Raw genomic sequence first — 57,671 nt, 5'->3', positions numbered from 1 at the left:
TTTATTAAATATTGAAGTCACGGGCCCATACGGACATGCAGGTAGTTACGATACATTGATGCAAGTCATTGAGCATTATGATGACTACCACCAAATACTTGATGATTACATTGACAGCCAACTCTGGTGCCAACAGCCGCAATTTAAATCGGTTAAACGCTGCAAAGATCTGTTTCCCGATGCACGTTACAACACCGATTTAGCCGCTAAGATAATTGATGATGAAATTGAAGACGGCGCACCCGTACTACAGAAGCTCCATTTATCGGCGCAAGCCAAAGAAGACCTAGTGAACTTTATGAGAGCATTAACCGATCCCTGTGTAAAAGATGCTAGCTGCTTGGCTCCTTGGATCCCAAGTCGTGACGACATAGATCCAGATGGACTGCGATTACAGCCTGTTAATTATCAACAAGTGCCACTATACCTGCCGAAAAAGTGTAGCCAAACTACACCGCTTAGCTCTGGTTCCGAGCTACAACCAAACCAGGGTGAATGTATCTCTGGCAGTACCGCGTATCTTTATTTCGATATCAAAGAAGATAATACCAATGTATTTATGAGTACGCGTGACGGTTCCGGAAACCTAACACTATATTATCATCCTACTAGCTGGGCGATGCCAGATACTGCCTTAGCTCAGTCAGCAGGGGTAGGCACAGAGCAAAAGCTGGCACTCACCTTGAACAAAGGTCGCCATTATGTGAGTGCGATAGGCAAAAACAAGTTTGACAAGGTCTCCATTGCCGTGGGGATTTCGGATCCCCGAAAACCGAATAAACCAAGTGATATGGCCTTGCCAAATTCATGCATTACTCAACAAGAGCAGTCTTTTGCAGAGGTACACAGTGGTAAACCAATTTGTTTGGCCGCAAATGACAGCTACTTTTACATTAAAGTAACGCAGCCAAATGCCACATTAACGCTAAAAACTGGTCATGGTGTTGGTAATGTGGATATATTCGTTGGACATCATTGGCCGAGCCGGAGCGACTATCAATTTTCTGCTCAATCAACCGAGAATACAGAGTATTTAAAACTACACCTGTCGCGTCCTGGGTGGTATTACATCTTAGCATCGGGCGATGGTGACAACCAGGGTGTTACTTTGCAAGCAGATGTTAACTAACCTCTTATCCGCCGTTCAGGGGAACTAACTTCCAGCTTATGGGGCCAGATAGCATACTCTAATAGACTATCTGGTCTTTTATGTTGCGTATTTCAGATGAATATCATGAATCATTTTACAACTCTTAATGCTAACCGTGAGCATGATATTCCCAAACAACAACGCGACAACTGCATCAAATTCACCTTAACCCTTGTTTAACCCTCCTTCTTCTATGATAAGCCCTTTATCGCCACTCCTGCTGTACAAATAGGGTGTATGTATGCACGTTAACGTTAATAAATCTTTTGTTTTAATCTCAGCCTTCATCTTACTCGCCACCTCAATCTATACGGCTATTCCAACAGCGACTCCCTCTGCACCTGAATCATCAGAGGTGGCTGCACCGGCTCCTGTGCAAGTAAGTACGCAGCTAATATCACCATCTACATATCAACTCACCGTGCGTGGTTATGGCGAAGTAAGTTCTCCTCAACAGCTCGCTCTACGTGCTGAAGTATCCGGTCGGATCACCGCGATGAATCCACAATTTAAGACTGGTAACCTTGTTACCGCAAAAGAGCAATTATTAAAAGTCGATGACACTGCGCTCAAAGCCAAAATCACTTCGGCTCAAGTTGCGATCAAGGAAATTCAACTATCGCTGGCGGAAGAAGCGCTTGAACTCTCCGTAACTAGTCGTTATCCGTCCAACCCTGCGGGAAAAAGCACTCAAAACCCTTTGCGAGCACCGAAAAAATCATTACTAGAAACTCAGTTAACCCATGCTAAGGCAGAGCTAAACGCAGCGAACTATCAACTTGCAAGCACCAGTATAACCGCGCCGTTTAACGCATTAATCGTTGCAAAATCAGTTTCAGTGGGAAGCTACCTACAGCTTGGTAGCGAGGTGGCGACCCTGTATGGTACCAGCCAAGCAGAAATTGAAATTCTCTTATCCGAGCTACAATGGCAGCTGCTGCCCTCTCTGGCGCCACTTCCTTGGCATGCTAAGCTTACTAGCGTTACGGGGGATACCAGCTGGTCAGCGAAAGTTACCCGAGTGGCTCATCACATTGAACAAGAAACACAGAAACGTGCTGTTTATATCGCCATAGATACTCCGCTTGAACAGACACCGCAATTATCATTTGGCAGCTTTGTCAGCGCAGAAATTGCAGGTCAGACACTTTTCGATGTGTGGCAAATTCCCACCAGTGCTGTCACCTCAGACGGCCTCATTTGGTTTGTACAAGAAAATACACTTCGAGCTCATCAACCTCAGTTAATCACTCAACATGAAGGCATGAGTTATCTGCAACCATTCACAACAAACGCCACTTTGCAATTGGTCACTAAGCCACTGAGTCACTATCGTGAGGGAATGGTTGTAACCGTAATTAATTCAGGAACAGATAATGTTTAAACAGTATTCATTGATCAGTTGGTTTACTAAAAACCCTGTGGCAGCTAACTTATTGATGGCTATTGTAATAGTGATGGGAATAAACAGCGCAAGCTCGTTGCGTAAAGAAGCGTTCCCAAATCAAGCGCCTGATACGGTTGAAGTATCGGTGCATTACGCCAGCGGTAGTGCACAGCAGGCAGAGCAAGGGATTGCGCTAGTAATAGAAAGCGCCCTACAGTCTGTTACGGGAATTAAGCGGATCACCTCAACCTCTGACGCCCAGGGGACTCGCGTGATGATAGAGAAAACGGCGAAGCATAACCTTAATCAGCTACTGCAAGATGTAAAAGCGCAAGTCGATGCCATTCATAACCTTCCCACAGACGCCGAAAAGCCATTAGTGAAGGCAGCCTTGCGCGAAGAGCAAGTGATCCGCGTACAATTATTCGGCGATGTATCGCATCAAACTTTACAATTTTACGGTGATAAAGTCGCCAATGCACTCCTCGCGAAAGCTGCTATTGGGAAGGTGGTTAGGCCCGATCATCGCGAGCCTTTAATCGCTATCGAAATTGATGAAGCCGCATTAAAAGCGTATCAATTAACCTTTACAGAGGTCGCACGGCAAATAAATGAAGCTTCAGGCGTATCGGTAACCAAAAGTCTAAGAAACCCAGAGAAGGTGATTAGCCTGCGCGCCAACACACAAGCAATGACGGCTCAAGACTTCGCCCAGCTTGTTGTAAAAAGCAATCAAGTAAATAGCTATGTTACCCTCGCCGACATCGCCACGATCACCGACACCTATAACGATGAGCAATATTTTCTATCGCGCTTCGATGGCCACAACGCATACACTATCAAGCTGGTTATGGATGAGTATAGCGATATGGAACAAATTGTTGCACAAACTCAGCAAGTAGCAGCGCAATTTCAGTCTAGTTTGCCCGATACCATACAATTAACGACTTGGTACGACAAAAGCGAATTAATTCAAGAGCGCTTAGCTTTACTGTCAACCAATGCGATGAGTGGGATTGCATTGGTATTCATAGTACTTGCGATTTTTTTAAATCTTCGGGTCGCCTTTTGGGTTGCCGCGGGTCTGCCTTTTATTTTATGTGGCACACTCTACTTTATGACCGAACCCTACGCAGGCTTAACGCTCAATGAAATGACTACATTTGGTTTTATCATGGCGCTCGGGATTGTGGTGGATGATGCTGTTGTGGTTGGCGAGAGCGTCTATAGTACAAAAAAACAACTTGGAGATACTGTCAGCAACACCATCACGGGGGTAAGTATAGTTACAATACCCACCTTGTTTGGGGTACTAACAACGGTAGCAGCGTTTGCTGCGCTGGCCAATGTATCGGGAGGGTTAGGTGTCCTTTATGCCCAATTTGGTACCATAGTGACGATTTGCTTGTTACTTTCCGTGGTTGAATCTAAACTGATTTTGCCAGCGCATTTAGCACACCTAAATACCCGTCAAGTCAACCGCTCACCTATTATGGTAAAGTGGAGTAAGGTGCAAGGCGTTGCTGATAAACTGCTTACTCAGTTAAATTACAGGTACTACAAACCTAGTTTACTTGTTGTATTAAAACATAAATATGCTGCACTTATTGCGTTTATCTCCATGTTAATATTGGCAGTCAGCCTACTTTCTAACGGTTATGTTCGTGTTGGATTTTTTCCAAGTTTACCTGCAGATACCATATCAGCGTCTATCACCCTAAGAAATGACGCAAGCTTTGGTCAAACTGCCAGCAATTTAACTCATCTTGAGCGTTCGTTATTTACGGCTGAGCAATCATTACTACACTCAGCTGAGCAACTTAATACCAGCTACATTGACCATGTAGCAATCAGCGCTGATAGCGACCTGAGTGGTCAAATAGATGTTTCGGTTAAAGAAAACCCGTATTACACCTTGAAAGAGCTTGCGGCTGTATGGCACCAAACCACAGGCTTACCCGAAGCGACCAAGCAAATCAATATTCGCGCGGAGTTGGCCATGGTGTCTAATTTTAAAGTAGAGATCAAAACAGACAACGACACGGCCATGCAACAAAGTGCACAAGCTATCGTGTCATACCTACAAAATGTAGATGGGGTATCCGCAATTGATAACTCTCTTGCTCCGGGTGAAGCACAACTCAACTTTACTTTATCCGAACAAGGTAAAGCATTGGGTATGACACCCAGCACACTGTCAAGACAGTTGCTACAAACCTTCGGAGGCGAGGTAATACAGTCATATATGAGAGGAAGCGATGAAGTCAAAGTTAGAGCCAGAGCGCCGCTATCACAAAGAAGTGATATGTTCGATGTACTCAATTCTGACGTTTCCTTACCTAATGGTCAAGTTGTGCCATTAAGCGCAGTTGCAACAGTTCAGTATTCAGATCAGGTGCAGAGCATAACTCGCATTGGAAGTGTTCGAGCAGTGACGATTACCGCTGCGGTTGATAAGTCAAAGTTAACTCCTGTGGCATTGGTTGCTGATCTGAAAGAAACACTTATCCCCAAGCTCACATCAAGTTATCATGACTTAACCATTCATTTTGCAGGAGAGGCTGAGCACCAGGCTGAAACCACGGCTTCAATGAAAAGTGCTTATTTGCTCGCACTATTTGCTATTTATGCCTTACTGGCGATCCCGCTGAAGTCTTACTTTCAACCACTGATCATCATGGCAATTATTCCTTTTGGGTTTATTGGTGCCATCTTAGGGCATTGGTATCTCAACCTGACCGTCAGTATTTTATCACTCAATGGGATCCTCGCGCTAAGCGGTGTGGTTATTAATGATAGCTTGTTACTCGTCAGCCAGTTTAACCGCCATCAAAAAGAAGGTAAGCCAACTACAGAGGCTATTATTGATGCCGCGACTGGGCGGCTTAGAGCAATTTTACTAACATCGTTAACAACATTCGCAGGACTCTACCCTATTTTGGGAGAGTCATCACAGCAAGCTCAATTTTTGATCCCCGCAGCCACATCACTCGGGTATGGTATTTTATTTGCCACGCTTATCACCTTGTTTATGACGCCCGTTTTGTTGATGATTTCTCAACAAATAAGTGCAGTCTATACTAAAACAGGTAAATACCTCAGGGGAGAAAAGGTAGATGATCCGCACTATTCTCGTTGAAGATGACCATGCGCTAGCTGGTAATATCATTGATTACTTAGAGTTAGAAAACATCACATGCGACCATGCCAGTGACGGCGTCTTCGCACTAAACTTGCTAGAACATAATGAGTATGACGTGGTGATTTTAGATATCAATTTACCACGCTTAAGTGGGCTAAAAGTCTGTGAGACGCTAAGACAGGCTGGCGTCACCACATCTATTATTATGCTTACGGCGCAAGATCAACTCGAGGATAAGCTTGCAGGGTTTGCCGCTGGCAGTGATGATTATCTTGTCAAACCTTTTGCAATGGCAGAACTTGTTGCTCGCGTCCAAGCGCTATCAACCAGAAAAAGTGGCCAAGCTCGCCAATTGAAACTGTACAACCTGACGCTACATCTTGATACCAAAATAGTGACCATTGATGATGATTCACTTAGGCTCGCCCCTACCGCATTCTCCATACTTGAAGCTCTCATAAGAGCCTATCCTAATCCTATCGTTCGTACAGCTTTACTCGAGAAAATTTGGGGAGATGCACAACCCGACAGTAATTCGCTAAAAGTACATATTCACCATATTCGTAAAAAGTTAAAAGACAACTCACTCATCACCATTAAATCAGATGGCAAGCAGGGTTTTGTATTGCACTTCCGTGGGGAGAACAATAAATGCGAGAAATAGAGATCAGCCTCAGACGCTATATACTTATCGCCCTATTTTTACTCGCAACCTCAATCATTGCCTTGCTCTCCTATTTTTGGACCCAGCAATTTTTTAAAGGGTTAGACGGCATGATGCGTGGCACTATGCTTAACTTAGCAAGCAGTTACTCGGTTTCAGAAGGCGAACAGCTAAAAGTGCACAACTTTTTGATAGTCAAACACTGGCAAAGGCTCCCCCCTGAGGTACAACAGGCTTTTTCTCCCACAGAGATGGAAGATAACCAACTGTATAAAAAAGTATTTAGGGAAAACATTTGGGATAGACCAAATGCAGCCATATTTTTAATGAAGTTTCGACAAGGTGCTCAAACGGGTTTTATCTCTCATCAATTTTCAGAACAGTTTACCTCAATCCCAGCCCCTTGGTACAAAAGCCCAGAAGCTATCGCGATATCTGTGGCACTACTCGCAATAGCGATATTTGGGTCGATAGTCCTGATGCTAATGCATACCGTCACCAAGCCTGTGAATGCGCTGCATAAGTGGGCATCTACACTTGATGCAACTAACCTAGAGGAACCACCTCCGCAATTTAAATATAAAGAACTCAGTAATCTCGCTCATCTCATTCAACAAAGTTTGGTCGACGTTAATACCAGTTTAAAGCGTGAGCAAGACTTTGTTCGCTACGCCAGCCATGAATTACGCACGCCAATTGCAATTATTCGCAGTAGCGTGGAATTGATAGACAAAGTCTCTCCATCACTTCCCATAAAATGCGCTAAAGCCATTAAACGTATTGATGTCGCCAGCCACGAAATGGCAACCTTAAGCGAAACCTTATTGTGGCTCAGTAAAGCCAGCAAACCTAAGTTGGACTGCCAACCCATCTACCTCGATCAGCTTATTCAATCACAAGTCAAAGCATTAAGTTATTTAATTGCAGAGCGTGATATTCAAATGTCGTTTGATTTATCCCGCTATCAGGTTTGGCTTCCCAGTGCAGCTGCTAAAATCGTGATTGGTAACCTCATTAGAAATGCGATGCAGCATACGTTTTGTGGCACTATCGAAATACACCAACACCAGGATCTGATCACGATAAAAAACACCGAATCCATAGACAATCTAGCACCGCAGATTGACACTCTAGGATATGGTCTTGGCTTGAAGTTAGTGGAACAACTATGTCAGCAGCTTAATTGGCAGTGCCACATTGAGTTTGTTAAAGGAGGCTGCTGTGCCAGTGTCTATCTTTGCAAGCATTGATAGGTGATAACAAGTTATCACCTATCAATGTATTAATGAGTACTATGCAGAATACTTAGAGAGGTTGAGTTTAGACAGTGTTTTGATGGCTACACGCTCCAAAGCATTGCCCAGTTGCAGACCAAACTTCTCCGCAACGCCCCTTTTCACTCTATAACTCACTTTATAAAGCTGATGATTTTCGTTTAATGACATAAGTAAATCATCACTGGTAGAGATTTCATCAACGAGTTTAAGTGCGAGCGCCTGCGTACCAAACCAATGTTCACCCGTTGCTACTTTTTCGATCTCGAGATCAGCGCGATGTTCAGCGACAAAGTGTTTAAATAAACCATGCGTCTGCTCGATTTCTTCTTTAAACTTTTCGCGTCCCTTATCGGTGTTCTCACCAAACAAGGTTAATGTGCGCTTATATTCACCGGCAGTGACCATCTCAAAATCTACGTTATTCTTTTTCAACAAACGATTGAAGTTGGGGATCTGTGCTATTACGCCAATAGAGCCAATAATCGCGAACGGGGCTGCGATAATCTTATCTGCAACACAAGCCATCATATATCCGCCGCTAGCCGCCACTTTATCAACACATACCGTCAGTGGGATCCCTGCTTGTTTAATACGAGTTAGCTGCGATGCACCTAAACCATAACCATGAACCACACCACCGCCACTTTCAACAGAGACAATAACTTGATCTGTGGCTTTATCAGCGATTGTGAGAATAGCATTTATCTCCTCCCGTAAGCCTGATACCTCATGTGCGTCCATACTGCCGTTGAATTCGATATAAAATACATTTTTGACTGTTTCTTTAAGCTTATCTTGGTTTTTTTGTTCTTTCGACTGCGCTTTATTGCGTGCCTTCAGTGCTTTTTTGTCTAAGGTTTGTTCTAAAAACTGTTCTTTAGATTTTGCCAAGCTCTCACTCAAATCAGTGACTTCAATTTCACCTTTCTTTGGTTTCGGTTTATGGCTGGCACCTACAACCAACATAATAACCACTGCGATAGCAAATATAATAGTCACTGCTTTGGCCAAAAATAACCCATATTCAAACAAAAATGCCAAATTACTCTCCTCGTTTAGCTAAAAAAGTTATCCATTGCGTTCGCGGTCAAATGGACACAAAAAAGGCCGCTATCTGCGGCCTGTTATAGTCTCGAAAAACGCTTTAGTTTGCAACAACGTCTGGATTAGATACCTGAAGTGCTGAGCCTTTAGACTTTAAGAAACTGGCAACTTGAGTTTGCATTTCAACCGATGCGGCAGCATGGCCAGCCGCAGTTCCACCTGCTTTTTCAGCAAAACCAGTGGTCAAAATCGAGCTATGGTGCCCTTGAGAAAACTTAACCACGTAACTTCCAGGAGTGACTTGCGTTTCATTAACTGAGCTTAGTCCCATGAAACTTGCAAGTGGTAAACTACCAGATAAGAAGCTACGTTCTGTTGTCGGAGGGATAACCAAGTCCGCTGCATTACCATTTACACCACCTGTTACGACACTCATATAAACTGGAGTCTGTAACGCCTTAACTGATGACGCGTAGTTTAGTGGATCTGCACTATCTAGCACAGTCTGCGCAGCAAAGCCAAATTGCGTTACGGTTGCGTCAATCAATGCAAGCGTTGCCGTATCCTCTGCAGCTTCTAGGCCACCTCTGAAGGTAGCGTACGCACATGACATAAACTCACTTGGTACCGCAGCAAATGCGCCGCAATCAGCAGCAGCCCCTTCTTGTAAATAGCCATTGAATGCTTGTGACGCCAAATTACCAGCAGAGCTCAATACCGAACCTTGCACAAATGGGCCAAATGATTTTGACTCAATCAAGAAGTTTGCAATACCTGAACCACCACTAGCAAGTACTGCCGTATCCACTTTAAATAGGTGATCCACATTTACATCAAGTGGCGCGTTAGTTTGTGCAAGGAAACTTGGGCCTACAATAGAACCAAGAGAGTGACCTAAATAACTGACTTGCTGAGTATTGAAGTTAACTTGACCGCCCGATGCTACGTTAATAAAGTTAAGACCAACACGTAAGCCCATCAAATCGGCAGCCGATTGCTTCAAGTTATCTCTTGCTACTAATAACGATGTCAGATTCATGTAAGAAAGTACGCTGCCGGTCGAGGCATTGAATTCATCGTTACCATCACCGTCAATATCAATACCACGTTCGCCATGCATTGGGTGGTCAATTGCGACCGTCGCAAAGCCAGCTTGCGTTAGTGATAGCGTCAAGCCAAGCATATCTTCTTTTTTACTGGTGATACCGTGCTGCAAAATAACAACTGGCCATCCACCATTAGGGGCCTCGCCGGAAGGTGATGTAATTTGAACCGGCACATTCGCCAGCCATTGTTGCTTTGGTATTGGGTTGTATCTAGTAATAAATCGTTGTTTATCTACGCCGATACTTCTAAACTGGGGAACCCCTTCAGGTACTGGGAAACTTGCACAAATTTGGTCGTCTCCTTGCGCTACAGGTGGTAACTGGCCACCTTGTGCAACATATCCACCTAAAGTAACGGGGCTGTCACACAACGCCTGCCAGTAGGTATCTGCTAATGCTTCTATATCGCCTGTCTGAGGTTTCGCTAAGTATTGTGGTAATTGAATAACACCACGCATTAATTTGATTTGTTCAAAAGCCGGTAATACTGCTGCTGGCACTTTACCTTCTAGTGCATCAGCGACCGTCATGGGTGCCTGAGCCGGAACCGCAACAACCGGTGGCGCATTCTTTGCGAGCGATTGTGCAAGTAAAGCTTTGGTTGCAGCTAAACCAGCACCAACAGATTGTGTGGTCATCGCTGCGGTGTAAATAATTTCTGTACTAGTCACACCCGCATCAGTTACCGCTTTTTCATAACTCTGGATCACCGCTTGTAGTGACTTCTGAGTGTCGGTGACTAAAGGTGAGCCTTGGCGTAGCAACGAGTATGTTGAAGAGGCATCAACGCTCTGACCTGATGAATCTTTTAATCCCGTCGTCAAAACTGTGATGTACGTAGTTTGTGGCTTGAATGGTTTGACAGGAACGATAACAACACCGTTACCAGCACTATTTGCCATCGTTACAAAATCGCCCTGTGGACCAAACTCAAGCTCAGCCACCACTTCGCATGCAATTCCTGAGGGTAGTGCCGAGCACTTTGGATCTTGGGCTAATGGGCCACCCATTTTCACTTCAAAAATACGGATTGAACCTGGGGTCTGCACGCTTTGTGCATCAACTTTAAGGCCATTTGGCGTTGTCATGTCAATGGCAAACGGCATTTGCGTTGACCAGCCGTCTTGCGCTCCAAGTACAATACCAGGATCTGCATAGTGCGCACGAGTCACCACAGGGTTGCCGTCACCATCAACTTTTCCAAGCATTTCACCTGGTAAGTTTAACGTGCCATCTTGGGTACCTGACAACAATATATCGTTAGGGACTGAGATAACACCACCAGACGGGTCAAATTTTACTGAGATGGTTGGAGAAACGGGCGCGGTATCATTTTTAACGTCTTCTAACGTTTCACCGCCTCCACAGCCAGCAAGTGCTGCTGATACTGCGAGTGAGAGTAGCATTTTTTTCATTTTATAGGCTCCGACATAATCTTATTATTATTGTGATAATTCTCGTTAATTCTATGTAATTGCATTTTTAATAAGACATTAGACCAGTTAAACTTAACTCAAACTTTGTTATTTCGCCAGCCATATTTACAATAAATTCGCTTACTTGCTAGCGCATTATGATAAAATGACATAAACATCTTATTTGGGGTCCAGAATGCAGACTTATCAAGCTCCTGAAAACGCACTTGCAAACAAAACGATATTAGTAACTGGTGCTGGCGATGGCATCGGCCGAGTTGCAGCGATTAACTATGCAAAATATGGTGCAACCGTCATATTATTAGGCAAAACCACCAGTAAGCTAGAAGCTGTCTATGATGAAATTGTTAACGCAGGTTATCCACAGCCTGCTATTGTACCTATGGATTTGCGCGGTGCAACCAAGCAGCATTTTCGCGACTTAGCAGCGACCATTGAGCAGCAGTTTGGTAAATTGGATGGATTGCTCAATAACGCGTCAATTCTTGGGTCTTTAGGACCGATGGAGCATTTTTGCGTTTCAACTTTCGAAAACATTATGAAAGTAAACGTAACAGCTCAAGCGGTTATCACCAAATCTTTGTTCCCAGTCATGCGCAAAGCGCCACATGCCTCTATTGTATTCACCTCTTCTGGTGTAGGGCGCAAAGGTCGTGAGTTTTGGGGAGCCTATGCCATCTCTAAATTTGCAACAGAAGGTATGATGCAAACTTGGGCTGAAGAAGTTGGCAAAACCAATATACGTATTAATTGTATTAATCCAGGTGCGACGAATACCAGCATGCGTGCATCAGCATTTCCAGGTGAAGATAAAGATAAACTAAAGACACCTGAAGACTTGATGCCTACTTATTTATATTTAATGTCTGATGATTCTATAGATGTCAATGGGCAATCACTAGACGCACAAACATATTAAACTTATACCAATTTTCTTAATTAAGTGGTCTATTTGAGGTGAGAAAATCTTGCCGATAACAAGGCTAAAATTTTGCTATTTAGTTGTTCTAAATAAGAAATTTTTAACGCTGTTAGCGTCAGATTTACTCCTTCAAATTGGCATAAAATAAAGGTTAACGACTACAAGGCTGCTACTCCCAATCGCAGCCTTTTTATTGCGTGTACAGGCAACTGCCTTTGAGTTCTCCTTCCATTGCTTTACCCTCAAAAAGCGTAAATAAAAACGCCAGCAATTTGTGCTGGCGTCGTATCAGTATAAAGCTATTTTCTTCTGGGAGTTTTTACCCGTTGGTTATGCTTTTTCACTGCTTTTCTAATTTTATTAATTTTTGCCCGCTTATCTTTGCGCTTTTCAGGCATTACCGACAATTTGGTTTGGGTCTCAGGGCGTAGGCTTACTGACTTGCGAAGATAATTTACATCTTCTAATTTCAGCTCCTCCCAGCCCCCCTGCGGTAGACGTTTGTTTAACTCAAGCTTTCCGTAACGAATACGGATCAGTCGAGAGACTTCAACCTCTTGAGATTGCCATAAGCGTCTCACTTCACGGTTACGACCTTCAGTAAGGGTAACGTTAAACCACTTGTTCAGTCCTTCACCACCAAGCGGTTTAATCTTCAGAAACTTAGCTGGCCCGTCATCGAGCTCAACGCCAGTGGTCAGTGTTCGCAGCGTTTGATTGGTTACTTCACCAAAAACACGGGCAGAATATTCACGCTCTACCTCATATTTGGGATGCATTAAGCGGTTAGCCAATTCACCGTCGTTAGTGAATAGCAAAAGGCCTGAAGTATTTATATCTAATCGACCGATAGCAATCCAACGGTCGCCATCTAATTTTGGCAATCTATCAAATACTGTACGACGCCCCTGCGGATCGCGCCGAGTACACAGCTCTCCTTCAGGTTTATGGTACATAAGTACGCGACAGATGCGCTCTTCTTGTTGTTCAATTTTTACAACATGTCCATCTACACGGATCACCGATGTTTCTTCTACTCGGTCTCCTAGCTTGGCAACTTTTCCATCTACACTTACGCGGTTAGACTCAATATACTTTTCCATTTCGCGTCTTGAGCCAACGCCAGCTCTTGCCAATACTTTTTGTAGTTTTTCACTCATTCAGATGGTTCTCTCACAGAAGGATCGTTTAATAACTGTTCTATTTTTTCATTATGCTGTTCAGGCAATCGAGGTAATTCTCCTAAAGCTGACAATGAAAAATAGTCTAAAAATTGTTTCGTCGTCGCATACAGCGCGGGCTTACCGGGTACTTCTTTATGGCCAACTATTTTTATCCACTCGCGATCAATCAAGCTTTTGATAATAGTAGAGCTCACAGTTACACCGCGAACTTGCTCTATCTCTCCGCGAGTGATCGGTTGTCGGTAAGCAATCAAGGCTAAGGTTTCAAGTGTAGCACGTGAGTATTTCGGTGCTTTTTCCTGCCAAAGTTTACTCAACCAAGGACTCAAGCTCGGACAAGCTTGAAAGCGATAGCCAGTACCGACTTCAACCAGCCGGACACCCCGAGTTTGATAATGACTTATCAATGTTTCTAGTGCTTTATCGATACGCAGTGATGATACGCCGATATCTTCCAGCACAGTTTCTTTTAGCCGCTTTTTAGACAATGGCTTGTCTGAAACAAAAATGGCAGCTTCAACCAATTCAACCAATTGTTCATCGCTAACGCGTCTTTTCATACTCTATGCTTGAAGACAAAAAGCAGATTATAACAGAGGTAGAGGGCATCCCCTAGCCTTTTAAATGCAGGTAAATTGAAGTTGCACTGTGTGACTGAATATAGTCAATCAGCTGCTCTTTGATGAGCTCCAACATTGCAATAAAAGTCACAACTACGCCGCTGCGTCCCTCGTCCAAGGTAAAAAATCGCACAAACTCAACAGGTTTATTTTGCTCTCGTAGTAGCTGTAAAATAAAACTCATACGTTCTCGAGTTGATAGTGCTTCAGCTTGTATCTGGTGATGCTCAAAGGTCTTCGCTCTGGCCATTACTTCACTGAGTGCTAAAAGTAATTCTCTAAGCTCGATATCAGGAAACTCAGATTCAGTCTCAGCACTGTTATCTATCAACGCATGAGCGACAAAAATGTCACGTTCAACACGGGGAATTTCATCCAAGTTTTCAGCAGCTTGTTTAAATTGTTCGTATTCTTGTAAGCGCCTAACTAGCTCAGCTCTGGGATCTTCTTCCTCTTCTAACTCTTCATGTTTTGGCAATAGCATTCTTGATTTTATTTGCGCGAGTAACGCTGCCATCACTAAGTACTCACCGGCAAGTTCAAGCTGCATGTCTTTCATCATCTCAACATACTGGACATACTGTTGGGTAATACTAAAAATAGGTAACTCTAAAATATCAAGCTTATGTCTTTTGATGAGGTAGAGGAGCAGATCTAGCGGCCCTTCAAAGGTTTCTAAGATAACCTCCAAAGCTTCAGGTGGAATATATAAATCTTCTGGTTTTTCAATTACCGCTTCACCATGTAAAAAGGCCAGCGGTAATTTCTGTTGTGATAGCTGCACCATCTCAGCTTACGTTATTCAAATGGCGATGTATCGCCGCAGCCACGGCGCAGGATTTCTATTGTGTCTTCAGACATGTCAATAACTGTGGTTGCTTGCTCAATTAAATAGCCACCATGAATAATCAAGTCTACCTGCTTTTCGATACGCATACGGATTTCATCAGGATCCGACTCTGTGAACTGCTCACCTGGCAAAATCAAGGAACATGACATCAAAGGTTCGCCTAGCTCAGCCAGCAACGCACAGGTGATCGGATTGTCCGTAACACGGATCCCTATGGTCTTCTTTTTTTCATTAAGTAAACGACGCGGCACCTCTTTAGTACCTTTAAAAATAAAGGTGTATGGTCCTGGTGTATTGTTTTTAATCATTCTAAACATTTGGTTGTCTACTCGAGCGTAGGTCGAAAGCTCAGATAGATCGCGACATAACAGAGTAAAGTTATGATGCTTTTCAATACCACGGATCCGCTCAATGCGTTCTTTGGCCTGTTTATTTCCAAGGCTACAGCCGATGGCATATCCAGAGTCAGTCGGGAACACCACAACGCCGCCTTGCTCAATAATATCAACCGCTTGACGGATCAAACGAGTTTGTGGGTTATCTGGATGAATATGAAAAAATTGGCTCATACTATTATTCCTCTTTGCCTCCCCAATGGCGCCAAACTCCTTGACAGTCCTTTGGAAGATATAGGTTACGACCAAGATCAACCCAAGGCATCGGGAAATGAAAGTCAGACCCTTGGCTTGCCAATAATCCGAACTCTTGGCTTAACCGCCCTAAAAATTGACGTTCGGTTGGTGCTTGTTGTGGCTGTGCAACCTCCATTGCGGCTCCACCAGCCTGTTTAAATTCTGCAATTAACTTTCTTAGCCACTTATTTGACATTTTATAACGAGCAGGATGTGCCAACACGCTAACCCCACCGGCTTCATGAATAGCCTCAATTGCCGTCTTCATATCACACCATTGGCTTGGTACATAACCAGTTTTGCCACGCGCCAAGAACTTATTAAAAACCCCTTGGATGTTTTTAGCAACGCCCCTTTGTACCAACACTTGAGCAAAGTGCGCTCTTGTGATCTGAGCAGTTTGGGCTAGTGATTGCGCATCTTCATACACATTTTCATAGCCTTTTTTGGCTAACCGCGCGCCAATCTCAATCGCTCTGGCCTCACGCTTTTTTTGTTGCTCACTCAATAGTGTCGTCAATGCTAAGTGTTCAGGAGTGAAACCTAACCCAACAATATGGATCTCAAAGCTTTCCCACTTAGTGGAAATTTCCACCCCGTTGATTAGTTCAAGTGCCAGATTGTGTTCACGAATATATTCCTGCGCAGGCAGGATGGCATCTATGGTGTCATGGTCAGTAATGGCCAAAATATCAACGCCCTTTTCCGTCGCTCGCTCCAACAGCTCATTAACCGCTAAGCGACCATCGGAAAAAGTAGTATGGCTGTGTAAGTCATATTTAATCAAAATGTACTAACTATCTCTCTGAATTATCAACGTTTTGATTATACCACATCTGAACTGATACGACCTTAGGTTATTTTTTGATATTTGCCCTTGACACTTGTATCAAGAATGGGGTTTACTGTAGCTAATTTAGATTAAACAACGAAATATTCACAAATGAACAAACAATTTCAAAAAAACATTTGGTGGTGGCACTCGAACTAAGCGGGTGTGTTTCGTTATATCTACGATTTATTAACCCGCGCAATGTCGCGGGTTTTTTTATATTTTTTTAAGGCTTTTTGATGAACAACAATATCACAGTAAACACAATTTGGTGGTGGTGGATGCCCTAGCGGGACGGTATTGTTGTGTCTGAACAATAGCCCCCGCAGAGCTCAGCTTTCGGGGGTTTTTTATTTTCTAAACAGAATATCTAGAAATTAAGAGGAATGAGGTTTGATTTTTAGTCACATAACGACCACACCAGGTGAGGTCACCAGCATAAGACAAAGGCGCGACTATACCGCTAGCCCTTTGTCACTATACGCTGGTTTAAACAAAGAAAACTCACTACTACTTGAATCCGCAGAGATTGAGTCGAAAGATAATGTGAAAAGCATTGTACTTGTAGATAGCGCTATCCGATTTGAATGTAACGGTGCTCAGGTCATCGCCAAAGCATTATCCAATAATGGGGCTCAGCTACTGCCGTATCTTGCACAAAAGGTAAAAAATTGTGATGTTCATCTCAGCGAAGATACATTAATCCTTTCATACAACGGACTTGAAAGTGATATTGATGAGCACACTAAACTCAAGGCTGATAACGCTTTTAGTGCACTTAGAACCTGTATCAATGAAATAAAGCAGAATTCAGACACGCCTTTCTCAGTCTTTTTAGGTGGAGTATTTGCCTATGATATGGTCGCTAACTTCGAACAACTCCCAGATGTGCCAAATGGTGATAATGACTGTCCTGATTACGTGTTTTATTTAGCTGAAACCCTAGTAGTTATTGACCATCAAACGCAAACCACTGAGTTGATCGGCAATGTGTTCAATGGCCCTGACGTACACGCCAACTGTTTTGAGGTCGGCAAACAACTAGAAACACTCAATAGCCAGTGTGACCAAATTACCGAGTTTCAATTTAGCCCTATTGCTGGCTGCCCCGAAGTTCAAGTAAATATTAGTGATGACGACTACTGCAACCACGTTGAAAAATTGAAAACCAATATTATCAACGGTGATATATTTCAAGTCGTTCCCTCTCGCACTTTTTCACTTCCTTGCCATAACTCACTCGCCGCCTATAAACAGCTCAAATTACAAAACCCCAGTCCATACATGTTCTATATGAAGGACGAGCGCTTTGTTTTGTTTGGCGCATCTCCTGAATCAGCGCTCAAATATTGTGAGCAGAGTAATCAAGTTGAAGTCTATCCTATTGCAGGCACAAGGCCCCGAGGCAAATTTACTGATGGTAACATCAACCCAGACTTAGATAGTCGTATCGAACTTGAGCTACGGAACGATCAAAAAGAACGTGCAGAGCATTTAATGTTGGTCGACCTTGCGCGAAATGATGTAGCTAGGATCAGTGTGCCAGGTACGCGGCACGCCAAAGAATTATTAAAGGTCGATCGCTATTCCCAAGTGATGCACCTAGTATCCCGAGTTGTTGGCCAATTAAAACCTGATTTAGATGCACTTCACGCCTATCAAGCATGTATGAACATGGGTACTTTAGTCGGTGCACCAAAAGTGAAAGCCGCAGAGCTCGTTCGCCATACCGAACAACAGCGCCGTGGCAGCTATGGTGGCGCAGTAGGTTACTTGATGGGGAACGGTGCTATGGACAGCTGTATCGTCATTCGCTCTGCATTTGTAAAAAATGATATCGCCTATGTGCAAGCAGGTGCAGGAGTTGTATTTGACTCTGATCCACAAAGTGAAGCAAATGAAACCAAGGCAAAAGCGATGGCCGTGATAAAAGCTGTACAGTCTACGTATGAGGATACAAATAATGACTAAAGTATACTTCTTAGACAATTTTGATTCATTTAGCTATAACTTGGTTGATGAACTTAGCCTCCTTGGGCTTGACTTAGTCGTCTATCGTAACAACATCCCAGCTGAAACAATTTACAATAAAATGTGCGCTGAAGTAGAGCCGGTGATTTTAGTCTTGTCTCCGGGACCTGGCTCCCCATCAGAAGCGGGCTGTTTACTGGCTTTAATTGCACTTTGCAAAGGCAAATTTCCGATGCTTGGGATCTGTTTAGGTCAGCAGGCGCTCACACAAAGCTATGGTGGTGAGATAGGCCGTGCAGGCGAAACAGTACACGGTAAGTCTTCTATAATAGAAGCTGATGAGCACCCAGTATTTGCAGGGTTAGGCTCACAGTTTCCTGTTGCTCGCTACCACTCTTTAATGGCAACTAAAGTGCCGCAGGAACTCAACGTCATTGCAAGATATAAATCTATTCCCATGGCTATCTACCATAGTGAAGATCGAGTGATAGGTTTTCAGTTCCACCCAGAATCAATACTCACGCCTAATGGCGCTCAACTATTACAGCAAAGCATTGCATACCTCAGCGCTTAGGAGAATACTATGGAAAAGTTACAACCGCTTTTACAGCAACAAGATTTATCTTTTGATGACGCCAAATCCTTATTTGACGATATTATGACGGGGCAACTTAGTGACATCGAGCTTACCGCTGCCTTGGTTGCCCTAAAACTCAAAACCGAAACTGCATCAGAAATTGCAGGTGCTGCTCAAGCAATGCGCGATCACGCTACGCCTTTTGATAAGCGGGGCTTACTCGCCGCAGATAGCTGTGGTACTGGCGGGGATGGCACAAACACCATCAATGTGAGTACCACAGCTGCGATTGTTGCTGCGGCGTGCGGTATCAATATGGTCAAACATGGTAATCGCAGTGTGAGCAGTAAATCTGGCTCCGCTGATTTACTCAAAGCTCTTGGGATTAACATTGATATGACTCCCGCTCTTGCAGAAAAGTGCTTAGCAGAGACTGGCTTTACCTTTTTGTTTGCACCGCATTACCACGCTGGTGTAAAACACGCGATGCCGGTTCGCACCCAACTAAAAACCCGCACCATATTTAATATCCTTGGGCCATTGGCAAACCCAGCAAAGCCTGAAGTGCAATTGCTGGGCGTGTATGACCCCGCTCTAGTCTTACCAATGGCCGAAACACTCAAGCGTTTAGGCACAAAGCGCGCGATGGTCGTTCATGGCAGCGGCACCGATGAAATTGCGTTACACGGTGAGACATTAGTCGCTGAAGTGAAACAGGGTGAAGTAACACAATACACCATAACCCCAAGTGATTTTGGACTAGAAAACTATTCACTTGAATCCATCGCAGGAGATACGCCAGAATATAACGCGAAAGCGAGCCTTGCGATTTTAAATGGTGAAGGCGAAGCCGCGCACAATGCTGCAATTATCGCCAACGTAGCTGCTCTATTGGTTTTAACTGACAAGGCAGCAGATTTTAAAACCGCAAGCCAGCTAGTCCGCGAAGTATTAGCAAGCAAAAAAGCCATGACAACTCTGGCTAGCATCGTAGAGGTGAGTAATGGCTAATGTATTAGAAAAAATTGTTGCTGATAAAGTCGAAGAACTAAAAGCGCGTAAGATACAGCAGCCCCTAAGCGACTTTATTGATAACGTCACCCCGACCACACGTGACTTTATGGCAGCACTGGCACAGACCGGCACACAATTTATTTTGGAGTGTAAAAAGGCATCGCCTTCAAAAGGGCTTATTCGAACCCATTTTGATTTAGATGAAATCGCCGGCATTTATGGTAAGTACGCAACATGTATTAGCGTGCTAACCGATGAAAAATATTTTCAGGGCAGCTATGAATACTTGGCGAAAGTGAGAAAACTAGTCGACCAACCATTGATCTGTAAGGATTTCTTCATAGATGAATATCAAGTTTATTTAGCCCGTTTGCATGGTGGCGACGCTATTTTACTGATGCTATCGGTATTAAACGACGAAGAATACGTAGCGCTAGCCAAAGTGGCAAAGTCACTCAACATGTCGATTTTAACAGAAGTAAGCAACGAAGAAGAAGTAACACGGGCTCTGACACTAAACGCTGAACTTATCGGTATTAACAACCGAAACCTACGAGACCTATCAACGGATTTAGCAACAACAGAAAAGCTACGAGCGCTTATTCCAGAAGACAAAGTTGTGATTTCAGAGTCTGGTATCTACACACACCGAGATGTCAAACGCTTATCGCCAATTTGTGATGGCTTTTTGGTTGGTAGCTCTTTGATGGCAGAGCAAGATTTAGAACTTGCTTGCAGACGTTTAATTTTAGGTGAAAACAAAGTCTGTGGTCTTACTCGAAGCCAAGATGCAAAGACCGCTTATGAAGCTGGTGCGGTGTACGGTGGCCTTATCTTTTATCCAAAGTCTCCTCGTTATGTCGATATAGACTGTGCGAAGGCTGTCGCTGATAGTGCGCCACTCAAGTATGTGGGTGTGTTTGTTAACGCACCACTTGAGCAAGTGGCTGAGTATGCGCAAATTTTAAAGCTCAGTGCAGTACAATTACACGGGAATGAAGATGAGCGATATATCGACACGTTACGTAAACAACTACCATTAACGTGCCAAATTTGGAAAGCACAAGGAGTGGAAACAACACTGCCAACCCCTTTTTCTGGTGTAGATAAACACTTGTACGACACCAAAACAGCGACGGCATTTGGCGGTACCGGGCAAGTTTTCGATTGGCAGTTATTAAGGCACAGCACAAACAATTACATGTTGGCTGGAGGCTTAAGCCCAGACAATATTCCGAGTGCCGTATCGATTGGCGCTGACGGCCTTGACCTAAATTCAGGTGTTGAGCAATCGCCTGGTAAAAAATGCGCTCAAAAAATCGCAAATGCGTTTTCACAAATTCGAAAATATTGAGGTGGACATGAGTAATTCAGCTTATTTTGGTGACTTCGGAGGCATGTTTGTGCCCGAGTTACTCGTACCTGCTCTAAAACAATTAGAACAGGAATTTTATAAATCACAAAAAGACCCAGCATTTCAGACAGAATTTTATCAACTGTTGAATGAGTTTGCTGGTCGTCCAACGCCGCTAACTAAAACTCGTAACTTAGTTACAAACCCTAACGTAAAACTTTATTTGAAACGTGAAGATCTACTCCATGGTGGTGCACACAAAACTAACCAAGTTTTAGGTCAGGCACTGCTGACCAAACGTATGGGTAAAAAAGAGGTCATCGCAGAAACCGGCGCTGGGCAACATGGTGTAGCAACCGCACTAGCCTGCTCCTTGCTTGGTCTAAAGTGTAGAGTGTATATGGGTGCCAAAGACGTAGAGCGCCAACAACCAAATGTATTTAGAATGCGTTTGATGGGAGCTGAAGTTATTCCGGTAACCGCTGGCTCTGGCACACTAAAGGATGCAGTGAATGAAGCAATGCGCGACTGGTCTGCAAACTATAAAACAGCACACTATTTACTTGGTACAGCGGCAGGCCCACACCCATTCCCAACTATTGTGCGCGAGTTTCAAAAAATGATTGGCGAAGAAGCCAAACAGCAAATACTCAAAGCAGAGGGGCGTTTACCAGATGCTGTTATTGCCTGTGTCGGTGGTGGCTCTAATGCTATCGGTATGTTCACAGACTTTATTGAGGAAAAAGACGTTAAATTAATTGGTGTTGAACCGGCTGGAAAAGGACTTGATACTGACGAGCACGGCGCAGCATTATGTAAAGGTACTAAGGGCATTTTGCATGGTGCTTACACCTATATTATGCAGAATCAAGATGGTCAAATTGAAGAGTCTTATTCTGTTTCTGCCGGTCTAGATTATCCAGCGGTCGGTCCTCAACACGCATTTTTACATGAAACAGGCAGAGCACAATACGTCGGTATTAGTGATACAGAAGCCTTAGACGCTTTTCAAGCGTTAGCAAAACATGAAGGGATAATTCCTGCACTAGAATCGAGTCATGCACTGGCATACGCATTAAAGTATGCCGAGGCGCAAACTGAAGAAACTATCATTGTTGTCAATTTAAGTGGCCGAGGAGACAAAGACTTAGCTCACGTCCACCAAGTACTTTCTGAGCGAGGTGAACTATGAGACGTTATGACGCGATGTTCGCGCACTTAAGCGAAAAAAACCAAGGAGCATTCGTCCCTTTTGTAACGATTGGCGATCCAAACAAAGCGCTCAGTATCGATATTATTAAGAGCTTGATTGACGGGGGTGCTGACGCATTAGAGCTCGGTATTCCCTTCTCAGATCCTATTGCTGATGGCCCAGTTATCCAAGCTGCCAACATCCGAGCACTAGAGCAAAATGTGAATACCCAAGATTGCCTTGAGATCATCGCTGAGATCCGCCGATATAACAGTGATATTCCTATTGGCCTGTTACTGTACTCAAACTTGATTTTTGCTCGAGGTATTGCGCAGTTTTATCAGGATGCAAAAGCGGCTGGCGTTGACTCTATTTTGGTCGCAGATGTGCCGCTGCATGAGGCTAAACCATTCAGRCTCAATGCCATGGAGAATGACATTGCACCAATTTTTATCGCCACACCCAATGCCTGTGATGATACCCTACGAGAATGTGCTACCCGGGGGCGTGGTTATACCTACTTACYCTCACGTGCAGGTGTAACTGGCACAGAAACGACGGCGCAAATGCCAGCGACAGATATGATCACCAAATTGATTGAATATCATGCTGCACCGCCGCTGTTAGGGTTTGGCATTTCTGAGCCTGAGCATGTTAAGCATGCCATTAGTTCTGGTGCTGCGGGCGCTATCAGTGGCTCTGCAGTAGTTAAAATCATCGAAAAACATTTAGATGATCACAAAGCAATGTGTTTTGAGTTGAAAACCTTTGTTGAACGAATGAAGGCTGCAACCCAGAAGTAATACCAATTTTCTTAATTAAGTGGTCTATTTTGAGGCGAGAAAATCTTGTCGATAACCAGGCAAAAATTTTGCTATTTATTTGTTCTAAATAAGAAATTTTTAACGCTGTTAGCGTCAGATTTACTCCTTCAAATTGGGCAAGTATTAAGTCAAATTGGTATAAACGCTCAGTTGAGGCTAATTGCATCAAAATAAAAAAGGGAGCCTGCTATTTGCATCACTCCCTTTACTTACATGAGATCCGTTAGCACTCTATCGACACGCTCACAGTCCTCTGATCCTCTTTGCTTGAGCGGCTTTTGAATGCTTCATCAACACATTCATCAAATCTCGTGTTAAAAACTCAGACAAACCGTTTTTCTTGGCGTGTGCTAAAGCCCGCTCCAGAACCAAATGTTCGCGTTGAAGATCCTCTACAGGTAGGTGAAAAATTGCCTTCAAATCACCGACCTCAGAAATCTTTATAAACCTATCAGCAATCAAATTAATTAATTGCTCATCTATTTGATTAATACCACTGCGAAGCTCTGCAAGCGCATTAGAATAATCACCGTCGTAGCTGTGCTTAATTGGTAGTTTAGTATCACTTTCGTAAGATAAAGCCATGTCTTTCTCCTTTATTTGCTGCAACCTCGGCTAGTCGTTAGCTCTGAAGATATTTCTGCCATACAATATTCAGCAACCGCCGCTATAGTCCAAGCAGGTGTACAAGCGCCTGTACTACCGGGGATCAGTGAACCATCAATGACATATAGTCCTTTAACCACATCACCATTCGCGCTTTTAACTCTTCCGTAACTATCACATGCTTTACCAAGTACACAGCCACCTAGCGGGTGTGGTGTCATACCATAAGCCACATCAAAATGTTCATTCTCGGCAGCTGAATTACCTGTTAATGTACGTTTAGTGTTAGTGCTACAGTGCAGCGGCCCTTGATACCCTTTGAACTGTGCTAGTTTTGTTGGATCAACGCCAGCTGTATTTGCTGCTTTCCAAGCGTTTAGGGTATTAATAGCCGTATTGATTGAATCTCCCATTCCACCTTCAAACTTACCATTTGCTTCAATGGTTTGTGGATAAGAGAGTTGGTAGCTACCATCAGCTTGTTTTACAAATTGACCCGGAGCCGTATTTTGGCATACCCCCATCATTAATGTATTTTGAATCGAAACACTCTCTTCATACCAAACGGGGTAAACCACCATTTTGGTAAATGGAGACGCGTTATTCTCTTTCAGATATGTTTTGGGGTCGTCGCCAAATTGGAAGTCACACTCAGCAGAGCCTGGGCCGCCATTTGCAGGTCGCACTGGCTCATTGCAAAGCTGTGTTGCAAATAAGTCGCCATTTTGTCCCCATAATTTACCAACATAGGGGCTCAATGATGGAAGACCTGGTTTGGTAATATCGGTACAGCTTGGTGAGTTTGCTGACTCTAGTAACAACCTTGCGCTGTGCATAGAGCCTGCTGATAAAATCACATTTTTAGCTTCGTATATTATTTGCTGCGGTGCATCTACTTTATTTTCATCAATTTTGTTAACAATAATGCGATAAGAAACCTCGTCAGTGACTGGATCAACCAGTTGGTTGATACTTGTCACTTCGCTCAAGCATTCAATATCTAACATATTTGTGGCTTTAGCTTGAGCTAAGTAATTTCTATCTAGGCTATTTTTTATACCGTACAATATCTTTTCTTCGCCCTGCCCTACTTCTGAATAACTATTCATGCCATACCACATTTCACCAATGGTCGCCGATGGTAGTACTTTGCAAGAAATTTCGTTTGCTACCACAGACCAGTCCAGCGCTAGCGTACTAAACTTAGGGGTTATCGATGAAATACCGTAGTCACACACCACTTTCTCTTTTGACTGCAAATTATTTGCTTGACTCAGGAACACACGTGTAGAAAGGTAATCAGGAGCAGCTGCGATAGAAATCTTGTCTTGATTACGATGCTCCGCTAAATCAACCATAGCGGTTGGATCTATCTGATTGGGAATGTCACAGCTGTTAATATTTAAAAACGGCAATGTGGTATTCGTGCCATTACACTCACTCACCATAGTTGTTGGTGACATTATTTTCTCAACAGTATCGTAGTAGCATGCTATCTGGTCAAAATTTAATAAGTTACTCTCTGGGCAATCCGGATCTCTGAACGCTAGGTTGAACGCTTCACAAGATGGCTTCTGAAAAATAGTGTTATACACTTGAGATGTTCCACCAAGCCCAGCACCCACCCATACTGTCATGTTTTGCGCCTCAATCGTTTCCACTAACCCCGGATATTTTGCAACTGGGCGCTTGGCAAACACACCATCATTAAAATTGAGTGGCTTGTCATTTAAACTTGGATCGCCAACAGGTGTACCAAATGGCTCTTCTGTTGCCATCCAAGCCGAGCGCTCATCAGGCTGACGATAATTACAAAATGGTGGAGTTGGGGTTTGCGCCGTCTTAGGTTGGTCATCGCGAGTTAAATTTCCCCACCAGTCTTTACCGCGTTCAAGTAATAAAACCGGTTTATTATCAGGCGTGCCTTTAGGATATGCCTGACAAAGCCTCAGTGCAGCAACACTACCTCCAAATCCTGAACCTATAATGATAGTGTCGAACGTTGTCGGTTTACCGATTGAGTTTAAATTGCTCATTGTATTTTCCTTTTCAATAGTTAAGCGACATGGTCGCCAGCAGCATTTGAACGACTACAAGACAGAATGCTTTCTTTTATTGCATTACCAACAAATTCAATATCTTCCTGTGAGCACACAAGGGCAATACGGATGTAATTTTGGTAATCATTTACTGCATCAGCACTGATGGCAAGATAGTGCCCCGGTAAGGCTTTGATACCAAAATGCTGGTATAAGTGCACACAGATCTGCTCTGAAGGACAGCCTGTATCAAGCCAAAGATAAAACCCGCCTTGCGGTACTTGATAACTGGGTAGTGCTTCAAGGTACTGTGTTAACGCCGTGAATTTTTTGGAATAAGTTTGGCGATTTTTGCATACGTGCTCCTCATCAGACCATGCAGCCTGTGAAGCGCTTAGTTGAATAGAGGACAAAGAAACACCATGATAATTTCTATATGCCTGAAGTTTCTTTATTAACGTTTGATCTCCTGCCATAAAACCCGATCTTAACCCCGGTAATCCGGAGCGCTTTGACAGGCTGTGGACAGCGAGGCAATTGTCAAAGTTGATATTTCCCATCACAACACAAGCTTCAAGTATTCCTGTCGGGGCATAAGGTTCAATATAAATCTCGCTGTAGCACTCATCAGCGACAAGAATAAATTGGTGTATCTTTGCAAGCTCGATCAACCTTATCCACTGTTTAAGAGCGAGCACCTCACCCGTTGGATTGTTTGGAGAGCAGACAAACATCAAGTCTATTTGCGACCAGTCAGTGAAAGTGTCCAATGCGTCTGCTGTCAGTTGATGAAGTTGCTTGTGCGTAATGCTTTTTACTCTTGCCCCTATATTTTCAGCGCTGGCTAAGTAAATCGGATAGCCTGGATCTGGCATCGCAATTGTTACCTGCTCACCTTGTTGCAACTGCCGGTTAAAAAGCGCGATTGGTAGCATGAAGATCCCTTCCCTACTGCCCGCCAAAATAGCAATTTGCTCAGGTGAAATACTAAAATCGCGACTACTGCCATATCTAGATTGCAGCCAACGGGAAATAGTAGTTTGCAACTCATATTGCAGCGATGCTCTGGGATACAACGCTAAATCACTATATCCCGCAGGGATTGTAGACAATACTTTTTCGTCAAGCGCTACATTAGGCTCACCAATACTTAAGTCTAGCTCCGGCTTATTAGGGGAGCTGCCGCTTAGAAGAGCGGTAAGTCTAGATTGTGGGTATAAACGTTCAGCAAAATGCATGCCTTTGCCTCCCTTACATAACAATCTCACGGTGGCTTTCTACTAAAGCATTCACCTTTTGTTTCGCTTCTGGAATGACTGGCTGGTCGCTTTGGACTATGTCACACATAAGCTGCGCCACTTCTGTACTGTCTTGCTCAGTAAAGCCAAGTCGAGTGATTTCTGCAGTACCGACCCGCATAAATCCATCACAAAAGATCCCATGGGCCTTCAGTTTATCTCTATACTGCAATCCCTGATCTTTATCCAAAAGAGGAAGTACCTGATGACAATACGTTGAGTGCGAGAAGTCTAAGTTGCGCTCTCCCCTAAGTACAATGCCATTACTCGAGAATACACGGGCAAAGCATCTGGCATTTTCCACGACTTGCTTAGCATATTTTTGCCACGGTACTTCATCTAGAGTAAGTCCCAAAGCAGCAATACGAGCCAAGTGTGGATTACAAACCATTGTCGGCCCATTTAAAGGCGTGAAGTTTGATACTAATTCAATCTTAAAATGTAACGACTCAGAGTTAGTGACTATGAGCCCCCCCTGAGGACCTGGAAAAGTTTTATGTGTTGAGCCAAATAAGATGTCTGCACCTTCGTCTAGCGGGTTTTGATATTGCCCACCAGCAATAAGTCCTAAACTATGTGAGCCATCGTAAGCAACAACACCACCATAACTATGAACAATTTCACTTATTTCTCGCACAGGCATTGGCACCATGAAGATCGATGCCCCAAGCACAACTAGCTTAGGTTGCTCTTTGAGTAATAGCTCGATACATGCAGCTCTATCCAACTGCCACTGCGCATCATCAAATACAAGCGGCAAAGAGTGACGGTGAAAAACTTCATATTGGAAAGGATATCCGCCACCTGGAAAAAATGGGGGAACCCGAGCCACCTTATCACCAGGCTCCGTCAATGCAAAAATAACCGCCATTAAACTATTACTACCTGAAGTTGGGGAAATATTTGCGAATTTGGCAGAAAAAACCGACTTAGTTTTCTCAATAGTAAGACGGGTTATCTCCTGCGAGATATCCGTACCTGCATAGAAAGGAGCGGCATACCTTGATGCCAGATCATTTGATAACAGCTCAGATACTGGATCAGAGAGCCTATTTTCACTCACAATTAAATTAATAGCTTGGCGACGACACTGCTGGTGTGCATTAGCTAGTTCGATAATAGTATTCATCCTCATTCCCATTTAAAATTTAGAACACATAAATACTAGCTAACAAAGTGTTTAAAAGTTAATTACATGGTATTACACTACATTACGTTGCTCGCTACGCTCATGAAGAAAGCACAACAAAGCCATACTGGGTGATAGGAAGGGAAAAATAAACTGATTAATTGACAATATGATAGTACGGAAAGGAGCTTATACTATTGCATTTTTAACAAAAGTACTCACTCCGATACCGTAATGAAAAATATGCTACTGGATTTGGCTTTTTAATATTTTTGCCGGCTTGAAGAGGATTTTATTCTGACCTTCGATGGTAATTGTTTCCCCTGTTTGTGGGTTTCGCCCTTGTTTAGCTGGATGATAGCTCAATGAGAAGGTACCAAGGCCATTTATTTGCATCTGATCCCCTTCTGACAAACGCTTTTTAGTCACTTGCAAAATGACGCTCAACGCTGCTTGTGAATCTTTCTTTGTTAATCCACTTAACTTCGCCATTTTTGTAACTAAGTCGCTTTTATTCATGCAAATACCTCTGAACTATTCAATAAGCGGTGCAGGCTATGAGTTTCGTCGATGAAAGTCAATATTGATGTTCTAGTCGTAACTTGGTAAAACCTAAGCAATCAATTTAGTTAGGATCGCGAATGTCATTTTTAATTGAATATCTACCGCTTATTCTCTTTTTCACTGTCTATAAATTTGTTGACATTTTTTGGGCAACTGGGGTGTTAATCGTAGCCTCTCTTATTCAGGTTACGCATCAATATTTTACCAAAGGTGAAGTTGCTAAACGTCACTGGATTTTCCTAGCGATAGCCATCATTTTGGGCGGGATGACGATTTTATTCCACGACGAACAATTTATAAAGTGGAAGGCCACTATTGTGTACGCTATTTTGGGGAGCGCGTTGATAGTTTCTAAGTACCTGTTTAACAAAAACTTAGTAAAAACGGCGCTTGAAGGCGTATTAAGTTCTGTTGCAGAAAAAGAACAAAACCAAAACAAAATTACCCTACCAGAAAAGGACTGCGATCAACTAAACCTATTTTGGTCGGTGTTATTTTTCTTTATTGCTGCACTAAATATTTACGTGGCTTATAATTTTTCGCTCGACTTTTGGGTAAACTTTAAAGTTTTCGGACYTATTGGGCTAACCTTTGTCGCTTTGCTTTTCACTATGTTTAAAATCCAAAAGTATTTACCAGAAGACTAGTCTCCCGCAACACTCGGTTTCTTTCTAGCTGCTATAGTTATCATCAAACAGATAGCTATAGCTGCACTGTGCTGCAGCATACTTTTGGGGAAACCGCTGTGAATGCTAGCCAATATCGTTGGTGTGAACTTATATTTATCTTTTTTATCCTACCGATTATTGCATATCAATTCCGTGCCCACTTAAGCAATTGGCTGTTTCCTGCACTCATAATCTTAATGGCAGTTTGCACCCATTTGCTACTCACAGATCCCCACTTTAAACGCTTTAGACTTACTAGTTTAGGCCAATTCTCTACCGTAAAAAGGCGGCTCTTCACAACTTTCTTCGCTGGTGCAATGTTTTCAGCTATGCTGTATGGCCTAGTCAGTCAGGGCAACTGGTTTGTTTTACCATTGAACTCACCCGCAGACTGGCTGATGCTATTGATTGCCTACCCTATTCTGTCGGTATTGCCTCAAGAGCTTATTTTTCGGAGCTATTTTTTTCATCGCTATAAAAGAATTTTACCCAATAAGAACAACAGAGTGATACTAAGTGCGCTCGTATTTGCTTTAGCGCACTGTGTATACGACAACGTAATCGCAATTTTTTTATCATTCGTTGGAGGGTTGCTTTTTGCTTATACATACGCGCACAGCCGTTCACTAGCCGTATGCGTATTAGAGCATAGTTTATGGGGGCTTTGGATGTTTACTATTGGGATTGGTCAATACTTGGATTCTGGAGTGAAGTTTTAGTAGGGGCTTAAATGACAGACGGAGCTTCGGATGGGAAGATTTTATTCTCACGTTGTGCATTAGAAGCACTAGTTAACACACTAGTGCTTCTAGCTTAAATTAAAAACCGAAGATACTCACTGCGAAGTACTTAGTTGCTACGGTATTGATAAAAATTGCCAGTAATATCACGGGAATAAATGTCTTCAAAGAGAAGTTAATATATTTCTCCGTAAAACTGCCAACATACCCTTCTGAGCCTTGTGCCAATTCCTCACTCAACCCAGATTGCTTCCATCGGTAAGTAACAAATAAACACACCATCAAGCCATTTAGTGGCAAAATCGTATCGTAAAATACGTCATATACTAAATCGAAGARGCTCTTTTGGGCATCGCCGTAGCTTATAAATTGCGTTAGCCAATCTACCATCCCAAAAGACATTGTAGATAAAACAGTCAGTAAACCTGTAGTCAATGCCAATACAATTAACGCTTTTTTGCGAGAAATATTCTTTTCTTCCATCAACGTTGCTGTTGGTACTTCTACAATAGAGACTAAGGAAGTGATAGCGGCAAAAAATACCAATAGGAAAAATATACCAGCAACAATCGATGCACCAACATACCCAATATCCGACTGCAGGGCTAACAGCAGCTTAGGTAGATAATCAAAAATCATTGATACCGAAGAGTCTGATAATTTACTTGGATCTGTGTTCGGGTTAAAACTAAAAATTGCAGGCAACACCATTAATCCAGCGATGAAGGCTACCAATGAATCTGTTACCGCAACCATCTTAGAGCTGCCGACTATGTCATCTTTCTTAGAAATATAAGAGGCATAAGTGATCAGAATGCCCATCCCTAGAGACAATGAGAAAAATGCTTGTGACAGCGCGCCATTTAATACACTGGCATTCATTTTTTCAAAGTTAGGAACGATATAATAACGAACACCGGCCATTGCATTGTCGAGCGTTAGTACATAAGCCACTAACCCAAGTAACATAACAAATAATGCTGGCATAAGCAGTTTTGCCGCTTTTTCTATCCCTTCCTTTACCCCGCCAACCAGAATAAGATTAACTATCACGCCCACAACCAACATATAGATAAACACATTGGTGTCGTTGATAAATGTGCCAAAATAATCAGGTGATGCCAACACATCAAGATTACCCATCGCCGTCTGTGCTAAAAAGCCGAAAATCCAAACCGTGATTACCATATAGAATACGGCGATCATAAACGGCGTGAGCACGGCAAGAAAACCTGCTAYTGACCATTTTTTGTCATGGTTTGACAAAAGTTTGTAAGCACCAAAAGGATCTTTTTGTGCTTTTCTACCCATTGCCATTTCTGCCATCATCACCGGCAAGCAAATAAACACCACAAACAGTGCATAGATTAGTAAAAACGCACCGCCACCATTTTTAGCCGCGGAGACTGGAAAGCCGACTAAGTTACCAATACCAACAGCAGAACCTGCTGCTGCAAGGATAAAGCCTAGTCGCGAGCTAAAATGCTCTCGGTTTGCACTCATTGCAATCAACCTTATTATTATTTTCTATAAATATCCGAAGGACTCTACCAGTCTAGTTGAGTGCTTTTCAAGTTTAAATGACCAATGAATGAAAAACTTTCTGTACATTTACTTTTGCACAACCCACGTTTTATCATAAGATTGATAATCGTCGCTCAAAAGCCGACAAAATACGCGAAAATAACAATAATAACCTAGAAACTTATCGGGAACTAATACTTATGCTCTACATGATTTATTCAACTGATGCTGAAGGCTCATTACAAAACCGCCTTGCAGCACGTCCAGCTCACCTTGCACGCCTTGAGATATTACAACAACAAGGGCGATTATTCGCCGCAGGTCCTTTACCAGCTATAGATTCGGAAGACCCTGGTGAAGCTGGTTTTACCGGCTCTTTAGTCATCGCACAATTTGACAACTTAGAAGATGCGAAGCTTTGGGCAAGCGAAGATCCTTATATTGAAGCGGGTGTTTACACTCAAAGTATTGTCAAGCCCTACAAACGTGTTCTGCCATAATTGCTCATGTTCATTAAATTCAGCAAAGGTTAATTACAAAAACACTAAATTTGTTTGAGATTTATGAAGTTTATAAACTTAGTATCTATGAAACTGTGGAGCTTAATATGCGATTGCAACTCACTCTATTAGCGTTAATTTTGGCGTTCTGTTCGAGTGTAGCAGACGCAAATGACCACAATGACAAGAATAAAAAAACAATTACGAAAAAAGAGGCTGTGTCTTTAGCGCTAGATAAATATGCGGGGCGAACACTTAAGATTTCGCAAGAAAGCCAGTTCTTTGTCGTGAGAATCCTCCAACCCGATGGTCGAATTGTTGATATAAAAGTAAACAAGAAGACAGGTGAAGTAAATAAGGACTAAGAATGCGTATTTTAGTAATTGAAGACGATATTCAGCTAGCAGAAAACCTGCGAAATGCATTAGAAAAAGAAAAATACAGCGTTGATTTATGTCACGATGGCGAATCTGGCTTGTTTCACCTCGAAGAATACCCACTAGACATGGCCGTCATTGATCTCGGCCTGCCTAAACTTGATGGTATTGAAATCATTCGAAGAGCCAGAGCTAACGGAGTTAAGATACCAATTTTAATTTTAACAGCCCGAGATCGCTGGCAAGACAAAGTTGAAGGCTTAGATGCAGGTGCTGATGATTACCTGACTAAACCGTTTCATGTAGAGGAATTGATTGCGCGTTGTAATGCACTTATCAGGCGTAGCGCAGGTCAAGCAAATCCAGAAATTTGTATTGGTCCTATCAAAATTCATACACGCTCTCAGCAGGTTTGGGTAAATGACAATGAACTATCGCTGACCGCCTATGAATATAAAGTGTTGGAATACCTAATGGTTAATCCGCAAAAGGTTATCTCAAAGTCTGAACTCACGGAGCATATTTATGATCAAGACTTTGATTTGGACTCTAATGTTATCGAAGTATTCGTATTGCGACTGCGCAAAAAACTTGACCCAGATGGCACCCTTAATCCTGTAGAAACCTTAAGAGGACGTGGATATAGGTTTAAAAACCAGTGGTAAACAGTTCACAGATTTCACTTAAAATAAGGCAAGGTTTTATCCTTGTCTTTGTGCTAATTATAGCCCTACCAGCATTGTTTTTCTCTGTTGGCAGAGCCTATTACGCGTCTTTGGTAGACGCCACAGAAAAAACGCTGGAAGCGCACTTATACTCGCTGATATCTGAAGTTGAGTTTGTTTCAGATGGACTTGAAATGCCGCGTAGTATACTTGCACCAGAATTAAGTCGCCTCAACTCAGATACTTACGCTCTAGTTTATCAGGGACAATCTCTGGTTTGGTATTCTGAGTCGGCGGTTAACTTGTCAATATCACCTAACTTTTCAGATAACCAAGCTGGTGCTCCAGAATTTAAGCGAGTGGAATATGGTGGTGTTTTATTTTGGCAATTAAGTTTAACTGTCATTTTAGGTAACGCTGACCACTCTCAACAGGCAAGATTTGTTTTACTAAAAAAGAATGATGCACTCATGGCGCTCATGTCAGGGTTTAGAAACACCCTAGTAAACTGGATGTTGGTTATGGGCATTGTGATTGCGGGGTTGATGGCATTTGGATTCGTTTGGAATGCCCGCCCCTTACAAAGGCTAGACAAAGAAATCAAAGAAATTGAGGCCGGTGAAAGAGACAAAATAACCGGCTCTTATCCAGTTGAGTTACTCACCATCAAATCAGATCTGAATTTATTACTTGAATCCCAAAAGCGACAAAAGGAACGGTATAGAGCCTCGTTAAGTGATCTAGCCCACGCATTAAAAACGCCATTGGCAGTCATAAAGTCAAGCCCATTAGCTACGGATGCAGATGCTCAAGAGCAGCTCGACAGAATAAATGTGATGATCGAACATCAATTGAAGCGTGCAGCAACTGGTGCGTCAGACACATGGAAAAAGCAGACATCTGTAAAACCTGTACTAGACTCAATACTTAATGCGATGTCAAAAGTATACCATGACAAACATATTTCATTTTCATCACAATGCGACGAAAACGCAGCTTTTCTTGGTGATAAAACTGACCTTATGGAGATCTTGGGGAATATTATTGATAATGCGTGTAAAGCATGTGACAACTTGGTCGATATAAATATTAGTGCGCCAAAAAAGCGCCTACTGTTAATAGAAATTGAAGACGATGGCCCAGGGATCCCCGAGCATCGCCGCTCAGAATTACTGACACGAGGTACAAGATTAGATACCTATGAGGCGGGTCATGGCGTAGGCATGGCTATCGTTTCAGATTTAGTTAAATCTTATCAAGGACTGATGCAAATAGGCACGTCGAAGCATGGCGGCGCAAAGTTCATAATAGAGTTTAACAATGACAAAAATAACTAGCGGTATATTGATAGCTGGCTTTACACTATCAGTAATTGCAAATGAAGACATCACCTTGAAAGATTGCTCCAAACACGAGTCTAGTCACCCTGAGAAGGCAAAAAAGTTTCTAATGTGTTTGGATAGCAATATCAATTTACTAGAGCGCCATCGCCAAACGTGGATCACCAAACTGTTGCTAGATACAAAAAAGTATCAAGCCGATACGGGAAACACGCAAATTTTGCCTATCATGGAACGCGCTTTACGCAATCATGAGGAATACATGGAAGACAGCTGTCGCTGGCGTTATCTGCTTGATATGCCCAATGCAACGCGTTCGGCAACGGCATACAAGCAATGTAAAATAACACTACTAAAAGCACATATTTCAGAGCTTCAAAGTAGCAAAATACTAAAAGATAATGTCAACGCTAGCTAATATTAGTGATGAGGCCATACTAGTTGATAATTTGGATAGCTTTTATCTCATTCTCTAAATAAAAGCTATCCAGATCCAATAGATGTTGGTATCACTCTTCTGGTTGTTCTGCGCTTAACAGGATTGCCAACCATTTTCCTTCCTCGCTGGTTTCCAAGGCAATTTTTACAACCATAGTTAAAGGTACTGAAAGTAACATACCAACCGTACCAAGCAGCCACCCCCAAAAGATCAAAGATAAAAATACCACCAGCGTCGATAGGCCAAGACCTCTACCCATAAACCTTGGCTCAATCATATTTCCCATCAGCGTGTTGATACAGATATAGCCGATAGCGACTATACCGCTTACCAGCGGCCCTTGTGTGACTAACGCTAGCAGAACTGGCGGCAGTGCAGCAATAATTGACCCAATATTAGGGATATAATTCAACAAAAATGCGACTACTCCCCACAGTACAAAATAATCAACATCAAGTGCCCAAAGAAACGTCGCAGCAATTACGCCTGTAKCCAACGATACCGCAGTCTTAATTGCCAAATAACTGTTGATTGAGTCTAAGAAGCGGTCAATTTGTTGCATTTTCATTTCGGGATCATCTAACGCCAGATGTACTTTGTGTCCGATTGATGGCGCTTCAAAAAGCATGAAAACCACGATGAGTAGAATTAAGAAGCTATTTGCCATGACACCACCAAAACCAGTAAGCATATTGGTCGCAACATCAATTAACTGGTTTGGATCTAACATACTAATTAGCTGTTGCTTATCTAGCAAAATATTGTAGTTGGCAGCGGTAGTGACTAGCCAAACGAACTTATCTTGGAGTGTTTCTTTATAAGCTGGGAGCTGCTCAGAAAAGTCATTAACTGATTGCCCGACCAAGCCACCAATACTGGCACCAATCAACATAACTAAGGCTATAATCACAAGAATGGCAATACCTTTGGGCAATTTAAAACGCGCCAAAAATTTCAACATTGGATTGCAGATAATTGCGATAAAAGCAGCCAATATAAAGGGCACAACGATTTCAGAAGCTAGCTTAACACCTGCTAATACAATGAAAAGAGACGCTAAAACTATCAGTGTTTTATTGATTCCTGTAAGTGAAGACACCACTCACTCCTTTTGCTTTTTTCCTATTCTAAAGCAAACCACCTATAATGAAAATGAGTGATCTAACTCCTTGCTAAAACGTAGGTTTGTAAGATAACAAAAAAGAGACCATATAATGAAAATATTAATAACTGGCGCTACAGGGTTAATTGGTAGCAAGCTATGTCAATTTTTAATCCATAAGCATAGTCTAGTTGCGCTAACCCGCTCGCCAGTGAAAGCCGCTTCAGTGTTACCGCCTGGTACTCACTTTATCACCAGCCTAGATGAAGTAGATTTTAATGATATTGATGCTGTCATCAACTTAGCAGGAGAACCAATTGCTGACGGTCGTTGGACTAGACAAAGGAAGCAAGAAATTCGTGATAGCAGAATCAACATCACACAAGCAATCAGCTCAGCAATAAGTGCAGCGACCACCCCTCCGACATTGCTTATTTCAGGCAGTGCTGTCGGAATTTATGGGCGCCAACCGAGTGATGTAACAATAAAAGAAGACTTTACAGCGCATTACGACGAATTCTCTCATCAGCTATGCCGCGACTGGGAAGCTGCGGCGCTCGCAGCGAAGTCTGAGCAAACTCGAGTATGTATTTTAAGAACTGGTATTGTACTGTCAAAAACAGGTGGTGCACTAGTCAAAATGCTACCGCCATTTAGACTAGGGCTAGGCGGTCCAATTGGCAAGGGAGAACAGGTCATGTCGTGGATCCACATTGATGATATGGTACAAGCTATTTTATTTATTCTCAAACACGATGAAATTGAGGGCATTGTGAATGCCACAGCACCCAATCCAGTATCAAATAAGCTGTTATCACAGGAACTTGCAAAAACCTTGTCCCGTCCATGTATTTTTACAGTTCCCCCTATCGTACTTAAACTGGTTTACGGCGAGATGTCTGACTTATTGCTTTTTGGTCAGCGTGTTGTACCACAAAAACTATTAGACACGGGTTACCGTTTTCGCCACGACAGTATCGACGAAGCATTACGCTCTCTCAACTTATAAATTCCCCGCTGTCACCATCGCTATTTCGGGTAAATATAACTTTTCTCTGGCTAACACTTTGTCTAGATAGTGCTTTGTCTCATCATAAGGTAAGCCCTTGTCCAAAGCACTAAGTACATTTGCGGGTGACAGTGAGTTGATGATTTTGGACGCTTTAGTAATAGAGCGCGAGCCATCAGCATTAAATACTCTAGCCACATTACCTGCGCCGGTGTTGTACGCTGCAATCATACAGTACTTTCGACTTAAAGGATCTTGTATTTTGCTAAGATAGCGTTTGTCCAAAATATTCAAATAAGCAGCACCTGCTTCAATATTGTTGTCGGTAACATACAAATATGGTGCAGACATCGGCTCATCACGATTGTAAAGCATACGGTTAACATCCACTCCCGCACTGGTAGGCACTATCTGCATCAACCCAAATGCTGGAATATGTGATTTTGCCATGGGGTTAAAGTGACTTTCAGTGTGCATTACAGCCAAAATGATACTCGGTGCAATATCAAAGCGCTGTGCTTGCGAATTCACTTGAGTCAAATAACGCTGAGCCCTGCTTCTGGCATCAACTTTCTTTGGCAATTGGAGCACAACCTCAGAAACAACGGTCGTCTGTTTTTGTTCAGTTGTGCCTGTTTTAGTTGCTGCTTTTACTAGCTTTTTTAGGCGTTTTTGCTTGAGTTGCTCTAATTTTTCCTGTTGTTCTCGACGTTGCTTCTCGGCGACTTTATCATTTTCACCATCTAAAATAGCTTGATCTGTTTGTCGCTCAATATAACGTTGTTGTTGCTCAAATTGGCTATCTATTTGATTCTTAGCTGCAATTAAAGCTTGCGCTCTGGAAGCATTATCAATTTGGCGCTGTTGTGTTTTGGTTTTTGTAAAATCAGGTGCATTTTGGGTATTAAACACTTCAATGACAGCACGATCGTTTGCAATAAACTCTTTATATAGCGTGCGTAACTGTTCCTCAGTGACCTTCTTATCCGCAGCGTGCTTTACACTAACGACCAATTTATTGGCAGCAAAATCCACCACCATTCTTGATGATAAGTCGTCACTGTAAGAAACAAAGGTTGCTTGGTCTGAAACGGTAATATCACCCCATTGCTGGATCACCTGATCGCGGAATGAGTCGAACTCCTCAAAATGTTCGGTAACATAGTCAGAAAATGCCGTTAACTGTTGGCGCTTATATTGTTCAAACTCACTCAGCTCTTGATCTGAGGGGGTAGACGTTTGCCAACGCGCCATTTTCTCTGAGAGCTCTTCAAATAACTGAGCTTGACTTGCTACTGCACTTGGGATCGCACTCAAAGCGACAACTAAAAACGAACACACTGATTTACGCACAACAACCCTCCTTAAAAAATTAAAGCGTGATAATCACGCTTTAATTTGTCAATCTAGCAATTTCCTTCTCAAGGTCTTTCTCAGCTTTGTAAGCTTTAAACTCTTGATATAAAAACTTTTCATCTTGCGGGTCTACACTACGTTTGCTTTCTTTAATTAAATCTTTAAAAAGCGCTTTAGTCAGTTCAGGTGATAGTGTAGTAAGCGCACAAAAGTAATCTTTACCGGAAATATCAATAACATCTGCCTTTACAATTCGAGAGCCATTTAAGGTTTGCTTTGTTAATTGCTTCGAAACCGAGCTAAAAGTTGCTCCGACGGTAACGTCTTCATTTGCGTCTGTGCGGTTTGAAAAAGTTTTGTCTAATCCCTCTACTCGGGTTTCAATTTGCTGCGCCAGCGCCAGACGCGCGTTAGCAACCGCCATTTTTTGATCAATTGAAATATTTCCAGAGTATTTCACACAGTCAGCTGCGGCAATACCATCTTCAATGGTCGGATTAAGAACCCATTCTGGAATATTGACTCGTGGACTGGAAGCTGCGTCATCTTTACTTGAACTACAAGCCGATAAGATCCCTATCACGGCCACTGATAAAAGTAGTTGTTTTGCTTTCATATTGGGTTCCTTAATTGCCCTGATTACAGAGTAAAACGTATCAAAAAAATAACTGCTTAACAGTAATAAATTGTAAAAACGATTTTTAACAATTTAGCACTTTCAATTCAGTTTTTTACTATTTAATTTATTGTTATATGATTGAACTCAGACAACACTGCCATTATAAGTAGAAGTATGCAAGGAATGCGATTCCAAAACACGATTTTTCAATTATTCTTCAAGTTACTCTTCTTAGTCAGCTTTTTAATACTTGCTGGCTGTAACCTCACGCCAAGTGCGAATAAGCTGGCAATTGAATATGCTGAACAAGGTGATTTTATCACAGCCCAAAAGCACATAGATAACGCCTATAAAGGCTCTTCACGAGACGAATTACTTTATTATTTAGAGTCAGGTATGTTATCGCATCTACAGCAAGATTATATGCAAAGTAATCAGTTTTTAGAAAATGCTAAAAGTATCATTGAAGCCGCATACACTGTCAGCATCAGTGATGAGTTATTTTCCGCATTTACTGGAGCCAGCTACAAAAAATATACCGGTAAAGTATATCACCGTCCTATGATCCACACTATTATGGCTCTAAATTATGCCGCTTTGGCAAGCAAATCCGCAGCAAACAGCACGGCGTTATATGACTCAGCATTAACAGAGATGCGACAACTAGATCTATATTTGGAGCAGTTAAAAAGGAACACGGGAGGTTATGGTGGCAACCAGACGAGCCTTGGTAATGTGGAAAAAATACTGAAAGCTATTTTTGGTCAGCCTTTTTTAAAGGAAGATCTAGAGTATAAAGATGATGCGTTTGCCCAGTATTTAAGTGGGATATTATACGAACAACAAGGGGAATTAGACAGCGCAAGGATACAATACGAACGAGCTGCAAAAGCATACAAAAACGGCTTTAGTAAACAATATCAATTAGGAGGACATGCACAAAAGCAAGCTCAAAAAGACTTAACTAGAGTCGTCGCAGAGCAACAGGCTGATTATTTTACCTTAGTACAAAGCCTGGGAGTTTCCCCACAAAGAAAAGAGTTTAATCTGTATTTGAGTGCCGATGAAAGTGCACAAGCGATTGTTATCACGCCTATTTATCTAGGCACTCGTGAAGAGCGCCAAGCTCAATTTGCTTGGTTTAATTTGATGTTCTCTGACACTAGCCTCTTTGACCTCATTCAGAATTATGCCACCGGAGACTTTGGAGACGTCATTCTCGGGTCGGTGACAAAAAGACTACCTTTGGGCGAATCACTCTGGCAAAAAGCAGTAAATGAGGGAATTATTGATGCGTTAAAATATGGCAGTAGAATTTCCGTCACGTATTTACAACCTCACAAAAATAATATTGAACAAGTTACCCTTTTTGCCAACGGACAAAAAATTACAGAATTACACCCCTTTTATTCGGTAAACTTACTCACATTGTATGACGCCTTGAGTAATGCCAATATGGAAATCTATACAGCAATCTCGCGAGAGATATTAAAAGCAGTCACAGCAAACAAAGCGATTAATCAATTTGCATCACCGCAGCCAACACTGCTTGCGGGATTGGCACAATTAACAGCATCAGTAACCAATGCAGTGACAGCTTCGGCTGATATTAGACAATGGCAGTCTCTACCAGCTGAAATCAGAGTGGCTCGTGTTAAGCTACCCCAGCATACTCGCGAGTTGACATTGCAAACAACACTGCGCAGTGGCAGAGTTATCAACCAAAATATTCAAATTAATTCAAAAACTCAAACAATTAGTCATGTGCGCACATTTACCGGTATTACGGCTGCTGCCACACCAAACTATTTATCCTCATTAACTAACATGGACTGAAGATATGAAGCCAAAATTTGCTGTAAAACTCGTTGTACCAATGCTCATCGTCTCATCTGCGGCGTTGACAGGTTGCTCTTCGACAACAAAAGTCAGCCGAATTGATACAAATGAAGAAATTGCACTTTCTGATAAGTGGAATGGCAAAGACTCACAATTAGTCGCTGAAGCGATGGTTAGTGATATGCTTGGCTTTCCATGGGTGCGCGAGCACCGTGCCAAAGAGGGAAGCAGACCTGCAATCATTATTCAATCCGTTCGTAACAAGTCACATCAGCATATCGCTGTCGACACTTTCTTAAATGATTTGAAACGCGCAATTTTACGAAGTGGACAAGCAGACTTTGTTGCTAACCGTGACATACGAGGTGAGATCCGGGAAGAGCGCCGAGACCAAGAGCTAAACTCTAGCCTAGAAACTCGTAACGAAATGGGACAAGAGCAAGGTGCTGACTATGCGTTATCTGGCACTATTAACTCATTTGTTGATGAGCAAGGTGGTAGCCGTGTTACCTTCTATCAAGTCGATCTTCGACTAATTGACATGACGACAAACCGTGAGGTGTGGAATGGACAGAAGAAAATTCAAAAACTTCAAGAGAGAAGCGGGTATGGCTTCTAAACGTTTCGTTTTACCTTTGTGTATCGCCTTAAGCTTGTCTGCTTGTCAGTCAACTAAAGAAGCGATTGCAAAAGAACAAACACAACCGATATGGACAACACAGCAGCCAACTTCTGAGTATTTGGTCTATGGCGTTGGCTCAGCAAGCCATATTGCTAATCGCACAGAGGCACAGCTTGCAGCTCAAGAGTCTGCAAGGCTTGCGATTGCAAAGCAGCTCAATGTCGAGATTGAAGGTATAACACAAGTAACACAAAGCCAATCTAATGGGGATTTTTCTTACCAAGTTGATGAAGTACTGTACTCTCAAGTACCGAGTATCAAGTTACAAGGCGTAAAAATCGAAGAGGAGTTTTATTCCAGGCAAAATAATACTGCTTATGCCCTAGCCTCGTTCAACAAAGTTGAGTCAAGGATGCATACGGAGTTAGATATTCGTCAACTTGATGAAGACATTGTCAAGGCAAACATTTCTGGGCTCACTAACTCAGAGAAATTAAAAGACGCAATGGCAATTAAGCGCTTGATTGCCAAACGCCGAAAAGCTAACGATTATCACCGTCAACTCGGAGGTGGTTCTATTGCTACACCACAGTCCGTAAAAGACAAAGATAAAATATTGAACGATTTTCTTCAGTCTCTTACATTCAGTATTTCATCCAAATTATRGGGGCTTGAAAACATCCGTAACCAGCTTGCTGAAAGTTTGACTAAACAAGGGCTAACAGTGGTCGGTGACAGTCAAGTAGCAGACTTTCAAATTGACTTTAGTATTGATTTTCAAGATGTTAAGAGAAATAACACTTACTATGTTTTTGCTAATTCGAGCTTGATACTATTGGAAAACAACAAAGAAAAAGCACATGTTTCTACACAGATCAAAGCTGCTTCCAGTTTTGAGAATATGGCAAAAGCAAATGCTGAAGAAAAATCAGCGAAGATGCTCAGCAAGAAGCTCACAATGCTAATTATTGACAGTAAAATCTAGCTGATACCTATAAACAATAGGGCTCCAAACAGGAGCCCTATTATGAAATCTAAGACAGTATATTAGAATGATTTTACAACCTTAACACTGCCGTCGGCCGCTCCCGATGACACAAAACCAATTAAATTAGGGTTGCTCGCAACTAATTTAATCACTTCAGCATCATCAGCGGCTTCTTTTGGAGGTGTCCCCTTACCAGTAAATACAAGCTTCGACCAATAGGCTTTTAACTGACTAGAAGATTTATTCAGTACTTTTTCATTAAATTCATCTGTTACACTTGAGCCATCAACTTGGGTAATTGGCAGTGCTTTAGAGCCATCTGAAAAAGACTTCGCTTTGCCGATAAAGATTTGTTTAATTTCATTCTCATCAAGGGCTGAGTTATTCGCCGGGTTAACAATCACGTCAACAGCTAAGGTGCTATATGAACTACAAAGTAGCGTAAGTAAAAATAGTTTTTTCATGACGCTCTCCTTAAAATACCATATCGATACCGATGGTGATGGCTTTACTATCACCAGCGACTGCAAGCCCAACGGAGTTGTCTTCAACTTCGTCATATTGAATTTTAAATGCTGCAGCAGAATGGAAATCCCAGCGGATCCCAACAGAAGTAGTCTCGTGACTTTCTGCATCATCCCCTTCTCCTTCAAAATCAGCGTAAGATACAAAAGGAGTGACACTATCGAAGCGATAACCTAGTGTTAGCATCTTAGTATCGAGATCACCGTCTAAGTCGAGTCTATTTAATTCTGACAGGATGAAAAAATTGCCCCAATCTGCGTTAACCGCTAACCCGTAGAACTTACCATCACGCTCATCACTGCCATTCCACAGTACCGGCTCTCCAGCGCGATAGCGTTTATTGGTATAGCGCATATGCGTAAGACGAACCTCAAGCCAGTCATTACTGGTTTGGATCACTCCCCCCAAAATATCTTTCCAGATTTCTCTGGTGGGCTCTTGAAAGAAAAACTCACTAAGCAGTTTGTTGTCATCGTCATCTTCTTTACCAGCGTAGATGTTGCCACTCAATGACCAATCACCAATGCTGCCATTATAAAGCATATTCACACCGTTATAGTTGAATATTTGCCATGTGTAGTTGTCGGCAGGTGCACGCATCCACACATACGCATAGCCAACATCATAGAAGTCTGAGTAGTAAAAAAGTGGTAAGCGCTTCTTACCAGCTTGGAAAGTCCAATTGTCATTTATCTCGTATGACAAATATGCCCATTCAAACTTAGCATCAAAGTCATCAGCTCCTCGAGCAACAATTTGTCCTGTCACACTCAAGCCTTCCGTGAGATCTGTACTAAATTGCAGCCCCATCAGTGTCTCAGGTTCAAACGAAACATCCTCATCATACACACTGACGATAGGGTAATCTGCGAGAAAGATTGGATCGTTTATTCCGAATTGTGGAACACCGCTGCCACTGAGCACTTTGCCCGCATTGATACTTGCAAATCCAGAAAAGTTTACCTCCGCATGACCTGCAAAGCAGGCAAGGCAAAGGGTACAGCCTAAAGCTAATTTTGTCTTCATTGTGATTCATCCCAATTGCTTGTTCTACAAGTACTACAATGCAAGTATAGTTAAAATTAAAAAAATGCTAGCAAAAGCAGCAAATTGATAGTTCTTTTTGCAAAAAAAGGGATAAAAAAGGARCAAAAAAGGCAGCTTTCGCCGCCCTTTCTAAAACTTAAGACTCATCGTTGTAATATCGCTCAATTTGATCTTTTAAGTTTGGTGGTACACCTTTGATCGTTAGTGTATCGCTCGCAGCATCATAGATAACGCGCTCGCCCAAATGTTTACGCTCAAAACCTACACTCACTCCACCACCAAGCCCTGAAAACTTGACCATGCTCGTTACTGTCTTTTTATCTACAGGGAAACTCTCTTCCAACTCATAGCCTTGTTCTTTATAAAAGTCTTCAAACTTGACGTCTGCCGACTTAGACAAAGTTTGTGACAAAGTGTTGACATCAGCATCCTCACCCGTCGTGACACAGTCGTTACAATAATCAAAGACTTCCTTGCGAATATCATCCTTTTCGGACTTTTCGTATTGTTGCGCTGATAAGTAATCCTCTACAGCGTGCAGCATAGTTTGGGATTGTTGCTTAGGATCGATCCCCTCTTCACAACCAAGAAAATCAAGGAAAAAATCCGCTACCTTACGACCTGCTCTACCCTTTATAAACGAGATATAACGATTTTCTTCCGCTGCGGTATCCCAAGCATCTAAATCAACTCTTGCAGCCAACTGCATACGCGAAATATCTAAATGCTTTGCTGCTGATAAATCTAGATCAGAGGTGATTGTGTAGTGCTCTTTGATATTTATTAGTGCAATCATAATAAAATTGCTGGCAACATACTGATAATGACAAAACACTAAATATCCTGYTTCGTGAAAAGCATATTTATTAAGCTCTTCTTTGAGAACATTGGTGGCTTCTTGAGTTAAGTGCCAAAAATTAAGCTCGTTATTTCTGTAGCTTTGCATAGCAGACGCAACGACACTATTTTTTTCACCACTAAAAGCACAAAAACCTTTACCCGGTTTGCCGTTGTATGCATGATGTAATTGTTCAATGAAAACATTTACTTTATCATTGATTTGCATTTCATCTTCACGGAGATGTATTTCGGTATCTTCGTCCTGTTTGTCTACATAGTGAACAACTAGTTTTTTTACCTCAACGCTCATCTTTGTTTTTCACGCCTCTAATGTTAAAATGTAAAAATTATTGCTTTTATAAATTGAACCAACTGATGCCTATCCAATCAAAGTATTCCAATAAACAAGTAGAAGAAATTGTTGACCAATTAATTAATGTATTAAGCTCGCAAAACGCACCAGTTGATCTTAGCTTGATGTGTTTAGGTAATTCTATCACGCACATTATAAAAGAGCATGTTCCAGAGAATAAGAGACAATCTGTTGCTGAAAATTTTGCTAAAGCGCTTACTCAATCAGTAAAGTAACGGAATGAACCTTACACCGCACAGCCCTTTTTCATCGAAAGCAAGTCAATTATTAAGCTGGGGACATTGGTTTACCTTTGCAAATATTGGCTTGGTTTTGCTGATAAGCTCAGTTTATTTATTCGCTGACAAAGCACCAAGTACGTTTGTCGGCTGGTTTTATATGCTGATCACGTGGATAAGCCACACCAGCTTTATCACCTTTTGTGCGTTTGTATTAACCATTTTCCCGCTGAGCCTAGTTTTTCCTTATCCACGACACATAAGGGGGATGGCCGCATTTATTGCCACGTTAGGCATTGTCGTGTTAACCATTGACGCATTCGTATACTTGCAGCTGGGGTATCATATCAACCCCTCGTCATTACCGGACATATTTGTGCTCTTATGGGAAACACTCGTTGGCTCTTCAACATTCAGCCTCATTATTGCATTTTTAATTTTGGCCTTGATACTTACCTTTGAGTTACTGGCAGGTAATTATGCCTGGCGACATTTGGCTGAGTTAAAATCATATACCTTCCCACGTTACGCAACCGGTACAATTGTAACTTGCTTTGCACTGAGCCATAGCCTTCACATTTGGGCTGATGCCAACGCATTTTTTGATATAACGAAGCAAGATAACGTGCTGCCGCTATCTTACCCGACAACAGCAAAAAGCTTACTTGCAAGGCATGACCTGTTGGATATAGAAAGGTATGAAGAAGCTCACGCTTTAAATGTTGGCAGCGCACATTCCAAATATAGCGCTCCAGTCATCTCTGCTGAGTGTCAACCTAACGCTCAACACACAATGACTATCTATGCGTATAATGACGCTCAGTCATATCAGCAGATAGCATCAAATGCGCTACAAAGCGATAATCATAGCATCTTTGAATTAGACTCAGTGCTTAGAGCCGGAAACTCCAGCGACGCCTTATTTAGTCTTATTTATGGACTTCCAAGCTACTACAAAGAGTCCATTTTAATACAACAACAAGTTCCTATTTGGTCGTTAAATAACAACTTATTGAGTGTAAAATCTAGTGATGAGTTTACGTTCATCCCAACAAAAGCGGAAGCTAAGCTCGCCATAGTTGAAGCTAACAGCAAGACATCTATTGATTTAAGTAAACCGTTTATCGCACTCGACTTGAGCACGCATCGCTCAACCATTCTAACTAGTTCTGCGTTTACGAACATTAACTTGTACGCGAAAGCAGGTGGGCTTATGCAGCCTCATGATATTACCTACACCGCTATAAGCTCAGTATTTGGCTGTGCTCCTTTGGCACAACAAGGAATGCTTGGCTCTAATGTTAAAACGCGCAGTCATGCAGAGGGCGTTAACTTTACTCAAGGTGTGCTCGTAGCCTTCAAAAAAGATAAAATTACATTAGTGGATCAAGATGGTAACTTTAAACAAATGTCAGCAAAAGAAGGCTTTGTATTAAATGGCAACTTAGATATCCCTTTTTTAATCCAAAGTATCAAGACATTAAAAAAATTCACGACACCAGAAGCGCAATGATCTTGAAGTAATGCTGTCGTCATCTATGGTTAAATTATCTTTTAAACCGCAGGGATGCCATATGAAATCGCTTATCAAGGTTATATTACTATTACTGCCCTTATTCGGACGCGCAGAAACCGTAAAATACTTCAAATGTACAACTAGCAAAGGCGCTGTTTTCAGCCAGTTTCCCTGCTCAGTTGACGCTACACAACATACCATCACAACAACTGATCCCAAAGCCACTGTGCCCTCTGAGCAACATTATAAAGCGCTTAATAATATTGAACGCGCACAAATCATGAAAAGAACAAAACATGCTCTTCGAGCAAAAAACCACGAAAGAGCAATTTTAAATAGAAAACGAGACACAGCTGTTAGAGAGGAGCAAGAAAAACTAACAAAATTGATGAGTGAAGATAGACGTAAAGAGCGAGTCCGGCAAGTCACCAAGAAAATCAAAGCCATTAATAAGTCACATGCCAAGGCATTAAAAAACCTAGAGAAAGAAATTTCAAAATTAGAAAAGCGATTAAAGAGCTACGAAGACTAAATAATGTTGTAAGCTCGTTAAATTAACTTTGGCCACAACTGGTATTACCAGATGACTTTTTATACATTCCCTTGTAAAGTGAAGCTATCTCACAATGCGTATTTATGAGGGATGTATATGCAAGCACAGCAATTGGCTGAGCAGATTTTGTCCGGCTTTCAAAATCACTATCAAGCTTTCGTAAAAATCACTAAATTGGCGCCTTTTGCGTTTGCTAAGCAAAACTGGGGGGAAATAGAGAGAATTAGTAAAGCAAGGATCAGTCAATACGACAGTAAAGTCGATGAAACCGCACACAAACTCATGCAGCTTTATCGCTCAACTCAGCTCAACGAAACACTGTGGTACCAAGTAAAACAAGCCTATCTCGAACGCTTAACTTTTCATCCTCAGCCTGAACTTGCTGAAACCTTCTATAACTCTGTTTTTTGTAGATTATTCCATCGTCGCTATTACAACAGTGATTTTATTTTCGTCGAAACCCAACTCGCAAATGCAACCTCCCTTCCCGTTGAAGCCGAGTATCGTAGTTATTTCCCTGTTGTGAATGGATTGAAACCAACGATAAAGAAAATGATTGAGCAAATAGACTTTCACTGTGAATTTGAAGATTTAGACCGTGACATTCGATTACTCGTAAAAGCATTTTTGAAACRAGCGCCTAATACCCATCATCAAGCACACCTGATGCGCTTTGACATCCTAAATGCGCCTTTTTATCGTAATAAAGGAGCTTATATCGTAGGGAGAGTAGTCTCTAAATCTGGAGTACAGCCGTTTATCATCTCCATTTTACATACTGAAAATGGCAAACTATTGATAGATGCTTTACTAACAAACAGTTCACAGATGCGAGTTATTTTTGGCTTCGCACGCGCTTATTTTCTAGTAGAAACACATGCCCCCTCTGCACTGGTTAAATTCTTAAATCAGCTAATGCCAAATAAAACAAAGGCTGAACTTTACAACGCAATTGGCTTTCACAAGCAAGGTAAAACCGAATTTTACCGAGAGTTTTTACAACACCTAGACAATTCTGAAGAGTTATTTGAAGTAGCAGCGGGTACACCTGGTATGGTGATGATGGTTTTCACACTCCCCAGCTTCCCTTACGTATTTAAGGTGATCAGAGATAAGTTTCCTGAAAGTAAGCCCTTTACCAAAGATACTGTACTGCAGCGTTACCAGTTGGTAAAACGTCATGATAGAGTGGGTCGGATGGCTGATACCATCGAGTATTCTGACGTTGTAATACCAATTGCACGATTTTCACCACAGCTCTACCAATTGCTGTTAACATCAATCTCTAATAGCATCAGAGTCGAAGGTGAAAACTTAGTCATCACGCACCTATATATCGAGCGTCGCATTACACCACTCAACCTGTTTGTGCAGCAAGCTGATGATTCAACCTGTGAGCAAGTCATTAAAGATTACGGTAATGCACTCAAAGAAATGCTGGCCGTTAATATCTTTCCTGGCGATATGCTGTTAAAAAACTTCGGCGTCAGTAAACATCACAGGGTAATTTTTTATGATTATGATGAAGTACAGTATTTAACCGAGATGAATTTTCGAGCATTACCCAAACAGGGCATTGAAACCATGTACGACTATGGTGATATTTCTAGCGCCCCTCAGGATGTCTTTCCAGAACAACTGTGTACATTTGTTCTGACAAATCCTAAACTAAGAGAAATGTTTCTGAACCATCACCCTGATTTGGCTGAGGTCGTATTTTGGCAACAAGCGCAACGTGATATACGTGAAAAAGCCGTAAAGCATATTTACCCTTACCCACAAAAAAATCGCTTCCTACAAATGGCCAAAAAAGAAAAATAACATAAAGGAATCCCTGAGTGAACATTAGTAAAATTGATCTTAACTTGCTGGTTTATCTCGATACACTACTTCGAGAATGTAATGTGACGCGTGCAGCAAACCAACTTAGCATTACACAGCCAGCTATGAGTAATGGTTTAAAACGCCTCAGAAACCTTTTTAATGACCCAATTTTAGTTCGCACCAGTGAAGGAATGGTTCCAACTGAGCGCGCTTTAGAGCTACAGCCTGTTATCCGTGGTATCTTAATGACGTTGGAAGAAACGCTAGCACCTAACAGGGAGTTTGAAGCGGCTAGCAGCAATCGCGTATTTCGCATTATGGCGAGCGACTATGCTGCAAGTACGCTTGCCCCTAAACTACTCAATAAGCTTCATGAAGAGGCGCCAGACACTACACTCGACATCCTCACACCCAGTGACGTTACCTTCCATGACGTTGAAAATGGGAAAGTTGATATGGCAATTAATCGCTTTGAAAACCTCCCACAGTCGTTTCATCATAAACGAATTTGGAAAGATAGCTTTTGCTGCCTTGTAAAATCCGATAATCCAATTATTGCTAACTTTACTTTGGATGCGTATCTTAAGTCACGTCATATTTGGGTAAGTAAAACTGGGTTTGGCGTTGGTGTTGGGATGGATCCTGCTGACGTACAAAAGCTTGGGTGGGTTGATGAAGCTCTTGCCCATTTTGGCAAGCACCGAAACATTGCAACCTTTACTCGTAATTATCACGTCGCGATACATCTTGCTAAAGAACAAAACTTAGTTGCTACTTTGCCTTCAAAAGCTGCCAACATATATCGTGATGATCCAACTTTATCGGTCTTGGAGCCGCCCTTTCCTATCCCACCATTTGAGCTAGATATGATTTGGAGTCCACTACTACATCGTGATGCCAGCCATATATGGTTGCGACAAAAAATCGCTGAAGTAGCACAATCATTGATATGATACCAATTAGCCTTTTTGATAATCGCTCAGTTTGAGCGAGTATCAATGTTACGCTAACTCGTTAAAAATTTCTTATTTAGAAAAAATAAATAGCACAATTTTTGCCTTGTCTGTATGGAGGCCGATATCTCGGCGTTACTAGGACGCGGTAGCGATGTTATCGACAAGATTTTTCGACTCAAAATAGACCACTTATCGGTATAATCTAAAAATATCGCCGGACAAGGTCATTTAACTATGATCACATACATTCCATGCTGGTATCACAAGCGAATTGAACTATCCTTTTATTTATATAGATAAAGGGTGTGATACAGCATGGCAAAATTCTCTTACAGGGCAACAATTGATAATAAAGAGAAACTAATCCACGCAGCCGCCTATGGTGAATGTGTTGAAGTAAATATTATCAATATGTACAAAAACTTGGGTTTGGCACTAAAGTCCAACAAACTAAACTGTTTGGTAATTGATGTATCACAATTACATATCACTTATGATTATCCGAGCGTGTTGAATGTACTTCAAAAACTCAATCAAGTTGTTGAGAATATAGCACTCGCTAGAGTTATCTCCCCTACTGATACCAAAAGTGGGCTCATCGAGGCGTTTGCCGAAAAGCATGGGCTTACTATTAAGAACTTTGAAAATTACAAAGACGCGATTGCATGGCTTCAAACACTCAATCGCGCCTAATAACTCTCTCTCTTTTTATACTGATGAACTAGACGTTTCTAGCGAATCACGGGGAGGAGTTAGCAACAAAAATGCTAACTCATGATTCATTAACGGCTATTTTGCTTGTTTAAGATATAGTTTTTTACCGCTTTGTTGTGCTCTGCTAGTGTTTTTGAGAAATAGTGACCGCCATTTCCCGTAGCCACAAAATAAAGGTAGTCCGTCTTTTGAGGATGTAATGCTGCATGTATTGAAGCTTCCGATGGCATAGCGATTGGCGTCGGTGGTAAGCCATCAATACGGTAGGTGTTGTAGGGCGTCTTTTGCCGAATATCCTTACGTTTAATATCGCCATCAAACCCCTCACCAATACCGTAAATAATGGTGGGATCGGTCTGTAGACGCATACCCTTTTTTAATCGATTGATAAATACCGATGCAACTTTCTTTCTCTCTTCGTGCAAACCAGTTTCTTTTTCAATAATTGAGGCTAAGATCAACGCTTCGTAAGGCGTTTTTAATGGTAAGTCACTCGCTCTATTTTGCCATTCATGTTGTAGTACAGCTTGCATTTTATCACGCGCTCGTTTTAGTAACCCCAAAGCAGAATCAAAACCATGATAGTAATATGTGTCGGGGTAGAGCCATCCCTCAACGGAGTCATAGTCCAACATTAGTTGGCTGCTCAAATTATCGATGTCTTGATTTAAGTAAGGCGCATCACTAAGCTTTTTCTCAACTTCCCAGATTGGCGTGCCTTCAATAATAGTAAAGCTGAAACGATGTTGTTCACCGCGACTCACTTTAGCCACAGCCTCAAGTACCGTTAACCCTTTTAGCGCATACACTCCCGACTGTAACCCAAACAGCTTTGGTGTCAATTTGCTATACAGCTGGTAAGGTAAACAATGAGACAACGCACCATTTTTCTGCCATTGGCGGCATAACTGGGTAAAGGTTTGTCCCGGCTTTATCTCTACAAACTTATCCGAAATGTTGAGCGGTTCAAATTTGACTTGATTTACTTTTTCTAAGAACCACCACGACCCCATTAAAATCGCAAATATTAGAATACACAACCACTTTTTCATTAAGAACTCATCCCTAAGATCTGTTTTTTTAGCGTCAACAAATACTCTATGTCAAAACACTGCTGCTCAAACCTTATTATCGGCACAAGCTCAATTAAGCTGTTACAGATAAATATACCATCTGCTAATTGCAAGAACTCAAGGTCTATATCAGCTACAGTAATATCAACTTGGCTTTCAAGAGATGTCAGAAATACACCTTTAATACCTGAATTTGCGAGATTTGGCGTGTACACTCGGTTGTTTTTAATTACGATAATATTTGCCGCAGACGATTCGATAACGCTGCCATTGATGTCAGTAACGATGACATCATCACATTCCAGCGTTTGCGCATCTTGCTTAATCAACACTTGCTCTAATCGATTTAATGTTTTGAGGCCTGCTAATAAAGGTTGAATCCCCAACTGAACTCGGCTTAGCACGGTCTCGATACCATGTTGCTGCCATTTGCTGTAATTCTCTGGAAATGGTAGCACTTGGATGCTAAAACTGGGCGTGGGTGATTGTGGAGCTTGATAGCCTCGGCCACCACATCCTCGTGTAATGAGAATTTTTAATACGGCCTTTGTTTCACCTTTTATTCGCTCATAAACCAAGCGCTCAAGTGCTTCGAGGTTCAGCTCAGGAAAACCTAAACGCTGCTGACATTGCACTAACCTCTTTACATGAAGTGGCCACAGCTCAATACGACCATTGCAGACTAAAGCTGTGGTGAAAAAACCATCACCATAAGCTAACCCTCTGTCACTATTAGAAAAAAGCTGCTGATTTTCCAATTTTCGTACCCTTTCACAAAACCAAATACGCAAACATAAAAAAGCTCGGCAACGCCGAGCATTTTTATCATAACCTTTTTTGTATTCAGTTACTAAGGTTCATCTATACCTTTTTAAAAAGCAATGAACCATTTGTACCACCAAAACCAAATGAGTTACACAATGTATACTCTAACTTTGCGTCACGAGCGGTGTGAGGTACATAATCTAGATCACACCCGTCTTCCGGATTATCTAAATTAATGGTTGGTGTTACCTTCTGATCTTGCAGCGCTAGGATCGAAATAATCGACTCTACAGAGCCTGCAGCTCCTAACAAATGACCCATCATCGATTTAGATGAGCTAACCATAACATCTTTGGCAGCCGACCCAAACACGGATTTCACCGCATGTGTTTCTGCAATGTCGCCTGCTGGAGTAGATGTACCATGTGCATTGATATAGCCAACCTGTGATGGGTTTACCCCTGCATCATTCAGTGCATTGACCATAGCTTGCGCGGCTCCGGCACCATCTTCAGGTGGCGACGTCATATGATAAGCGTCTCCACTCATGCCAAAGCCAACTAACTCAGCATAAATTTTAGCTCCACGTGCTTTGGCGTGCTCATACTCTTCAAGTACAATCACACCAGCACCATCGGCAAGCACAAATCCATCACGATCTTTATCCCAAGGACGAGATGCTCCTTGAGGATCGTCATTGCGTGTAGACAATGCCCGTGCAGCACTAAAACCACCCATTCCAATTGGTGTTGATGCTTTTTCAGCTCCACCTGCAACCATCGCATCAGCATCACCATATGCAATCATACGTGCTGCATGGCCAATATTGTGAAGACCCGTAGTACAAGCTGTCACAATGGAAATATTCGGGCCTCTCAGTCCGTGCATGATAGACAAATGACCGGAAATCATATTGATGATAGTTGAAGGCACATAAAATGGAGACAGCTTGCGTGGGCCACTATTTAATAGCTTCACATGGTTTTCTTCGATCAACGTTAGCCCGCCGATCCCCGAACCAATTGCCACACCCACTCTGGCTGCATTTTCATCGTTCACTTCAAGCCCTGAATCTTTTAATGCTTGAACGCCAGCAGCGATGCCATACTGGATAAAGACATCCATTTTTTTAGCATCTTTAGGGGAAATGTACTCAGTCACATCAAAGTCGTTCACTAAACCTGCAAACTTAGTTCCGAAACCTTCTGTGTCAAAATGCGTGATATTGCGAATGCCACTACGGCCTTCTAATAAGCCCTGCCAGGTAGATGTAACGTCATTACCCAGCGGCGTCAACATACCTAAGCCAGTTACTACGACTCGACGTTTAGCCACGGTGTCCTCCAAAAAGGGATTATTATAGTAAAGGGGGGTCTAGAAAGAGTTAGGGCAGCGAGTGCTGCCCTAATAGAAAAGCTAGTTACTCAGCGTGAGCGGTAACGTAGTCGATCGCTGCTTGAACAGTAGTAATTTTCTCTGCTTCTTCATCAGGGATCTCAGTATCAAACTCTTCTTCTAGCGCCATTACAAGCTCAACTGTGTCTAGAGAGTCAGCACCTAAATCGTCAACGAAAGACGCTTCAGATTTTACTTCTTCTTCTTTAACACCTAGTTGTTCTACAATAATTTTCTTTACGCGTTCTTGGATGTCGCTCATTCTTCTTTCCTTTATTTAAACGCTACTGCGTTAATTTTCAGATTGCGGCGCAGTTTACGACGCATCATTCTGGGATTCAAGGATTGACCCGTACTTTTTTTTCTGGTCAAACCTGTTACAAAGCTTTAAATCTTTTTATCGCCTATTTTCACGACGATTTCAAGTAAGTTGTCGACAAGATCACAAAAAATTCAATTAATTTGTGATCTTAGCTCGTTAAACCATGTACATTGCACCATTGACGTGCAAAGTTTCTCCTGAGACATAAGCTGCTGCATCCGATGCCAAATAAACGACAGCTGCGGCAATTTCTTCTGGCTGTCCTAAACGACCCGCTGGAACATTCGCCAGGGTCGCTGCCTTTTGCTCATCGGTTAGCTCATCTGTCATGTCTGTTTGAATAAAACCAGGCGCTACAGTATTTACTGTAATACCGCGAGATGCAACCTCGCGCGCCAATGATTTTGTAAAACCAATTACGCCGGCTTTTGCTGCAGCATAGTTGGCTTGACCTGCATTCCCCATCGTACCCACAACTGATCCGATGTTAATGATTCGGCCGTTTTTCTTTTTCATCATTGGGCGAAGCACTGCTTTTGATAAGCGGAAAATGGATGACAAGTTAGTGTCGATAATATCATCCCACTCTTGATCCTTCATTCGCATCAATAAGTTATCGCGAGTAATACCTGCATTATTAACTAATACATCTATATCGCCCAAATCTTCTTTAATTGCTGATAAAGTTGCTGCGATTGAGTCGGCATCTGTGACGTTCAGCGCATAACCTTTACCGTTATCACCTAAGTATTCAGAGATGCGCTCGGCACCAGACTCGCTAGTTGCGGTACCTGCAACTTTTGCGCCTTGGGCAATCAAAGCATTAGCGATTGCTTTACCAATACCTCGGCTTGCGCCTGTAACCAGTACTACCTTACCTTCTAAAGAAAATAAATTACTCATAATGTTCTCGTTCTTATTTTGTGGCTTCAATTGAGGCCAAATCATTTACCGATGCGCACGATACTGAACGATCTATACGCTTCACTAAGCCTGTGATCACTTTGCCTGGGCCAAACTCAAATGCCGTAGTAATACCCTCTTTAGCAACTTTTTGAACCGTCTCGGTCCATCTCACTGGACTATAAAGCTGGCGGATCAGCGCCTCTTTTATCGCTGCTGCATCTTTTTCGACTGTAACATCGACGTTGTTGATCACAGCAAATTTAGGTTCAGAGAATGTTAGCGACGCTAAGTCTTTTGCTAATTTATCAGCGGCCGGTTTCATTAAAGCACAATGAGATGGTACGCTGACTGCAAGCGGTAACGCTCGTTTGGCTCCAGCTTCTTTACATGCTTCGGATGCACGATTAACTGCTTCAGTGTGACCTGCAATAACCACTTGACCAGGGCAGTTAAAATTAACAGGTGATACAACGTTGCCCTGTGCGCTATCTGCACAAACTTTAGCAATAACGTCGTCTTCTAAACCGATAATTGCAGCCATTGAACCAGTTCCCGTAGGTACGGCTTCTTGCATGTATAAGCCACGTTTTTCAACTAATTTTACGGCATCAGCAAGAGGTAAAACTTCTGCACACACTAACGCAGAGTATTCACCTAAACTATGGCCAGCTAGTGTCAACTCAGCTTCAACCCCTTGCTCTTGCCAAGCTCTAAAAATAGCAACGCTTGCCGTTAATAACGCAGGCTGAGTGCGGTGAGTTTGATTTAATTCTTCCTCAGGGCCGTTTAATACCAACTCAGCTAAATCATAGCCTAGTGCTTCTGAGGCCTCAGCGAAGGTTGCTTTAACTGTGTCAGAAGAAGTAAGTAATTCGGACAACATACCCACGCTTTGCGAGCCTTGGCCGGGGAAAAATAATGCGATTTTTTGTGACATACTGTGCTCTTATCTTCTCTATTATCGCCACGTCCTCATGTCACTGCATAGCGTTAAGAATGAGAACCTGACGGTTGCTTTTCTGTGTCGACTTGTTCAAATACCGCTTGAATCTTCTCGGGGATCTTACGCTGAACTTCTTGTGCAGCTTCTTCAATTGCGGCCAAAAATGCCTTATTGGTAGCATTTCCGTGACTTTTCACAACAATACCGCGCAATCCTACCAGACTTGCACCGTTATACTGGTCGGGGTTCACCCTTTTGTACAATTTTTTTATAACGGGTCGGAGCAAAAATGCCAACGCTTTATAAAAAAAGTGCTTTTTTAACGCTTTACTAAACTTGTGCATAATAAGTTTGGCTATGCCTTCACATGTTTTTAGTGCGACATTACCCACGAAGCCCTCACAGACGATGACATCTGCTTTGCCTGAAAACATATCACTACCTTCACAATAGCCTTGATAGTTAATAACAGAAGAGGATTTCATTAATTTTGCAGCTTGTTTAATACCATCGTGACCTTTAATTTCCTCAGAGCCAATATTAAGTAAGCATACTTTTGGTTCTGCAATATTGAGTGCCTGACCTGCAACCACTGATCCCATAATGCCAAATTGATACAAGGTCTCTGGATCGCAATGCACATTTGCCCCCAAGTCTAATAAGTAGACAGGGTGTTTTTTTTCAGTAGGAACTGCAGAGATAAGTGCTGGACGCTTTATACCTGGTAGCATTTTCAAAACATAGTGCGCCATAAAAAACAATGCACCAGTATTGCCAGAACTGACACAAGCTTGTGCTTCACCAGATTTAACTAGATCTAATGCTACTCTCATGGAGGAATGTTTTTTATTTCGAAGTGCCGAAGCAGGTTCACAGCTATTTGTGACGACTTCTTTACAGTGCCTAATGGTCAACCTGGGGTGGTCAAGCATACTAGCTTTAGCGAGTGCAGATTCGATAACCTGTTGATTACCGCATAAAATGAGGTTTAAATTCGGGTGCTTAAGAACGGCAGCAATAGCTGCAGGGATAGATGAACGGGGGCCGTAATCGCCCCCCATCATATCTAACGCAATGGTTAGATCGGTCAGCATAAAGC

General features: G+C 42.2%; 55 protein-coding genes (1 of these 55 running past the window's edge). 29 read left to right on the top strand and 26 right to left on the bottom strand.

Translation table 11 applies throughout. The annotated features are described in order from the left end of the window. From EAG18_RS14005 to EAG18_RS13985, 5 genes are all read left to right on the top strand, one after another. Positions 1-1,129, top strand: partial view of a cytochrome c peroxidase gene (locus EAG18_RS14005; protein ID WP_125252999.1) — the 3' portion only. The gene continues 1,100 nt to the left of window position 1, outside the view; the window shows 1,129 of its 2,229 coding nt (coding positions 1,101-2,229); its start codon lies off the left edge, out of view; it ends in the stop codon at positions 1,127-1,129. Between the two features lie 262 nt (positions 1,130-1,391). Then, on the top strand, positions 1,392-2,534 hold the full coding sequence (locus EAG18_RS14000; protein WP_125252998.1) for an efflux RND transporter periplasmic adaptor subunit: 1,143 nt from the start codon (positions 1,392-1,394) through the stop codon (positions 2,532-2,534). Continuing rightward, a complete protein-coding gene (locus EAG18_RS13995) occupies positions 2,527-5,676 on the top strand; it encodes an efflux RND transporter permease subunit (RefSeq protein ID WP_125252997.1) in 3,150 nt (1,049 codons plus the stop codon). The genes EAG18_RS14000 and EAG18_RS13995 overlap by 8 nt, the downstream gene beginning before the upstream one ends. Beyond that, positions 5,654-6,343 (top strand): response regulator transcription factor, encoded by a 690-nt coding sequence (locus EAG18_RS13990; RefSeq protein ID WP_125252996.1) that lies wholly within the window; start codon positions 5,654-5,656, stop codon positions 6,341-6,343. The genes EAG18_RS13995 and EAG18_RS13990 overlap by 23 nt, the downstream gene beginning before the upstream one ends. Next, positions 6,331-7,593, top strand: a complete 1,263-nt coding sequence (locus tag EAG18_RS13985; RefSeq protein ID WP_125252995.1) for a HAMP domain-containing sensor histidine kinase — start codon at positions 6,331-6,333, stop codon at positions 7,591-7,593. Before EAG18_RS13990 ends, EAG18_RS13985 begins: the two co-directional genes overlap by 13 nt. 42 nt (positions 7,594-7,635) lie before the next feature. On the opposite strand, the gene sohB is transcribed toward EAG18_RS13985, so the two are convergent. Then, a complete protein-coding gene (gene sohB / locus EAG18_RS13980; protein WP_125252994.1) occupies positions 7,636-8,661 on the bottom strand; it encodes a protease SohB in 1,026 nt (341 codons plus the stop codon). 103 nt (positions 8,662-8,764) lie between these two features. Beyond that, on the bottom strand, positions 8,765-11,185 hold the full coding sequence (locus EAG18_RS13975; RefSeq protein WP_125252993.1) for a VolA/Pla-1 family phospholipase: 2,421 nt from the start codon (positions 11,183-11,185) through the stop codon (positions 8,765-8,767). Between the two features lie 196 nt (positions 11,186-11,381). Here EAG18_RS13975 and EAG18_RS13970 point away from each other — a divergent pair, with 196 nt between their 5' ends. Next, positions 11,382-12,125, top strand: coding sequence for a YciK family oxidoreductase (locus EAG18_RS13970; RefSeq protein WP_125252992.1), 744 nt, complete (start codon positions 11,382-11,384; stop codon positions 12,123-12,125). Between the two features lie 302 nt (positions 12,126-12,427). On the opposite strand, the gene rluB is transcribed toward EAG18_RS13970, so the two are convergent. The 5 genes from rluB to EAG18_RS13945 are packed head-to-tail and all read right to left on the bottom strand — an operon-like array spanning position 12,428 to position 16,201. After that, on the bottom strand, positions 12,428-13,288 hold the full coding sequence (gene rluB / locus EAG18_RS13965; protein ID WP_125252991.1) for a 23S rRNA pseudouridine(2605) synthase RluB: 861 nt from the start codon (positions 13,286-13,288) through the stop codon (positions 12,428-12,430). Further along, positions 13,285-13,872 (bottom strand): SMC-Scp complex subunit ScpB, encoded by a 588-nt coding sequence (gene scpB, locus EAG18_RS13960; protein ID WP_125252990.1) that lies wholly within the window; start codon positions 13,870-13,872, stop codon positions 13,285-13,287. The genes rluB and scpB overlap by 4 nt, the downstream gene beginning before the upstream one ends. Positions 13,873-13,924: 52 nt before the next feature. Continuing rightward, positions 13,925-14,719 carry a segregation/condensation protein A gene (locus tag EAG18_RS13955; protein ID WP_125252989.1) on the bottom strand — a complete coding sequence of 265 codons (795 nt, stop codon included), beginning with the start codon at positions 14,717-14,719 and terminating at the stop codon, positions 13,925-13,927. An 11-nt stretch (positions 14,720-14,730) separates the two neighbouring features. Next, positions 14,731-15,351 (bottom strand): L-threonylcarbamoyladenylate synthase, encoded by a 621-nt coding sequence (locus tag EAG18_RS13950; RefSeq protein ID WP_125252988.1) that lies wholly within the window; start codon positions 15,349-15,351, stop codon positions 14,731-14,733. Between the two features lie 4 nt (positions 15,352-15,355). Continuing rightward, positions 15,356-16,201, bottom strand: coding sequence for a PHP domain-containing protein (locus tag EAG18_RS13945; protein ID WP_125252987.1), 846 nt, complete (start codon positions 16,199-16,201; stop codon positions 15,356-15,358). A 438-nt stretch (positions 16,202-16,639) separates the two neighbouring features. Here EAG18_RS13945 and EAG18_RS13940 point away from each other — a divergent pair, with 438 nt between their 5' ends. From EAG18_RS13940 to trpA, 6 genes are read left to right on the top strand one after another with little or no spacing between them, the layout of a single operon-like run. Next, positions 16,640-18,217 (top strand): anthranilate synthase component 1, encoded by a 1,578-nt coding sequence (locus EAG18_RS13940; RefSeq protein WP_125252986.1) that lies wholly within the window; start codon positions 16,640-16,642, stop codon positions 18,215-18,217. Next, complete coding sequence (locus EAG18_RS13935; RefSeq protein WP_125252985.1) at positions 18,210-18,791, top strand: aminodeoxychorismate/anthranilate synthase component II; 582 nt, start codon at positions 18,210-18,212, stop codon at positions 18,789-18,791. The genes EAG18_RS13940 and EAG18_RS13935 overlap by 8 nt, the downstream gene beginning before the upstream one ends. Before the next feature lie 9 nt (positions 18,792-18,800). Continuing rightward, complete coding sequence (gene trpD, locus EAG18_RS13930) at positions 18,801-19,805, top strand: anthranilate phosphoribosyltransferase (protein WP_125252984.1); 1,005 nt, start codon at positions 18,801-18,803, stop codon at positions 19,803-19,805. Next, on the top strand, positions 19,798-21,162 hold the full coding sequence (gene trpCF, locus EAG18_RS13925; protein WP_125252983.1) for a bifunctional indole-3-glycerol-phosphate synthase TrpC/phosphoribosylanthranilate isomerase TrpF: 1,365 nt from the start codon (positions 19,798-19,800) through the stop codon (positions 21,160-21,162). Before trpD ends, trpCF begins: the two co-directional genes overlap by 8 nt. A gap of 7 nt (positions 21,163-21,169) precedes the next feature. Then, positions 21,170-22,354 (top strand): tryptophan synthase subunit beta, encoded by a 1,185-nt coding sequence (trpB, locus tag EAG18_RS13920; protein ID WP_125252982.1) that lies wholly within the window; start codon positions 21,170-21,172, stop codon positions 22,352-22,354. Continuing rightward, on the top strand, positions 22,351-23,157 hold the full coding sequence (trpA, locus tag EAG18_RS13915; protein ID WP_125252981.1) for a tryptophan synthase subunit alpha: 807 nt from the start codon (positions 22,351-22,353) through the stop codon (positions 23,155-23,157). Before trpB ends, trpA begins: the two co-directional genes overlap by 4 nt. A 264-nt stretch (positions 23,158-23,421) precedes the next feature. Here trpA and EAG18_RS13905 read toward each other — a convergent pair whose 3' ends face one another. The 5 genes from EAG18_RS13905 to EAG18_RS13885 all read right to left on the bottom strand — a co-directional run bounded on the left by EAG18_RS13905 (position 23,422) and on the right by EAG18_RS13885 (position 28,769). Next, positions 23,422-23,763 (bottom strand): chorismate mutase, encoded by a 342-nt coding sequence (locus EAG18_RS13905; RefSeq protein WP_125252980.1) that lies wholly within the window; start codon positions 23,761-23,763, stop codon positions 23,422-23,424. 11 nt (positions 23,764-23,774) lie between these two features. Then, the gene (locus tag EAG18_RS13900) at positions 23,775-25,820 is read right to left on the bottom strand and encodes a GMC oxidoreductase (RefSeq protein WP_275557298.1); all 2,046 of its coding nucleotides are present in this window, start codon (positions 25,818-25,820) and stop codon (positions 23,775-23,777) included. 20 nt (positions 25,821-25,840) lie between these two features. Beyond that, positions 25,841-27,061, bottom strand: coding sequence for an aminotransferase class I/II-fold pyridoxal phosphate-dependent enzyme (locus EAG18_RS13895; protein WP_125252979.1), 1,221 nt, complete (start codon positions 27,059-27,061; stop codon positions 25,841-25,843). 13 nt (positions 27,062-27,074) lie between these two features. Beyond that, positions 27,075-28,250, bottom strand: a complete 1,176-nt coding sequence (locus EAG18_RS13890) for a PLP-dependent transferase (protein WP_185745602.1) — start codon at positions 28,248-28,250, stop codon at positions 27,075-27,077. Between the two features lie 246 nt (positions 28,251-28,496). Then, entirely contained in the window at positions 28,497-28,769 is a 273-nt protein-coding gene (locus tag EAG18_RS13885; protein ID WP_125252977.1) for an HU family DNA-binding protein, read from the bottom strand. A gap of 122 nt (positions 28,770-28,891) precedes the next feature. On the opposite strand from EAG18_RS13885, the gene EAG18_RS13880 reads away from it, so the two are divergent. Beyond that, on the top strand, positions 28,892-29,461 hold the full coding sequence (locus EAG18_RS13880) for an inner membrane-spanning protein YciB (RefSeq protein ID WP_125252976.1): 570 nt from the start codon (positions 28,892-28,894) through the stop codon (positions 29,459-29,461). Between the two features lie 98 nt (positions 29,462-29,559). After that, positions 29,560-30,201 (top strand): CPBP family intramembrane glutamic endopeptidase, encoded by a 642-nt coding sequence (locus EAG18_RS13875; protein WP_125252975.1) that lies wholly within the window; start codon positions 29,560-29,562, stop codon positions 30,199-30,201. Positions 30,202-30,300: 99 nt separating this feature from the next. On the opposite strand, the gene EAG18_RS13870 is transcribed toward EAG18_RS13875, so the two are convergent. Further along, positions 30,301-31,725 (bottom strand): sodium-dependent transporter, encoded by a 1,425-nt coding sequence (locus EAG18_RS13870; RefSeq protein WP_125252974.1) that lies wholly within the window; start codon positions 31,723-31,725, stop codon positions 30,301-30,303. Between the two features lie 221 nt (positions 31,726-31,946). Between EAG18_RS13870 and EAG18_RS13865 the strand changes: the two genes are divergently transcribed. The 5 genes from EAG18_RS13865 (at position 31,947) to EAG18_RS13845 (ending at position 35,046) form a co-directional block, all read left to right on the top strand. Beyond that, positions 31,947-32,246, top strand: coding sequence for a YciI family protein (locus tag EAG18_RS13865; protein WP_125252973.1), 300 nt, complete (start codon positions 31,947-31,949; stop codon positions 32,244-32,246). Positions 32,247-32,353: 107 nt separating this feature from the next. Then, positions 32,354-32,611, top strand: coding sequence for a PepSY domain-containing protein (locus EAG18_RS13860; RefSeq protein WP_125252972.1), 258 nt, complete (start codon positions 32,354-32,356; stop codon positions 32,609-32,611). 2 nt (positions 32,612-32,613) lie between these two features. Beyond that, entirely contained in the window at positions 32,614-33,288 is a 675-nt protein-coding gene (locus EAG18_RS13855; RefSeq protein ID WP_010374057.1) for a response regulator transcription factor, read from the top strand. After that, positions 33,282-34,625, top strand: a complete 1,344-nt coding sequence (locus EAG18_RS13850; protein ID WP_125252971.1) for an ATP-binding protein — start codon at positions 33,282-33,284, stop codon at positions 34,623-34,625. The genes EAG18_RS13855 and EAG18_RS13850 overlap by 7 nt, the downstream gene beginning before the upstream one ends. After that, on the top strand, positions 34,609-35,046 hold the full coding sequence (locus EAG18_RS13845; protein WP_125252970.1) for a hypothetical protein: 438 nt from the start codon (positions 34,609-34,611) through the stop codon (positions 35,044-35,046). Before EAG18_RS13850 ends, EAG18_RS13845 begins: the two co-directional genes overlap by 17 nt. A 91-nt stretch (positions 35,047-35,137) precedes the next feature. Here the strand turns inward: EAG18_RS13845 and EAG18_RS13840 are convergent, their stop codons facing one another. Further along, positions 35,138-36,166: an AI-2E family transporter gene (locus EAG18_RS13840; protein ID WP_125252969.1), complete on the bottom strand. Its 1,029-nt coding sequence runs from the start codon at positions 36,164-36,166 to the stop codon at positions 35,138-35,140. A 115-nt stretch (positions 36,167-36,281) separates the two neighbouring features. Here EAG18_RS13840 and EAG18_RS13835 point away from each other — a divergent pair, with 115 nt between their 5' ends. Then, positions 36,282-37,178, top strand: a complete 897-nt coding sequence (locus EAG18_RS13835; protein WP_125252968.1) for a TIGR01777 family oxidoreductase — start codon at positions 36,282-36,284, stop codon at positions 37,176-37,178. On the opposite strand, the gene EAG18_RS13830 is transcribed toward EAG18_RS13835, so the two are convergent. Together EAG18_RS13830 and EAG18_RS13825 are read right to left on the bottom strand one after the other, a co-directional pair. Further along, positions 37,173-38,531: a murein transglycosylase domain-containing protein gene (locus EAG18_RS13830; RefSeq protein ID WP_125252967.1), complete on the bottom strand. Its 1,359-nt coding sequence runs from the start codon at positions 38,529-38,531 to the stop codon at positions 37,173-37,175. The two genes, EAG18_RS13835 and EAG18_RS13830, sit on opposite strands and share 6 nt — an antisense overlap. Positions 38,532-38,571: 40 nt before the next feature. Continuing rightward, entirely contained in the window at positions 38,572-39,150 is a 579-nt protein-coding gene (locus tag EAG18_RS13825) for an LPP20 family lipoprotein (RefSeq protein ID WP_125252966.1), read from the bottom strand. A 177-nt stretch (positions 39,151-39,327) separates the two neighbouring features. Here EAG18_RS13825 and EAG18_RS13820 point away from each other — a divergent pair, with 177 nt between their 5' ends. Genes EAG18_RS13820 through EAG18_RS13810 form a run of 3 tightly spaced genes read left to right on the top strand, consistent with a single transcriptional unit; the run spans position 39,328 to position 42,599 of the window. Then, complete coding sequence (locus tag EAG18_RS13820) at positions 39,328-40,989, top strand: hypothetical protein (protein WP_125252965.1); 1,662 nt, start codon at positions 39,328-39,330, stop codon at positions 40,987-40,989. A 4-nt stretch (positions 40,990-40,993) separates the two neighbouring features. Continuing rightward, positions 40,994-41,611: a penicillin-binding protein activator LpoB gene (locus EAG18_RS13815; protein ID WP_125252964.1), complete on the top strand. Its 618-nt coding sequence runs from the start codon at positions 40,994-40,996 to the stop codon at positions 41,609-41,611. Beyond that, complete coding sequence (locus EAG18_RS13810) at positions 41,601-42,599, top strand: LPP20 family lipoprotein (RefSeq protein WP_125252963.1); 999 nt, start codon at positions 41,601-41,603, stop codon at positions 42,597-42,599. Before EAG18_RS13815 ends, EAG18_RS13810 begins: the two co-directional genes overlap by 11 nt. Before the next feature lie 62 nt (positions 42,600-42,661). Here EAG18_RS13810 and EAG18_RS13805 read toward each other — a convergent pair whose 3' ends face one another. The 3 genes from EAG18_RS13805 to yejK all read right to left on the bottom strand — a co-directional run bounded on the left by EAG18_RS13805 (position 42,662) and on the right by yejK (position 45,324). Beyond that, on the bottom strand, positions 42,662-43,066 hold the full coding sequence (locus EAG18_RS13805; protein ID WP_125252962.1) for a phosphate ABC transporter substrate-binding protein: 405 nt from the start codon (positions 43,064-43,066) through the stop codon (positions 42,662-42,664). Between the two features lie 10 nt (positions 43,067-43,076). Beyond that, entirely contained in the window at positions 43,077-44,153 is a 1,077-nt protein-coding gene (locus tag EAG18_RS13800) for a porin (RefSeq protein WP_125252961.1), read from the bottom strand. Between the two features lie 157 nt (positions 44,154-44,310). Beyond that, positions 44,311-45,324, bottom strand: a complete 1,014-nt coding sequence (gene yejK, locus EAG18_RS13795; RefSeq protein WP_125252960.1) for a nucleoid-associated protein YejK — start codon at positions 45,322-45,324, stop codon at positions 44,311-44,313. A gap of 65 nt (positions 45,325-45,389) precedes the next feature. On the opposite strand from yejK, the gene EAG18_RS13790 reads away from it, so the two are divergent. From EAG18_RS13790 to EAG18_RS13765, 6 genes are all read left to right on the top strand, one after another. Next, positions 45,390-45,602 (top strand): DUF1414 domain-containing protein, encoded by a 213-nt coding sequence (locus tag EAG18_RS13790; RefSeq protein WP_125252959.1) that lies wholly within the window; start codon positions 45,390-45,392, stop codon positions 45,600-45,602. Positions 45,603-45,606: 4 nt separating this feature from the next. Continuing rightward, positions 45,607-47,118: a DUF3413 domain-containing protein gene (locus EAG18_RS13785; RefSeq protein WP_125252958.1), complete on the top strand. Its 1,512-nt coding sequence runs from the start codon at positions 45,607-45,609 to the stop codon at positions 47,116-47,118. 25 nt (positions 47,119-47,143) lie between these two features. Beyond that, on the top strand, positions 47,144-47,653 hold the full coding sequence (locus EAG18_RS13780) for a DUF4124 domain-containing protein (protein WP_275557297.1): 510 nt from the start codon (positions 47,144-47,146) through the stop codon (positions 47,651-47,653). A 117-nt stretch (positions 47,654-47,770) separates the two neighbouring features. Further along, a complete protein-coding gene (gene aceK, locus EAG18_RS13775; RefSeq protein ID WP_125252957.1) occupies positions 47,771-49,495 on the top strand; it encodes a bifunctional isocitrate dehydrogenase kinase/phosphatase in 1,725 nt (574 codons plus the stop codon). Between the two features lie 17 nt (positions 49,496-49,512). Then, positions 49,513-50,451 (top strand): LysR family transcriptional regulator, encoded by a 939-nt coding sequence (locus tag EAG18_RS13770; protein WP_125252956.1) that lies wholly within the window; start codon positions 49,513-49,515, stop codon positions 50,449-50,451. 318 nt (positions 50,452-50,769) lie between these two features. Further along, entirely contained in the window at positions 50,770-51,147 is a 378-nt protein-coding gene (locus tag EAG18_RS13765; protein ID WP_125252955.1) for a hypothetical protein, read from the top strand. Between the two features lie 89 nt (positions 51,148-51,236). Here EAG18_RS13765 and mltG read toward each other — a convergent pair whose 3' ends face one another. The 7 genes from mltG to plsX form a co-directional block, all read right to left on the bottom strand. Next, the gene (gene mltG, locus EAG18_RS13760) at positions 51,237-52,220 is read right to left on the bottom strand and encodes an endolytic transglycosylase MltG (RefSeq protein WP_125252954.1); all 984 of its coding nucleotides are present in this window, start codon (positions 52,218-52,220) and stop codon (positions 51,237-51,239) included. Next, the gene (pabC, locus tag EAG18_RS13755) at positions 52,220-52,999 is read right to left on the bottom strand and encodes an aminodeoxychorismate lyase (RefSeq protein WP_275557296.1); all 780 of its coding nucleotides are present in this window, start codon (positions 52,997-52,999) and stop codon (positions 52,220-52,222) included. The genes mltG and pabC overlap by 1 nt, the downstream gene beginning before the upstream one ends. 103 nt (positions 53,000-53,102) lie before the next feature. Then, positions 53,103-54,341, bottom strand: coding sequence for a beta-ketoacyl-ACP synthase II (fabF, locus tag EAG18_RS13750; protein WP_125252953.1), 1,239 nt, complete (start codon positions 54,339-54,341; stop codon positions 53,103-53,105). An 85-nt stretch (positions 54,342-54,426) separates the two neighbouring features. After that, positions 54,427-54,663: an acyl carrier protein gene (acpP, locus tag EAG18_RS13745; RefSeq protein ID WP_010374019.1), complete on the bottom strand. Its 237-nt coding sequence runs from the start codon at positions 54,661-54,663 to the stop codon at positions 54,427-54,429. 216 nt (positions 54,664-54,879) lie between these two features. Continuing rightward, positions 54,880-55,626, bottom strand: a complete 747-nt coding sequence (gene fabG, locus EAG18_RS13740; protein ID WP_125252952.1) for a 3-oxoacyl-ACP reductase FabG — start codon at positions 55,624-55,626, stop codon at positions 54,880-54,882. A 13-nt stretch (positions 55,627-55,639) separates the two neighbouring features. Beyond that, complete coding sequence (fabD, locus tag EAG18_RS13735) at positions 55,640-56,566, bottom strand: ACP S-malonyltransferase (protein WP_125252951.1); 927 nt, start codon at positions 56,564-56,566, stop codon at positions 55,640-55,642. Positions 56,567-56,619: 53 nt separating this feature from the next. Further along, a complete protein-coding gene (plsX, locus tag EAG18_RS13730) occupies positions 56,620-57,666 on the bottom strand; it encodes a phosphate acyltransferase PlsX (protein WP_125253010.1) in 1,047 nt (348 codons plus the stop codon). Positions 57,667-57,671 lie beyond the last annotated feature (5 nt).

It is taken from the genome of Pseudoalteromonas sp. J010, from assembly GCF_003934235.1.
Taxonomy (GTDB): Bacteria; Pseudomonadota; Gammaproteobacteria; order Enterobacterales; family Alteromonadaceae; genus Pseudoalteromonas; species Pseudoalteromonas peptidolytica.
The sequence above is the reverse complement of the archived record's forward strand: the minus strand, read 5'-3'. Positions and strand labels throughout refer to the sequence as shown.

Bases quoted from the DNA above. Each gene is read 5' to 3' on its own strand.
- EAG18_RS13815 (WP_125252964.1), top strand. From the start codon at position 40,994: ATGAAGCCAAAATTTGCTGTAAAACTCGTTGTACCAATGCTCATCGTC.
- EAG18_RS13955 (WP_125252989.1), bottom strand. From the start codon at position 14,719: ATGGTGCAGCTATCACAACAGAAATTACCGCTGGCCTTTTTACATGGT.
- EAG18_RS13820 (WP_125252965.1), top strand. From the start codon at position 39,328: ATGCAAGGAATGCGATTCCAAAACACGATTTTTCAATTATTCTTCAAG.
- EAG18_RS13975 (WP_125252993.1), bottom strand. From the start codon at position 11,185: ATGAAAAAAATGCTACTCTCACTCGCAGTATCAGCAGCACTTGCTGGC.
- EAG18_RS13780 (WP_275557297.1), top strand. From the start codon at position 47,144: ATGGTTAAATTATCTTTTAAACCGCAGGGATGCCATATGAAATCGCTT.
- EAG18_RS13985 (WP_125252995.1), top strand. From the start codon at position 6,331: ATGCGAGAAATAGAGATCAGCCTCAGACGCTATATACTTATCGCCCTA.
- EAG18_RS13895 (WP_125252979.1), bottom strand. From the start codon at position 27,061: ATGCATTTTGCTGAACGTTTATACCCACAATCTAGACTTACCGCTCTT.
- EAG18_RS13885 (WP_125252977.1), bottom strand. From the start codon at position 28,769: ATGAATAAAAGCGACTTAGTTACAAAAATGGCGAAGTTAAGTGGATTA.
- EAG18_RS13865 (WP_125252973.1), top strand. From the start codon at position 31,947: ATGCTCTACATGATTTATTCAACTGATGCTGAAGGCTCATTACAAAAC.
- acpP (WP_010374019.1), bottom strand. From the start codon at position 54,663: ATGAGCGACATCCAAGAACGCGTAAAGAAAATTATTGTAGAACAACTA.
- EAG18_RS13905 (WP_125252980.1), bottom strand. From the start codon at position 23,763: ATGGCTTTATCTTACGAAAGTGATACTAAACTACCAATTAAGCACAGC.
- plsX (WP_125253010.1), bottom strand. From the start codon at position 57,666: ATGCTGACCGATCTAACCATTGCGTTAGATATGATGGGGGGCGATTAC.
- mltG (WP_125252954.1), bottom strand. From the start codon at position 52,220: ATGAAAAAGTGGTTGTGTATTCTAATATTTGCGATTTTAATGGGGTCG.
- EAG18_RS13935 (WP_125252985.1), top strand. From the start codon at position 18,210: ATGACTAAAGTATACTTCTTAGACAATTTTGATTCATTTAGCTATAAC.
- EAG18_RS13855 (WP_010374057.1), top strand. From the start codon at position 32,614: ATGCGTATTTTAGTAATTGAAGACGATATTCAGCTAGCAGAAAACCTG.
- EAG18_RS13860 (WP_125252972.1), top strand. From the start codon at position 32,354: ATGCGATTGCAACTCACTCTATTAGCGTTAATTTTGGCGTTCTGTTCG.
- EAG18_RS13790 (WP_125252959.1), top strand. From the start codon at position 45,390: ATGCCTATCCAATCAAAGTATTCCAATAAACAAGTAGAAGAAATTGTT.
- trpCF (WP_125252983.1), top strand. From the start codon at position 19,798: ATGGCTAATGTATTAGAAAAAATTGTTGCTGATAAAGTCGAAGAACTA.
- rluB (WP_125252991.1), bottom strand. From the start codon at position 13,288: ATGAGTGAAAAACTACAAAAAGTATTGGCAAGAGCTGGCGTTGGCTCA.
- EAG18_RS13835 (WP_125252968.1), top strand. From the start codon at position 36,282: ATGAAAATATTAATAACTGGCGCTACAGGGTTAATTGGTAGCAAGCTA.
- EAG18_RS13800 (WP_125252961.1), bottom strand. From the start codon at position 44,153: ATGAAGACAAAATTAGCTTTAGGCTGTACCCTTTGCCTTGCCTGCTTT.
- scpB (WP_125252990.1), bottom strand. From the start codon at position 13,872: ATGAAAAGACGCGTTAGCGATGAACAATTGGTTGAATTGGTTGAAGCT.
- EAG18_RS13950 (WP_125252988.1), bottom strand. From the start codon at position 15,351: ATGAGCCAATTTTTTCATATTCATCCAGATAACCCACAAACTCGTTTG.
- EAG18_RS13765 (WP_125252955.1), top strand. From the start codon at position 50,770: ATGGCAAAATTCTCTTACAGGGCAACAATTGATAATAAAGAGAAACTA.
- EAG18_RS13970 (WP_125252992.1), top strand. From the start codon at position 11,382: ATGCAGACTTATCAAGCTCCTGAAAACGCACTTGCAAACAAAACGATA.
- EAG18_RS13995 (WP_125252997.1), top strand. From the start codon at position 2,527: ATGTTTAAACAGTATTCATTGATCAGTTGGTTTACTAAAAACCCTGTG.
- fabD (WP_125252951.1), bottom strand. From the start codon at position 56,566: ATGTCACAAAAAATCGCATTATTTTTCCCCGGCCAAGGCTCGCAAAGC.
- EAG18_RS13845 (WP_125252970.1), top strand. From the start codon at position 34,609: ATGACAAAAATAACTAGCGGTATATTGATAGCTGGCTTTACACTATCA.
- EAG18_RS13900 (WP_275557298.1), bottom strand. From the start codon at position 25,820: ATGAGCAATTTAAACTCAATCGGTAAACCGACAACGTTCGACACTATC.
- EAG18_RS13785 (WP_125252958.1), top strand. From the start codon at position 45,607: ATGAACCTTACACCGCACAGCCCTTTTTCATCGAAAGCAAGTCAATTA.
- EAG18_RS13990 (WP_125252996.1), top strand. From the start codon at position 5,654: ATGATCCGCACTATTCTCGTTGAAGATGACCATGCGCTAGCTGGTAAT.
- EAG18_RS14000 (WP_125252998.1), top strand. From the start codon at position 1,392: ATGCACGTTAACGTTAATAAATCTTTTGTTTTAATCTCAGCCTTCATC.
- trpD (WP_125252984.1), top strand. From the start codon at position 18,801: ATGGAAAAGTTACAACCGCTTTTACAGCAACAAGATTTATCTTTTGAT.
- EAG18_RS13825 (WP_125252966.1), bottom strand. From the start codon at position 39,150: ATGAAAGCAAAACAACTACTTTTATCAGTGGCCGTGATAGGGATCTTA.
- fabG (WP_125252952.1), bottom strand. From the start codon at position 55,626: ATGAGTAATTTATTTTCTTTAGAAGGTAAGGTAGTACTGGTTACAGGC.
- EAG18_RS13805 (WP_125252962.1), bottom strand. From the start codon at position 43,066: ATGAAAAAACTATTTTTACTTACGCTACTTTGTAGTTCATATAGCACC.
- EAG18_RS13890 (WP_185745602.1), bottom strand. From the start codon at position 28,250: ATGAATACTATTATCGAACTAGCTAATGCACACCAGCAGTGTCGTCGC.
- trpB (WP_125252982.1), top strand. From the start codon at position 21,170: ATGAGTAATTCAGCTTATTTTGGTGACTTCGGAGGCATGTTTGTGCCC.